The organism is Bacillus sp. FG16, assembly GCF_057809515.1.
In genome coordinates, this window is the sequence record NZ_JBMDKC010000014.1 from 1 (window position 1) to 56,294 (window position 56,294).

Sequence of the window (56,294 nt, forward strand, 5' to 3'; positions counted from 1 at the left end):
CTTTTATCAAGCTGCCTAATGAAATAACCGTGTCTAACTTTTAGGGGTCACTTCAATATGTGTGCTCTTTTTTTATTTACTTTCAAATAAAAATTTTATCTAAATTCATTCACTAACCTTATACTTTGACATACAATAATAGTGCCTTTCTGTATAATGTGAGTTCGTCACTTTCGTTATAATTAGGTATAAGGAGCGCTCTTTTAGCATTTAAATGCACTATAAAGACCCTATATAAAACTGCACATACGTTCAAAAACATACATATACTAATCTGAATAGTCGTTACAGTACATTCACCTTCAGAGCGCTTTTCTCAAAAGGCTTTCTGTAATGTTCAAATAAAAATTTTATTAAAACTTTTCACCTTTTAACTGGACAAGCATATATTATTGTATGGAGGCATCCACTCATAGAAATCTACCTTTCTTGTTCAAGAGCACATATATTGTGCTCTTTTTTGTACCTAAATAAGGATTTTGTTAAAAATTAATTTCTTGCAATGTTTGCATTAGCCAAAAAAACAGCTTCTTCAAGTTTTGTTAAAGCTAATGATTTTTCACGACTATTCGGGTATGATCCATCTATCAAATTTGCGAATTGCAAAGCTTCATTTCTAATATCTACAAACTTCTCTGTTTGTCCCTCTTTCGGTGGATGATAAGTAAAAATTTTTTAAATTTGTTCTTTCATAATTTTTTAGCTCCTTTTCCAAAATTAAAATTCCTACTTACCTTTATTCTTTGATGACAGGCTCCATAATTCCAAGTAAGGCATACTATATTAAAAATTTACTCGTAAAAATCTGATTACGATCTTTTAGATTTCTACATCTCATAAGACATTCATCTACCGTACTAAGGGTGCATATAACATGCGCCTTTTATTTGTTGTTAAATAAGAATTTTGTTTAATTTCCATGAACCGTTTTATCCCATTTACATATAGTAACATCATCCAAGTGAATACCTAGATTGCTCTGGACCAGCCTCCTGGTGTTCCTTGTGTTCCTGTTACAAAAGAATCCGTTTAGCATCAGCGGGTTCTTTTATTTTTCTGTATAAAATCACTCTTTTATTGTGTTTTTAATTTACAGTACTGCTCTCAAAAAACATTCATATATATGTATTGAATGCAATTTGAGATCCCTCATATATCAAATATTTTTAAGAACTGACTCACCAACACAATTCAGTTTATCTTTACAAATGCATTAAAAATAAAATAGATACACAAAAAGGAGTTTGATTCTTTGTGAATGATCAACATAAGAAGAACTCAAAAATTCACAAACCGTGTCCTTGCTCTTGTCCATCTCCCACAGCTAACAGTTTAAACGTTGTTCAGACTACTCCAACAATCGTTTCTGTAAATTCTGCAATTCCACTAGATACCGTGGTACATTCTAATGGCACGGCAATCTCATTCACACCACCAACAACTGTTTTGCTAGAAGGCGGAAGAACCTATTTAGCAATCTATGAAGTGCAAGTAATGATTCAACCCGGAGGCAATTTCGCAGGTATCACTATGTATCTTAATAATAATGCCCTAATTGGCTCAGGCACTTCTTTAGGATACACTGCAGGATATACCTCTGTATCAGCACCCGCCATTTTTACTACACCTTCAGGTATAACAAGTACACTGACTGTTCATGTAGGACCTTATTCTGATTCATTAAATACTTGGGGGTTAACTCTTGCTGTTGTAGCATTAACCTAATAAAACCTTATTCTCTCTATATTAATTTTTCTTTGTATTCTTGTTGGAATCTTTTTAACTCGTCTCTTAGAACTTTGATATAACTACATATAAAAAGAAAATTACTTGAATTGATAGAACTAGTGAATTAGCTAGAACAATTGCTGATTCATCTTTTTTTGTATAAAATTCAAATTGGGTTAATAACCACCAACAAGACGATTAAAGTTTTCTTGATTTTTTTCTTTATACGCTCTCACAACGTCATCCCATGTAAAACCTGCAAATTCAATAATTTTATAGAATGAATCCATCATCATTATTAAAGGTCTTTTTGCACCAATAGAGTCCTTGTATTCGGCTTTTCCAATAAGATGATTTACGTTCTTGTCCATATGGAAGAACGCTTTATTAAAACCGTTTATTTTAGTTTCTGTAATATAAATTGTTCGAAGCAGATTTTTGATTTTAAAGTCCATAGCAACCGACAACCAAAAATGTAAAATATCAACCATTTCTTCTAAAAATGTATCGTTAGGTTGCTCAAATTTTGTGGACCACATTTTAAAAGAATTTGTTGCATTCCAAGCTTCATTCACTTCATTTTTTAGCGCATAAACCTTGTTATACAGCATGTCATAGCGAACATAATTTTCTTTATGTTTTGCTATGATATCCTTATCTAAAACCCTTTGCATTTGGAATAGTTCCGTTAAATCAATAAATCGATTTTTCATGTAATTTCTCTCCTACTCTTGAAACTTATTTATCTGAACGCTTTCTTTTGTTAACCTTATCTACCAATCTGAAGACAATCATAACCACCAATACACATAATATTGAAACTACAAATCCCATGATTTAACCAGCCATATCTTCAGCAAAGAATAGAATTTCTAAATTTTCTATCGCAACCCCATATATTTGATGCGAGTTCATGATTTGTACAGTCGCTCTATCGGCTATTACGTGTAAAACACGAGATGCATACACATCATCAGTTACCACATCACCAGAACGATACTCATTCGGCCCCCGTCCCTTTTGAGCAAATACACGTCTTAAACTTTCTTTGTTGATCTCTTCTACTGTTGCGTATCTACATTTATTTGCATGATTGTAGCCCCAATCACCATGTATCGCTCCTTCACATCCCCATGTTCCCCATAACTCTACTTTGTTGTTAAATGTATCTTTAATCACTCGTTTCACTTGTGCAATAACTTTGGTATCCTTCAATTCGCATACAACCCATTGACCAGCAGTTACTTTCTTTTCATCAATCTGTAAATCCATTTTCTATCTCTCCTTAATTAAAGATTTATGAATCCAAACTAATCAGCTATATAAGTTAACTTCCTGCGCTGCATCATTTCTTCTCTTGATGGAATAACCAACTTTGACCAAAGTGAAGCTTCTTTTGCCTTCTTTCCACATTCTGATCGTGTTAACACTGGAGTTGTTATGGCTTCTTCTACAGTCCACTTCAAACGTTTAACTCTGTCACGTGCCGTACTATAACTAATACCATTTAATTCAGCTTGTTCCGCTTGTCCATCAGTTAACACTTTGTTTTTACATTTTGAATTGGCTTGTTCCGCCAATTTTAATGCTTGATACTTATCTATAGGTGGCTTACTGATTGCATCAATCCCCAACCTTTTTTTATTCTTGCTGTATAAGTTGAATGAGAGATACCATTTTTCAAAGCTATTTCTTTAATGTTTTTCCATCTATTTGCGTTATATCTTGATGGTTTTGTCATTGCAATTTCTTTGTCCCATCCCAAATTTCTAATCCTACGTGTCAGTAATTCATTACTAATTCCATTCTTTGCAGCCGCCTCATATTCTTCTGGAGTTATATAATAATCATATGGATTCTGCATGAGTATCTTCTCCTATTCAATTGTTAGTTAAGTTCTTGAATTTCTTTTAACGATCTATTCGAAACTTCAATACTACGAATCTTAAAACTATAATTCTTACGATATTTTTCACGAGTTTTTAACGCCGCTTCTTCTTTCGTTTCAGCTTCACAAAATTCTAATTTAAATCCTGATTCTGTAACAATATCCACCCTGTATGTATCTATGAGTGGCTCGTAAATAAAATCATGATCTATTGTGATTTGTTCAGTCATTTGATTCACCTTCTATCGGTGAAAGCGTAATAATCATTTGTTGATCTAACACATTCCCTATCACAGCATTCATCCATAAGGTAGGATTCATTTTTCTCATTAAAAATTCGATGATTGTAATTAACTCTTCGGTAGATAAGAAAACAAATTCGCCTAAAGGTTCTTGATTGAACTTGCCTCCTCGTTTTTCAATCGTTAGAGCTACTTCGTTGTCAATCATGTATCTTTTTGCAGTTACTAAATCGAATTGACGGACTTTCTCGCGGCCGAATCCTGTTATTAATTCCTTTAGTACGTCATGAATGACACGAAAATCTAACACTTTTACTTTCTGTTCAAGCTGCTCTCTACACCGCTTGCATAAAGCCCTTTCCAAACCAGAAATATATATTTTACTCATATCAGACTCAGGAAAAGGATTTTCGCACTTATAACACTCTTCTCCAATTACATCTTCAAATGGATTTAACATGTAAATCGCTCCTATGATTTATATTTGTTTAGCACTTCTTGCAATCTCTCACGCTCTTCATCAATAGATTGCGAGTTTTGCTTTTCAATTTCTTTTTTAGTTGGCTCAACATCTTCACGTAACCAATCTGGAACAATTTCTTTTCTATTTGAACGACCTGGTCCCGAACTATTCAATCGCTTGTTCTTACTCATTTCAAAGCGTCTATCTAATGCCGCAACATCATCTAGTGTTTTTACTTTTTGTTTTTCCCAGCTTTTCAAAATAGCCTTAATATAATTCCATTTTGGTTTATTTTCATCAATGGCTTTGTGAGCAGCATGTTTAATTAATTCGCTACCAAATGAATCACAAAACTCTCCTAATTCCGTAATGGCAATTTCACTTAATGGAATGCCTTCATTTTTTAAAAAGTTATAACTGACCTTAAATTCTTCATCGACTAATACATGTGATTTCGATTCTTTATTATCATCATGATAATAATTAGTATTTTGTATATTATTAGTACTTAGTAAAGAATTAGTATTTAGTAGTCGGCATTTTTCCATAGGGTGGTTCGTCCACTCGGTGGTTTCACCATCATGTGGTTCATCCATAGGGTGGCTTTTCCACTCAGTGGTTTCACCACTAGGTGGTTTATCCACCCTATGGTTTTTGGTATCTATGGTTGGTAACTCATAAACAATGGTTTCCCAATGTGAAATTTTCCCTGTTTCTGAATTTTGGATTGGATATCTCTTCAAATACCCTGCCTTTTTCAACTCTTTTAGGGTACTTGTTGTTGTTTTCTCGCTATCCTTGGCATGTTGACTTAATTCAGTAGCATGAAATGTCCAATCATCCGGTAAAGAAAGCATGTAAGCCAATAACCCCTTTGCCCTCCAACTTAAATTTTCATCGCGCAAAGGCGTATTGTGTATAACCGAATAATTTGTATCCTTTTTCACTCGAAAAATACCCATATTTCCTACCTCTCCTATTTCCAAAACATCAATTAATTGTTATAATACGTATTATTATTTTTTCTTTAGGACCCGTTGCAGCGGGTTCTTCTCTTATGCATTCTTGCGAATTCTTTCAACTACTTCTTTTCTGCCACCAACCTTTTCAAGACGATCTGCTACACGAAAAACCTCTGCTCTTTCTGCTTCACGATCACTTTTCTGTTTCTTAAAAAACATAGCTGATAACTGCTTTGATATCTCTAAATCTCTTATACTTTGCTTCTGATAAGCGTTATGCAATTCAAGATACAAAGTTTTATTCCTTTCCTTATTTGCTTGGTTCATTTGTTTATATAACAGATGCAGATTTTGTATACACTCTCTACGCTCCTCTTCTAATTCCAAAGCCTTTTCTAGATGTTCCGAAAGAACTCGGCTTTCTATTCCCATTATCTAAAGCCTCCCTTTCTAAGCGATCACTTTCATCAAACTTTTGTTCAATGAAAATACCACCTTTATAAACTCCATACGCAAGTATCACAATCCCTAATCCAAAGATACAGACATTCGTTGTACTTTCTACCGTTGTAATATCCATTAGGCTAAAACAAACACCTTTTTAGACTCAATTTCTTGCGCCAACGCTTCGTTTAAATACTCTTTAATGTTATTCATCGCTTCTAACTTCCAAGCCCCACCATCAGCTTCAAACAAACCACAACGTGCACCTTCACGCATTCTGAACACAAACTTACTTTCTGGTTGTTCCACTTCAACAAATGTTCTATACGGGCTTAATTGCACTGGATTAGGTACTTTTGCATTCCCTCTACTCGCAACTCCTGTTTTAACTGTTACAGCTTGCGATACACCATCATCTCCAATTTCCTTAACATCATTTTCTACAACCGTACCTACTACCTGTAAAACAATGTCTCGATGATTGTTTTGTACAAAACCTGATTGCAATGCAATATTAAATTCTTCTCTGTCATAAAAGCTTCCAAAATTAAAACGTGGAATGGATGCTTGTGCTTCGATATAAGTACTTCTAGCCTTATCTCCATTAACCGCAGTAAAGCATCTTACCGTTGTTGGGTTTACAATATGAATCATTACAGCTCCTGTTGTGTCAAATTCTGATTTCACGTAACCTACTAAACCAGATAAACTACGAACAGTAATCTCTGCTGGTGTCGGTTCTTGCACAAGATGTAATCTTTGTGTTGAATAAGTTTGTTCCCCGATTTTATGTGTTTCAATCGTTCCAATCTCTAATACCTTTTCAATTGCTTCTCTTGTCATAGTCATTTTTATTTCCCCTTTTCTTAATTAGATTTACTTTTCATATAATCGATTACTACTGTTTGTTTATCAGCACCCTGATTTTGTCCCTTTTCTTCTACTTCTTCTACAGGTTGTCCAACATCTGTTTTCACATCACCCTGCAGATCCATATAAAACTGTCCCTGGATCCCGGAAGCTAACTCTTGACCAACTAAATTTCCGTTTTGATCCATATCTAATAGAATCTTAGATTCTACCGCTTCTGTTGGCGCTAGTTTCGAAGTGGCTTGAACTTGACAATTCCACACATCACGCTTTTTATCACCAGCAAACGAAAGGGTTAAAACAATCTTTCTTGCTTTTTTAGGATCAGTATTTAAATCTGCCATATTTTCCATTACGCGCTCAAACTCTTGATGAAATCTTTCAGCAAGTGCTCCATCAGCAAATGTATTTAAATCAATCATGACTTCCATTATTTCTCTCACCTAATCCTTCCTTCTTAAAATTCAACATCTACTTGAATATCAATGTTCATAGGTATTTCTTGCGTTACACGAATTGATTTTGGACTTACACCTTTTTGAATCAACTTTTTAACTTCTTCTTTTGCAGCTTCTTTTGTGTGAAACTCACTGATACCTGGAAAACCTGCGAAATTACTAGTAATCACTAAAATCTTTTGTTGCATGCTTGCTCCTCCTACTGAACTTCCGCCATATTTATTTGTGCATTTGTAGCTGTAATTTCTTCTTCTAAAATGATTGGAAGTGAATATTCTTCATTAATGATTTGAATCGCTCTATCTAAATGATGACGTTTAATAGCTTTATAACTACTAATCCCAAACTCTCTATGTAATTGACTATAAATATCGCTATATACTTTTTTTCTAAGGCTAACATCCCGATAAGCATTAGATTCCTTACCACCTAATAGAAGAACACCTAATTTTCTTACAACCTTTGATACCTCATCACATTCGATAGCATATAAAGGGGCGTTTTCTCGTAAATCCTTCACATCGGATTTAATCTCCTGAATTTCCTGGGTATGTCCTTCTAAAGCTTGAAACGTTAACTTTAAAACTCCCATTGGATCTGTAGGTATTTTTTGTTGATTTTGTATATGTTGCTTCATTCGTTTAAACTCTTCAATAAACTTGATTTTCATTTGAACAGCTTCTTTTGTGTTATAACTCATTACAACTAATGTAAAAGCTTCTTCTGTCAGATCGATTTTAGGATAACGACGCCCTCTATTTTCATAAGTTCGCTCCTTAAAATTTAGGAGTGAAAATTCATAACCTGCATACTCCATTTGAGTTCTGATATCAGCCATAACATTGTCATGACGTTTATTGAATACTTCCGCAATCTTCAAGCTATCTGTAACAACTTTTCCGTTGTTTTCAAATACTAGTGCTTGTTCGTTTGCTACTGTTAATTGATTCATGTTACTTCCCCCCTCTACAAACTCGGAATAATTTTAGTTTTATTCATATTACGATGTACCAAATGCAATTCATGATTTACTTTTTTAAAAATCAACCAATTATCAGGATTTAGATTGTATAATTTAATATGCATTTTTTCTTTTTTTTCTGGCCTTTTACCATTTTTCATTAATACTAACCTCCTTATAATTCATCAAAATACTTATTAAGAAATTCTTTCATTTCCTTCGCTTTAAATAACCAACGATTATTTTTTTGTTTAGCAAAGATCTGTACTCTAGGATCACAAACAACATATTCCATTAACCAGTCATAACTTCTACTTGTTTCATATTGAAGTCTTTTCATATCCCACCAAGTACCAATTCCCATATCAGCTAAACGTTCATTAACTTGACGAGAAACTTCTTTTTGCAAGTAGTTATCATCGATAATGACTTGCACTGTTGCCGTCATTACTAGATCTCCCCACTTTCCAATATTCGATTTATTTTTTCTTTCACTTTTTTACCTTCTCTTTTACCGTGTAAAATATCAGAGAGATATGGACCAGAAACGTTAAGCATTTTTGCTAATTCTCCTTGCTTCATCCCATTAACAAATAGCCACATTTTCACTTTCTTACCAAACCTTTTATCCATATCCACACCTCCTTCTATACATTTAGCTAATTTTTTAGCTTTCTATTGACTATTTCTATCCGATTAGATAAAATTAAGACATAGCTAAATAAACCAAATTAAATTACCTTTTAAACGTTGAGGGACGTGCTATAGAGGTTTAATTTGTAATGGTTTTGCGGCTAAATAATTAGCTTATGAACATAGTTTAATATCCAAACGGATAAAAGTCAATGATTTTCTATCCATTCAGATAATAAATGTTCTTAGCTTTATTAAGGGTGGATCAAATGTCTACATTCAACATAATTAAAAGTCTTGCGGATAAAAAAGGAATATCGTTATCTGATTTAGCAAAACAACTAAACATGGGGGAAAATTCTCTATATAAGTGGAAGACACAAAAACCTGCTGTTGATAAGCTGCAATTGGTAGCAGATTATTTTGAGGTAAGTGTTGATTACCTACTAGGTAGAACTAACAAAGAGTACTGGGAACTTACAGAGAAAGATGAAAAAGATATACAAAAAAAGTTAGAAGAGTTAATAGAAGATATGAGTAAAGCTGATGCTCTTGCTTTTTCTAAAGACTCTGAACCTATGTCAGAGGAAACTAAACAATTATTAATTGTCTCATTAGAAAACTCTCTTAGATTAGGAAAACAAATGGCTAAAAAGAAATTTACACCAAAAAAATACAGAAACGAAGAGTGATTGGAGTGGATCTAGTTGGTTTCAAAACAACAAATCAATTTAAAAATAGACGAACTACTTAGACGATATAACACCAGAGATCCTTTCCTTATCGCTGAAGCAAAAGGTATAGTCATTATCACAGAAGCCTTAGGGGATATTTACGGATACTACCACAAAGTGTCTCGTATCCCTTTTATACATATTAACGAACGACTTTCATATCAAAATCAAATCTTCACTTGTTTTCATGAATTAGGTCATGCTTTATTTCATCCAGATGAAAATACACCTAAATTATCCAAGGTGTCTCTTTGTTCTGAAATTCGTATAGAAGCTGAAGCAAACTATTTTGCAACGAGATTTCTTATCGATGGAAGTCATCATGATTACTACATACAAACAAAGCAAGAATTATTACAGCATTATGGAATCCCTAAACAAATGGATAGATTTATTTAAAATCTATTATATATTTTTACACAAAAACAGAACAAACATTCTCATTATATATAGAATGGAGTGATTAAAATGGCTAGTTTTAGAAAACGTAATGATAAGTGGGAATATCGGATCAGGTATAAAGAAATGGGGAAATACAAAGAAACCTCCAAAGGTGGATTTAAAACAAAAAAAGAAGCTCAATTAGCTGCTGCTAAAATAGAAGAAAAATTAGTAAATGGGAGCAATATACAGGACGGTAAAATAACTTTTAATGAATACCTTTACGAATGGTTAAATGTCTTCAAAAAAGGAAATGTAGCTCCAAGAACTTACATGGTCTACGAAAAAAACATTAGACTTCACATCTTACCTGTGTTTGGAGAATTAAAGTTAAAAGATTTAACAAGAATTAAATATCAAAAATTTATAAATAACCTATTAGAAAAGTACAGTAAAAAAACGGTAGAAACAATTAATGTCACAATGCACCATGCGTTAGATACAGCTGTTAACGAACTTGGGATTTTAGAAAAAAACCCAACTACAAAAATTAAAGTAAGAACAACTCGTGTTTCCTCAAAAAATGATGATATAAAATGCTACGATATAGATGAACTACACCAATTCTTAACTTACATCCTTAATGAGAAAGGAGGCTTTAAATACTTTTCTTTATTCATGTTTCTATCTCGCACAGGTCTCCGCATTGGTGAATGCTTAGCCCTTCAATGGGAAGATATTGATTTTGAAGAACAAAAATTATTCATCACCAAAACATTAATCACTACCAAGAGAAATGAAAAAATCTTATTCGGCCCACCTAAAAATAGAAGTAGTAAACGAACTATCTCTTTAGATTCTTCTACCATATCTCATTTAAGAAAAATGAAAATGGAGCAAAATAAAAACACTTTGAAGAACGGTAAATATTATAAAGAGTATAATTTTGTATTTACACATGAAGATAATTCTTGTATGCTACACCCAGCAACCCTAAAATTCTTACAGCAAGCTTGTAAGAAAGGAAATTTAAAGTACATTACCTTACACGGATTTAGACATACACATGCCGTTCACTTATTACAAAGTGGGGCAAACCTTAAATATGTTTCAGAACGTTTAGGGCATTCCTCTATAGACATGACTGCAAATGTGTATCTTCATATAACAAAATCTATAGAGGAAACTGCCGTAAACCAATATGACGAGTTTTTAAAATCTCGTGGGCAAATTATGGGCAAGTAACTTTAACAATACGCTAAATTCACTTGTCACGATAGGTTTCAAACTTAGGTTTATAGAACGAACGATTATCAAGTGCGAAGACACGCTCTGTGTATTCGCCTGGTTTTGTGCGTCCTAATGCGCGGTCCATCATGTTCATTTTTGCATCTAAGTTATCGATGTAGTGCAGAATTTCTGCTTCTTTTACTAATGGTGGTTTTGGGCTACCCCATTCTGCTTTTCCGTGGTGAGAAAGGACGATGTGTTGAAGAATTAATACTTCTTCTGCATCGATTTGCAATTCGTCTGCTGCTTTACCGATTTCGTTCACCATGATAGAAATGTGGCCTAGTAAGTTTCCTTCTAACGTATACGTTGTAGAAATTGGGCCAGATAGTTCAATTACTTTACCAAGGTCATGTAAAATAACGCCTGCATATAGTAAGTCTTTATCTAATGATGGGTATAGATTTGAAATAGCTTTCGCTAAATCTAGCATCGATACGACGTGATAAGCTAGTCCAGATACGAACTCATGATGATTCTTTGTCGCTGCTGGATATTCTAAAAATTCATTTTGATGCTTATTTAATAAATGTCTTGTTAGACGCTGTATGTTCGGGTTTCTCATTTCAAATATGTATTGCGTAATTTTCTCAACCATATCTTCTTTTTTCACTGGTGCTTTTTCAACGAAATCCGAGATGTCTGTTACTTCATTTTCATTCGCAACACGGATTTGTTTCACGCGTAATTGAATACGGCCTTTGTAATTTAAAATATCACCAGCTACTTTAACGATTGTTTCTGCTACATATTGTTTCTCAACTTCTGGTGATACGTCCCATAGCTTCGCTTCAATATCTCCACTTGGATCTTGTAAGATTACTGTTAAAAATGGCTTTCCATTACTTGCTAGACCTTTTGTCGCTGTTTTAATTAACAAGAAAACATCGACTTGTTCACCAACTTCATACTCTGCAATTTTCTTTTTCATTCGAATTCCTCCACCAAATCAGTTACTTTTAGTATAGCACACTACAACTCATTTTCTTTACGCATATGTGTTAATTTTATAATCTGTTTTTCTGTAAAATACGCAAGTAAATGCGCATGACATGTAAAGAATATGACTTGTCTATCCTTTGCAATTTCCTTTATTAGTTCAATCGTTCGATTCGTCCTTACCGCATCAAAGTGCACGAAACTATCATCAATAATAAATGGATAATCGTGTTCAAATGTTTTCGCAAGTGCAAATCTCAACGATAAATATAACTGCTCCGCTGTCGCTTGGCTTAGTTCATGACTGTAAAAACGCATACCGTCGTTACGCTCAACTATGAACGGCTCTGACTCTGACGGTGAAAAGATTTTACTATAGCGTCCGCCCGTTAAATACACAAAGTACTCTTCTGATTTTTGTAAAATACGTGGCAGATGCACTTCATGATAATATTGCTTCGTTTTCGTTAACACCGTTTTTGCGGCCGCATAAGCAGCCCACTTCTTCACTTGTTCACGCACTTGCGCTTTTTTCATTTCCCATTCATGCATTAAATCGCCATACGTACTACCTTCTTCTAAATTCGCAATTTCCATACGATGTTTCGCAATACGCTCTGTCAGTTCTTTCTCTTGCGCCAGGCAGTTTTGCACGACTGTCATTTCTCTCTTTAATTTCTCTTCATAACCGTCAGCTTCATAATGTTTAGCTAGTGACAAGCTCGTTAAACGCTGTTCCAACAGATCAATTTGCGGTAATAAACGCACTACTTGTTTCTCAGCATCTTCACGTTTTTCCGCCAGTTTACCTTCTTCTAAAAACATCTCTTCATCTGTAGCCTCTGCAATATTCCATAATGCATTTCGTTCTACTAGCAGTTGTTTCAATTGCTCTTGCATGAACTCATATTCTTCTTGCCATTCAGCTAGCTTCTCTTTCAGCTGCTTACAAGTTTGTCTCTTCTCTTTCTCATTTTGCATAAGGCTTTGCGCCTCATACAACTTACTATACTCCGCACTACCGATAACAGTTTCTAGTTTCTGTTCAAAATGCGAAATCATTTCATATAATGAAGATTTTCGCGTACCTTGCTTATCTAATTCACGATATAATTGCTGCATTTTTTCAATACGCTCAAACGCTGGCAATATGTGTGTATACGTATAAAATTCAGGAAACATATAGCGCGTTTTATATGCATCTACTTGTTCTCCCGCCTGGAACGTTTCTCTCTCCCATTCCTCATACGATGAAACGACTTTATCATAAGCTCGCTCCATTTGCTGCAATTTATAAGACTCACGCTCAAATAGCTTCCGAATCTCTTCATCTTTTTCTAACTGATAGCGCACAGACAGCGCTTCTTCACTTTGTCTCCCGCCAGCACTTTGCTGAAGAGTAAGAAGCTCTTCTTGTAATCCACTTGACGGATCTTTATATAAAACAAGGGCAAGAACAATCCCTACAAAAACAATAACACTAATAAATAAGAGCGGGCGGTTATCAATAAATAAACTCGTGAATAAAACAAGCGTGTTAATAAGAAGTAACAGAAGACAAACTCTTTGCCACTGCTTTTTCTTTTGCATAGCTGCTCCTGCTTTTTCCTCATACTTGCGCTTCATTCTCTCTGCGCCCATACCGATAAACGCCGCATCTTGGAACGATTTCTCTTTCTCAACTAACGTATTTCGCTCTTCATCCACTAACATTTGTTTCTGAATCTGTCTTATATTTTCTTCTTGTTCTTCTAATTGCTCTTGCGCTACTTTAAAACGATCATCAAGCTGTGCTTTTTTCGTTTCTAATTCACGCGCTTTTTGTACGGTTTGCGTAATTAATTCTTTCGTTGCCAAACTCATATCAAACGAAAGGACTGTTTCTTTTTCAAAAGTAGCACCGATTTGTTGTTCTAGCTCTGCGATTTCTTCTTTTATATTCGCAATACTTCCTGTCATATCACGCATTTCTTGGCGTGCATTTTCATACGACAAATGCTGCATACGAAGTTCTTCTACATAACTTTCTTTTTGTAAAAACTCTTCATCTATTTGAATCGAGTCAATTTCCGATTGCACCGTCTCTATTTTTTTGTGGAGCGAATCAACTTGTAACCTAAGCGGCTCCATCTTCGCCTTAATTGCTTCATAGCGCGCCGTTCCGTTTACAGGAAACTGCCCTTTTTCATTTTCTAACACTTTCTCATGCGCACGCTTTTCAATAACGAGTGGCTCAAGCGCTGCTAATATTTCATAATCTTGCTTTCGTTTTTCCGCACTCTCTTTCTCCCCGCGAACAGAAGCGAGCTTCTCTTCGCATTCTTTTAACTGCTGCACCTGTTTTTCATACGTGCCGATTTTCCCTTGCCACTCTTTCATCTTCTCTTCAAGTTTCTTCATCTCTTGCAGTGACACGTTAATTTCCGGTTTACGCCCACTCGGTTTAAAGCGTTGATCCATTTCTTTTTCTAGCTTTTTATCTAACTGTAATAGCGCATCGCTTCCGACTGCACTTGCTGAAAATAAATAATTGCCAATATCCGCTTCGCCGAGCTGATGAATATTTTGAAGACCATGCATATCAAATGAAAAGACCGATTCAAATAAACTTTCATTCACCCCGCTTAATATATCGTTTAAAATCTCCTCGCCGCCCGTTTTCCCGTCTTCAAAATAAACGATCACCTCGCCAGCTGCCGTCTTTGGCAATCGTTCAATTTTCAAACGGCCGTACTGCTCTGTTTGCACAGTCAGCGCACCGCCATACTTCCCGCCTTCTTTCGGCTCATAACGGCGCTGTCCTCTCGTCGGAAAACCGAACAGAATGCTTTTCATAAACGAGCGAATTGTCGATTTCCCCGCTTCGTTTTCACCGTATAGTACCGTCAGCAATGAAAGATCCATTTCCACATTTTCTAATTTTCCGTACCCATAAATATGGAGTTTTTCAATTCTCATTTTTTATCCCTCTCTTGCTGGAATAATTGCTCTAAAATAATATTTTCTGCTTCCTTTTGAATCTCTTTCTTCTCGTCTTCTGTAAAAGATTCAATACTATTACGCGCTACAGGAGATGTCCAAATCGTGCGCAACACGCCGTCCATATTTGTGAATGCTTCTAGCTCCTTTAGCACACTACCGACGAAATGATTTTCCGCTTTCAAACGTTCGATTTCCGCAAAAGAAACCGTCTCATTTTTCCACTTCATCGCATATACGAAATCTTTTCGCTCTTCGCCAGATGCTAAAATGTGAAAAATCTCTTCCACACGCTTTTCGTCACGCAAATAAGGAGAAAGTGGGCCCTGCCCTGTGAATACGATAGTTAAAAGCGTCCCTTCCTCTTCTCTTCGGCAATCATTCATCGTAGTTGACATGCTCGTCATAAGTTCATCAACAGTTTCAAGTCCATCAATACAAACTTCGATCTCATCCCATACAACATCTGCCGTATGGAAAAATAAACACTGCGTTCCTTGTTTCGTAAGTTCAATAAGGTACGCACCCTTCTCCCCTGTTTCCTTACGATGACGACCTTGTATGTTCCCTGGATAAATAATGTATGGCTCTTCTGATAAAATTTCACGTTTATGTATATGGCCAAGAGCCCAATAATCAAACTGTTTTTCTTTCAACTCACGAATTTGAAACGGTGCATAGCGATTATGCTCTGCATCTCCTTCCACACTTCCGTGAAGCATGCCAATATGAAAAGGCGCATCACTCATTTTCGTATACTGCGCTGTCATATTATCCGTTACCGCTTGCTGCAAATAACTAAACCCATAAATAGAAGCTAACAACTCACCATTTTTATAAAATGATTTCTCTTCTACATAAGGATCGGTAAACACATGAACATTTTCCGGAAACTCAATTGCTGCCCAGCTTCCCCCTAAATGATCATGGTTACCGTGAATAATAAAAACAGGGATATCGTACTGCGAAAGTCTCTTCATTTGCTCACGCACAAACACTTGCGCCCTCAAACTTCTCGTCTCCGCATCATACAAATCCCCAGCTAGTAATACGAAATCAACGCGCTCTTGAATCGCTTTATCAACAATACGTTCAAATGATTCGAACGTACTTTGCTTCATTCTCTCCCAAACAGACTGCGATACATTCATCTCCATCCCTTTAAACGGACTATCCAAATGCAAATCAGCCGCATGTATAAACTTTACTTGTTTCACAAATAACGATCCTTTCTATCTTTCAAAAGTTTCATTTTATTAAAATTAACATCGCTGAAAACTAATAATCATCGAGAATAAAAATATTCTCAGTGATTAAAGTTTCATTCTATTTTACCACGCAATGTCATATATTTCTTTGCATATTGTAGCGTTTTATGTCAAAATAATTATAAGATTCTGATTTTAATTATTGGAGGGAATTTTCATGGGAGTATACGTTCTAACAGTCTTTGAAAAAGATGGTTCAAAAGCATTAGACGAATCATTCGAGGCGGCAACTGAAAAAGAAGCGAAAGCAAAAGGTGAATCTATTTTACAAGAAAAAGGATTGCACGAAAAAACACATCGCTGTACATCTTCTGCAGGTAAGCTCGTTTTATTCCAGCGCTAAAAAAAAGAAGCGTCATCCGCTTCTTTTTCACTCTACTATATCTTCGTCACACCACGTAAACACCACATCTAGAATGCGATTACCGATACGTACGCGTTTATTCCATTTACCTGTTTGGATCTGATGCTGCAATTCAGCTTTCATCTTTTCCGTCCAGTCGTGAATCGTTTCACTACCGTCGTACGGATATACGCCTGGAAACTCTTCCTGCAGTAGATGCAAGCTCTCTGCATCAAAATGAAAATGGAAGAAGTAGTTTGCTGTAAGCGATGGTTCTTGCAATCGTAAAAAATGATCATCAATTTGCTTTCTATTTCTATAGAAAGTAAAGATATTCACTTTACCACTCGTAATTTGGTCAATTTGAATTTCGTGCTTCTCTATAATCACGTCTTGTCCACCTCGTTGTATACTATCTTTAGTATATATGTCTTTTGCAACAAAGTTAACCATTTTCGCGCGAAATTCATTTCCTTCATTATAATTCCTGTACCTCCAAGTATAATCAGAACAAATAAAAACAAAGTTGAAGGGGAGCGATCACATGTATTTCGGAAGCAAAGGTTGGTATGTAAAAGAACTTAAAAAATTAGGTATCCGTACTTATGAAGGTAAAAAACTAGAATCGTATCGTACGCATGTGTTATCTAGTTTACTTGAGAGAATGAAGAAGGCTTCGGCTTAATAGAAAAACACCTCCCGAATTCGCATACTAAGTATGCAAATTCAATGGAGGTGTTTTTATCAGTTTTCATAAAAGATTTTTTGCTTCCGCTGGAACGGATACGTTTTAATCTCAGCTGTATCTAAATCTTCATTGAATAAATGAATGGCTATAATTTGTCTACAATCGTAAGTATGGTAATAATATGTTCCAGACTCCATACACATTGCACTTGTATAGATCGTATTATCTAATATACCGTCTTCTGTTATTACTGCCCCCCTTAGGAACCTCACAATTTGATAAGATATGAAAAATAGCCGATATCCCCTCTTCTTCGTTCTCTATACTTTGAATGTTTTGTTTGCCATATGCTGCCCGTACAAATCTTGATGGCGGGGTGAAATCTCCAGGAAGTCCCATCGTTCCTGAACCTTGGCCAAAAGCACTTAATGGTACATCTCCCCACTCAGTTGGCGCAAATGGCTGCGATTTAAGTCCAATATATTGTCTTAAATTTTGTAAATGCCAATTAAACTCCGGACTATTAGTCATTACTCCTAGTGGATTGTCATACACTTTTATTCCATCAGCTGTCGGCTCAAGTACAATACACGCTCCCGATTTATCTGCTAAAATCCAATGTAGCGGTGGCGTAATTCCTAAAACCGGTAATGGTACATCTATAAAGGCAATGCTATCAATAGATTTTCTTAACTCTTCAACAGAATTGAACTGTGTGAGGCTCCAAGTCACAAAATCAAATGGCGCTACATTCGTTTTATGGTTATCTATACTGTTACTATAAGTAGCGAATCCTGGGAAATAGAGAGTTGCACATGTCATACCAGCTTCATTTACTCCGTCCGCCATCATGACCCTTCCTCCAAAATTAATTCCCATTCCGACAACAGCCTTTTTCGCTCGGATCGTTTCACCAGTTATATTGTTCCACTGATAACGCCGAGGAATGATTATTACTTCTTGATTCATATCTAATGTGAAATCCATTGTTCTCGCAAAAAGGTGCTGAAAATTTTTGGTTTGCAATGTCAAACTAGTACACATGAAGAAATCCCCCCATTCTATAGTTCTATACACATTTTATAAAATTCTGACAAATACGTAAATTAAAAACTCTATTTATCACTAACAAAATAACCCCCAAAACCAAAAATGCTATAATAAACCCAATCAAACTAAGGGGGCAAATTACTTTGCTTGGAACATGCATTCAATTTCATAAGTTTGGCAATCCAAAAGACGTATTACAAGTTGAATATAAAAATATAGAACCACTTAAAGATAATGAAGTTTTCATTCGTATGCTAGTTAGACCTATTAATCCATCTGACTTAATTCCCATCACTGGAGCATACGCACATAGAATCCCTTTGCCTAACATACCTGGTTATGAAGGTGTTGGTATTGTAGAAGATGTAGGCGCTTTTGTTTCTAGAGACCTTATCGGTAAACGTGTGTTACCTTTACGCGGGGAAGGTACTTGGCAAGAATATGTGAAGACATTAGCTGATTTTGTAGTCCCTATTCCTGATTCCATTGATGATTTCACAGCGGCACAAATGTATATTAATCCCCTTACAGCGTGGGTTACATGTACAGAAACGTTAAACTTACAACGTAATGATGTTTTATTAGTGAATGCTTGCGGATCCGCTATTGGCCATCTATTTGCACAGTTATCACAAATTTTAAACTTCCGATTAATTGCGGTGACAAGAAATAATAAACATACAGAGGAATTACTTCAGCTTGGCGCTCATCATGTAATAGATACTTCCACTGCCCCGCTTTATGAAACAGTTATGGAATTAACAAACGGCAGAGGTGCAGACGCTGCGATTGATTCTATCGGGGGACCGGATGGAAATGAATTAGCTTTCTCCTTAAGGCCAAACGGACACTTTTTGACGATTGGTCTTCTATCGGGCGTACAAGTAAACTGGGCAGAGATTGTCACGAAAGCAAAAGTGCACGCGAACATATTTCATTTACGACATTGGAATAAAGAAGTACCGCCATATAAATGGCAGGAGACGTTTCGTCACTTAATTCGTTTAGTAGAAAATAAGCAATTACGTTTTATGACCGTACATTCTACATATGACTTAGCAGATGTGAAAGCGGCGGTTGATGTTGTGCAGTCTGCTGAGAAAACGAAAGGGAAAGTGTTTTTGACGAGTTATTAAATGCAATTGAAGGATCTATTTTGATTGATTTTTTCAAAATAGATTTTCTTCTGTCTTATAAACCTAATTTTAGTATCCCGGCTTCAACTACCTAAAAATAACATTGTCAACAGAACTTAGATTAGTTATCATAAAAGCGAATATAACAGGAGATGAGCAGATGAATATGAACGAAAAGAAATCTTTTTCAAAAGTTTCTCGGCGGAAATTAGTCGATGAAGTATTGGAACGTCTACAAGAGAAAATCTTTTCTGGCGAGTATGAAGTTGGTGATCGCCTCCCTACAGAGCCGCAGTTAATGGAAGAGTTAGGGGTAGGACGTTCAACGCTGCGAGAAAGTATAAAGATATTAGTACATGCTGGTGTATTAGAAGTTCGACAAGGACAAGGTACTCGCATTGTCTCACTAAATACAACGCAAGATTCATTTGAAAAAAGACTGCAAGCAGCTAATATAAATCATGTGTATGAAGCACGAAATATGTTAGATAAAGAAGTGGCGATGTTAGCGGCACAGCGCCGAAGCGAAGAGGATCTTTTATATTTAAAAGGACATTTGAATAAAAGAAAAAATGCCCTTCAAGAAGGAAATTATGTAGCATACATAGATGCAGACATTCAGTTTCATCTAGCAATTGCAAAGGCGAGCAAAAACGAAGTTCTACTTGATTTGTATCAATCTTTCGTACCCGCCCTTCGCCATATTTTAAGCCAATTAATATTACATACAGCGAACTATGAAGATAACTCTGGCATTCATGAAAAGTTATTCCAAGCTATTTTAAAGCAAAATGCCGAAGAGGCACGAACATACGCTGTTCAAAATTTGGAGCTGAAATAAGCTCCTTATCTATTACACATAAACATCAGATGATATACTCAATAACATCTGATGTTTAAGAGAGGAGATAATTAAATTGAAACATCAAGAACGAACTTATTTGTGTATACTAGCAATATTTTTTGTTTCCATTAATTTACGTATTGGAATTACATCTTTTTCACCTTTATTAGAAATAATTCGAAAAGACTTAAATATAAGCAATTTTTCCGTTAGTTTTTTAACAGCTATTCCTGTTTTTTGTATGGGGACATTCGCCTTACTGACTGGGAAGGTAATTAAAACATACGGGGCAGAAAAATCAATTATGACTTGTCTTATTTTAATCGGCTTGGCAACATGTATGAGAGCTTTTACCTTTTCCATTTCCACATTATTCGCGAGCTCTTTATTTATCGGTATTGGAATTGCACTTGCAGGTCCATTACTATCAGGATTTATTAAAGAAAAATTCCCTACGAAAATTGGCTTAATGATCGGCATATATTCAGTAGGTATGGGAACTGGCGCTTCTTTAAGTGCAGGGTTAACGATCCCTTTACAACATGTATTAAAAGGATCTTGGAATATGGCACTCGCTTTTTGGGGTGTACTTACTATTATCGCTATTATATTTTGGTATCCCGTTATGAAACGAAAGAAAAATACGATTAAACAAGATAAAAAGAATAATAGCTTGCCTTTAAGAAATAGAAAAGCATGGTTATTTACAATCTTTTTCGGGCTACAATCAGGAATATTTTACTCTATTACAACTTGGCTTGCACCAGCAAATCAAAGTATGGGTGTGAGTAGTGAGCAAGCGGGTACTCTTATAACTGTTTTTACTGTGATCCAAATGATATGTAGCTTTTTAATTCCAACATTAGCGGATATTTATAAAAACAGAGCACTTTGGTTATTAGGGAGTATGTGCTTTGTATTCGTAGGTTTATCGCTTATGATTTACCCACTAACTACACCATGGATCCCTTCTATTTTACTAGGGATCGGGCTCGGCGGCGTATTTCCACTCGCTCTCATGCTGCCACTATATGAAACAAAAACTTCAGAAGATGCGAGTGCATGGACTGCTATGATGCAATCAGGAGGATATATTATGAGCGGATTCATTCCTGTCCTAGCTGGGATCGCTCGTGACTATTTTGATAGTTATACGCAAGTTTTTATTATAATGGCACTTTTAAGCTTAATTTTACTCCTATTAACTTTAGTCATAAACAAAAAGAAAGTAGAAGCAAAAGATCTTATCTCCGCTTAAATCGAAAAAATGTTAATATATGGTATAATTTAATTAAAAAATGAAAGGAGCTTCTAACATGTGGTTCATTACAGCAATTGCGCCTGTTTTAATAGCCTGGGGAATTGTAGTATATGTGATTGGAAGTCTTAAACATAAATATAACAACGGTAACTTAAGTAAGAAAAAATCAAAAAACGCTCAAATTTTATTAGACAGTTTAATGCCCATGGGAATGCTTTTAGGGTGTTTGATCGGTATTATTGTCGGCATATTTTCTCCTGATTCTTTACTACTTTCAGTTAGTTTAGGATCCGGAATAGGCTATTTATTTGGATTTTTTGCTTATGAAATTTATAGCAAGGTAGGAAACAATTATTCATAATCGAGAAACAGACATGATTGTAGAATAAGCGAGGACATTGCATATGAATCATATAAAATATGTAATGTCCTTTCATCTATTTATTTTTTTATTAACGTTATCACCTTACCTTTCACCATTTCCACATTCTATACACCTTTTTTATTGATTTTTCTCTCCTCTTTCTTTCGCATATCCGCTTTTTTGTTCTTCTCGGCTCTATACCCAAAGTAAAGCAGCGCACATGTAGTAATAGAACCTACAATGTATCCTAAAAAGCCCCCTAACCAAAACATAAATTGCCCCCAATCCGTTATAAATTTTATGTAACAGACATCTGTAAAACGTTCTCGGTACCTCCGTTTTTTATTACAGATTGAAAAATTCCCTTAACCATTCCATCCATGAACATTCTGTCTTCTCTATTTTGATTATTATCTATAAAGTTATTTATACCACTAATTCTTCCATTATCTCAAATAACAACTTTATTATTTATCATAAAGTTTGCACTCATATTACATATATGTAGCATCACTGTTTCTTTTCATTTCGCCCTTGCAACTGGAGTTTACTTCTACAACTTAAAAACAAAAAACCCCCTCAAAGCATGAACTTCAAGGGGTGAGCCTGTTTTTTATTTACTTATATACGTACAGCTGTACCACTTACAGCAACCATTAACATTCCATCACGTACAACCTCGTAATCTACGTCAATACCAACGATAGCGTTCGCACCTTTTTGTTTTGCAAGTTCTTTCATTTCGTCCATCGCAATATCACGAGCGTCTTTTAGCTTACTTTCATAAGCACCAGCACGGCCACCGACAACATCACGAACTGAAGCGAATAAATCGCGGACAATGTTTGCACCCATAATAGCTTCACCATTTACAATATCGATATACTCAATAATCTCTTTACCTTGAATTCCAGAAGTTGTTGTTACAATCATGACTGACACTCTCCTAATAAGTTGTAGTTTTGATAAGCTTTCTTATGTCTTTATTATGACATGGAAAAAGTATCTAATCCATTGAATTACCTTACAGGAATGTGACAGTTTTGTAATAATAAAGCGCGCATTATGTTTAATTTTAATAAAGCGCTTTAACATTGGGATACATAAACGATTCTCTATTTTCTTTCCAATCCTTTTCTACTTCTTTAAAGGTTGGTCGCCCTAATTCTTCATTGTTTTCATGTTTACTAAACCACTTCTTCACATACTTCTCTCCATTTTTACTTTGAACTGTACAAAGGAAACTATTACTGCTATCCTTTAATATTTTTACAATCACGAAAAGGCACCTCTTCCCTTTTAAATAACATGATAGAACTTGATCTTTTACTATAAGCCCTTCCTCTCTTATAGTCATACGACTCCTCGGCCGCGCCAAAGTTGTAAGATCAAAAAAAAAACGATATTCACTTTGTTTACATTGTTCATCATTTTATTTAAAGAAATCAGAGTTATAGGCATTATGCTTATCAAATATTTTATAGATTTCTAACTTATCGTCTAATTTTGCATCTACTAAAATTAATATATTGCCATCGTAAATATATTCTTCATACTTTTTAGCATGTTCTTCTGGAATTCCTAACCCTATAAATGCTCCTATTAAACTTCCAGCTCCTCCGCCAATACCGGCTCCTCCAATAGCTGCTGCGATTGGTCCTGCTGCTACGATTGGACCCATTCCAGAAACGGCAAGTATACCAAGACCTGTTAATAAACCACCGAGTCCGCCTGCTACACCTCCTGCTACAAGCCCTGTCGCTGAAAAGATATCCGCTTTATGTGCAGTTTCATGATTTACTTTTTCACCCGATTTTTCTTCAAGGTGTTCAATTTCCTTTTGATCTTTCGCAATAGCTGAAATGTTATCTGCTGAGTATCCCTTATCATTTAATTCATTAATAACGAGTGCCGCATCATCAATTGTTCTAAAAACACCTACTATTTTTCTATCTAAATTCATAACTATTAACCTCCTAAAGTTTTATGTAATATATCTTTATTTTTCTTCATTTCTGTATACACTAATCTTCTTATTAACATAACCATTTACGAAGAAAGCGAATAGTAAAAGCACTACAAGTGAACTACTTAACAAGTAAATTAAATCAAATGTAATATCAATCATCATTTCATTCATGTATACCAGGCTCCTTTTTATTTAAAGTGAAAGTATATTTTGATAGACTAATCTACTAAACATAGACATCTTACAATTCATCTTCAATCAATCTCTTTGTAGTATATGTATACCCTTCCTAACCTTTTCTAAACGTAAAAAACTATACTTATATTTTTTCTTATTTATATGTTTAACATTTTTTAAAACGGGTATGTTTATATTGTTATGCTTACTATATGGAAAGGAATATTACGATGAACGCCATTCACTCTACTACTATTTCTTATAATGAAACACCTACAATAACTCAGATTCATCATTTTTATGCTTTAATGACAACATTTCAAGCTAATTTGTTTATAAGTAAACATGGAACAATGACATCAATCAAAAATTTAAGCACTCTAGTATCCTTTTTCCTTACTGTAAAAAAGAAAGATCTTATATTATTTATTTTTGAAGGAATAGATGCAAAAAGAGCTTTAAGAACACTCTTCCCTTCTTAGAATGTTTGTTACCCTCTATTCCCTCGTTTACTACCTTTCATATATGTTTTTATATTTCAAAATGATTTCCTCTATTAAAAAAGAACCCCCTAATATAATAGGGGGATTTCTAGTTTGGCCTTATGAAAACTGATATAATATATATTACGTTTTTCATTCTTTAAAATAGAAAAGTTTTAATAACCTTGAAGGTAGGAATTTTTAATGAACTCGAAAGCAAAATTTAGTATTCGTTACAAAATTATGGCTGGTTATTTAGTTATCATTTTGTTCTTACTTGTTTCTTTCATTATGTTAAACAATGAGATTTCCAACTTACAAAAATCTCGTAATTTTATTATTGATCACGATTTTAAAGTTCTCAATTTAACGAATCAAGTGGAGAAAGAGTTACTAACAATTGAAAATAAAGCGAAAGGGTTTATCATTTCTAATAACCCTACTTACGTGCAATCCCTTAACTCTGCGGAAAAGGATTACGAAAAACATTATCAAGATCTTTTTGCTTTATTAGAGGATAACCCCTCTCAGCAAGAAAAATTAAAACAGATTAACGAAAACATTACTAGTTGGATTAATAAAGAGATTCACCCACTTATTACAAATAATAATAGTAATAATGTACAAACAATCGACACGACTCAAATTCAGTCATTACAGTCGCAGCTAACTAACTTCCGGAGCACTGAGGAGCAACTAACGAAAAAAAGAGCTGCACAATTAGATATTGAAAATAATAAATTAGAGATTTGGTTATACAGTTTATTGTTCTTACTTTCTTTTATTTCCATTATCGTTTCACTCTATATTTCGAATTCCATTACAAAAACGATTAAAAATGTAATTCAAGCTATTAAATCAATTTCTTCTAAAGAAAAAATTACGGAAAGAATTCATGTAAATACACATGATGAAATAAAAGATCTTGCTCATACAACGAACCACTTACTAGACGAAATATCGAAAAGAGAGTGGTTACAAACTGAGCTTGCAGAATTAATTTTAATGTATCAAGGTGTATCTTCTATTGAGATGTTAGGTAAAAAAATTCTTAGTGGAATTATACAAAAAACGCAAACTTCTTGCGGTGCATTTTATGTACGTGAAGAATATGAAGAAACTGTCTACTATGTGAAAAAAGCTTCTTTCGCCGATCAAGGTGCTGATATTGGAAAACAATCCATTAAAATGGGTGAAGGTTTCATTGGACAGTCTGCCTTAGAAAAGAAAAGTTTTATTCTCAGGGATATACCCGAAGAGTTTCGTTATGTCACTAGCGGAGTATTAGAAATACGTCCTAAAAATCTACTAGTCATCCCTATCTTATTTGAGGATGAGGTGATTGCAGTAATGGAGTTAGTAAGTGTAACTGAGATTTCAGACTTACATCAAGATTTAATTCAACAAACTATTGATAATCTAGGTTTAACAATCCATAGCATTATAGGACGTATGCGAATTCAAACTCTTTTACATGAATCACAAGCAATGACAGAAGAGTTACAAGTTCAATCAGAAGAATTACAAACGCAAGCTGAAGAACTACAAATGCAAGCGGAAGAATTACGAACAACGAATGAACAATTAGAGTCTAGAACTGAAGAAGCTGAACAAAAGACAGCTGACTTACAAATTACCAAATCAGAATTAGAAGAAAAAGCAAGCGAGTTGTTACGCAGCTCAAAATACAAATCTGAGTTCCTAGCAAATATGTCACATGAATTACGCACACCGTTAAATAGTATTTTACTATTATCTGAAATGTTAAGAGAAAATCATGATAATCATTTATCGGATGATGAAATTGAACTAGCAACTGTCATTCATTCATCAGGGAAAGACTTACTTACTTTAATTAATGACATACTAGATTTATCTAAAGTAGAAGCAGGCAAACTAGACATCATTTTTGAAGCAACGAACATAAGTGACATGGCAGCCAATATGCATCAAAACTTTTTACATATAGCTGCACAAAAAAATGTCGAATTTACGATTGAAGACAGTGATACGATTCCTGATCTGTTTTATACAGATGCAAAACGGATTGAGCAAATTATTAAAAACTTATTATCCAATGCATTTAAATTCACGGAAAAAGGATCCGTTTCTTTACATTTCGATTCAATAGAAACAACCAATTTAAGTCATGATATGCAGTCTATAAGTAAAGATTGGATTACAATTTCAGTAAAAGATACTGGTATTGGTATCGCTAAAGAACAGCATCAACTTATTTTCGAAGCCTTTCAACAGGCAGATGGAGCAACGATTCGAAAGTATGGTGGTACAGGACTAGGTTTATCTATTTGTAAAGAGTTTGCTAGATTGTTAGGTGGTTGGATTACGTTAGAGAGTAATGTAGGAGAAGGTAGTACTTTCACAGTATATATTCCTAACCTTCCAAATGGATTACATGATATACAGTTCTCCAATTTAGAAGTCGCAGCAACGATAGAAGATGTTATTCCTGCTGAAGTTGTTGAAGAAACTATCGTTACTACCGAAACAAATAACGTCTTCCAAGAGAAAACAATTTTAATTGTCGATGATGATCATCGAAATATATTTGCGTTACAAAATGCATTAAAAAAACAAAACGCCAACATTATTACTGCCCAAAACGGCATAGAGTGTTTAGAAATACTAAAAAGCAATACAAATATTGACCTTATTTTAATGGATATTATGATGCCTAATATGGACGGTTATGAAACGATGGAAAATATCCGAATGAACTTAGGGTTACATGAAATACCTATTATCGCATTAACTGCTAAAGCAATGCCAAATGATAAGGAAAAATGTTTATCTGCTGGCGCTTCAGATTATATAAGTAAACCATTAAACCTACATCAACTCTATTCGGTAATGAGTGTATGGTTAATAAAATAAGTGAGGTTTAGTTGGAGTGGAAAATAAGTATTATAATTTTGATCCATCAGTAGATACGGATGAGTGCACGAACTTAGAAATTGAATTACTATTGGAAGCGGTATTTAAACTATCAGGATTTGATTTTCGCCAATATGCTCGCACATCTATTTATAGAAGGATTTGTAATCGAATGCAGCTCTCTAATATCCCAACCATTTCAAAATTAATTGAAAAAGTAATTCACGAGGAAGGGGTTTTAGAACAGTTATTAAATGATTTCTCGATTAATGTAACTGAGATGTTCCGTAACCCTGCTTTTTTTAAAGCGCTAAGAGAGCATGTTATTCCTGAATTGAAAAAGCAACCTGAAATTAGAATTTGGCATGCTGGATGCGCAACTGGTGAAGAAGTATTATCGATGTCCATCTTACTTCACGAAGAAGGATTAAGTGAAAAGTCGGTTATTTACGCAACAGATATGAATACAAATGTGTTAGAAAAAGCAAAACAAGGCATCCTCCCGTTAAATAAAATGCAAACTTATACGAAAAACTATTTACAAGCTGGCGGTACACAAGCATTTTCTAACTATTATTCAACAGATAATCGTTTCGCTTATTTTAATCCATCACTGTTACAAAACATTATTTTTGCACAGCATAATTTAGTAACCGATCAATCTTTTAACGAGTTTCATATTATACTTTGTCGTAACGTTTTAATTTACTTTACAAGTAAACTTCAAAATCAAGTGCAGCAACTATTTTATGAAAGCTTAAGTCACAATGGATTTCTATGTTTAGGAAATAAAGAAACTCTTCGTTTTTCAAATATAATGCCGCATTATACCCAATTTAATCCTAGTGAACAAATTTATCAAAAAATACAATAAAGTGAAACTTTAATCAGTGGGGGGCATCCCCCACTGATTATTAGTTGAACCAATCGGGCGTTTACGGGCAGTTGATCTCCCACCTACCTTCTTTGCTTCAGACTAAATTTTTTGGTGGGAGTCTTACTGCCCGTTAATGCGGGATAAAAAGCGTATGAAATCCTCTGTTTGGATTTCATACGCTTTTTATTTCGCATTCGTTTGTATCATAATTAGACACATATCATCTGATTGCGCTTTCTTTTGTTCTTCCTTGTAAAACCCTTCTATCTCGCCTTCTAAATCTCCCCATTTTCTTTCTGTAAAAGTACGTAATTTCTCTTCAGACTCAAATTCATCATTTGCAATTGCTTCAAGAACACCATCTGTAAACAATAATATTTGAGCGTTCTTCTCAAAAGGTATAACTGTCTTTTTAACTTTTATTTCATCAAAAAATCCTACGGCACAACTCCCGCGATCTAGTTCAACTACATTTGTTTCATCAACTAAAACATATCCAGAAGGATGCCCTGCATTTACATATTCAACTGTTCTATCTTCTGTATTAACAACTAAGTATATCGCCGTAAAATAATAAGGAATATTATCATTTTCATTATGTAAAAGGGTCATATATTTATTTAATTCTTTAATAACGAGTTCTGGATCAATTAAACATTTAATTGTTTCACGTAATACAGACGAAATAAACATACAAACTAATGAAGCAGATACACCATGTCCCATCACATCTAATAATATAATACCGTAGCGATTTTCATCGATTTTATACCAATAATACATATCTCCAGCTAGTTTAAATGAAGGCAAGTAACTTGCTTCAATTTTTATATGATCTTCTCTTAATGGGCTACTTAATAAGTTTCTTTGTACTTGCGTAGCTAAATCTAGTTCATTCCGAAGATTTTCTTCTTGTTCTTTATGCCAATTTAATTCTGATTTCAAGCGTAACGCTACACGCATACGTGCTAATAATTCAACTTTATTTATAGGTTTCGTAATATAATCCATTGCCCCCATATCAAGAGCTTCGGCCAATTTATTTGCATCCTCTAAAGCTGTAACAAAAATAATAGGGATATCTTTAAACTTCTCCTCTTTTTGTAATCGCCTACAAACTTCAAGTCCATCAATTTCAGGCATCATAATATCTAATAGTATTAAATCAATTTCATTATGCCTGGAAGAATCTTTTCCAAACTGTATGTATTCGAAGAGCTCTTGTGCAGAATTGAGCGATACAAGATCATGATATCCGGCTTGTTTTAAAATCTTCTCAATTACAAATATGTTAACCGGATTATCATCGACAATTAAAATGGACACAAGTTATTTCCCCTTTTCTTATTTAAAATGTAAATCTATTATCATTTTCTATTTTTCTAGTATTACATACTCAGTTACAAAATGAAAATTTCTTACTCAAACATATTTATACAACAAAAGAACAAACCCCTAGAAATAGGAATTTGTTCTTTCACTCTATAAATTTCTACTTTTAATTTAAAACCATTGCTTTATTAGTTAAAAGACGATCTAATTCTTCCATATGATTTGTTTCATCTGCAATCATATCTTCTAACTTTACAACTAACTCTGTCATATTTAATTTCGCTGCCTGTTCTTTTCTCGTTTCATAACGCTTAATTGTCTCATATTCTGATTGTCTAGCGGATTCTAACATTTCTCTAACATCTTCTACTTGTTTCACTGGTAAAGGGATTGTAGTAGGTGTACCACCTAACGTCTTAATTTTCTCCGCTAAATATAGGGCATGTCCTTGTTCATCACTAATTTCAGATTCAAAGAAAGGTTTTAACACTTGTCTATATATACCAGAAACTGTAGCTGCATTATGGTTATACATAATAATTGCTGAGTATTCTCCTGCTAAATCTTCATTCAATCCTTCGATTAGTTCGTTCACATCGTGTGACATTTTCATATCTCCTCCTATACTTAATAAGTACCCCTTTTCTCATGTTTTAAACATAATTATTTTAAATTTTTATGTATCTAAAAATGCTGCTTGCTTCAATTTACTTATCGCTTGTCTTTTAATACGAGAAACGTGCATTTGTGAAATACCTAACCGTTCCCCTGTATCTTTTTGATTTAAATTTTCTCCAAATATATAATGAATAACGCTCTTTTCCGTATCATTTAATACGTTAAAAATATCCTCTAAAACGAGACGTCTTTCTGTCTGTTCATACCCTTGCTCTACTTCACCTACAGATTCAATTCTCGCTACCGAACTTCCATCCGATGAATTTTCAACTACATCATCTAAGGAAGATACTCGATAATTATTTTTAGCATCCATAATCTCTAGAACTTCCTCTTCCGATAGTCCTAAATGATTTGCAATTTCTATTATCTTCGGTGAACGTTGCAGGTGATCTGTTAACTCCTCTATCGCAAGTTTAATTTTCCCACCCAAATCTTTAATTCGCCTTGGAACGTGAATACCCCAAGTTTTATCACGTAAATACTTCTTTATTTCGCCTACTATTGTAGGTATTGCAAAAGGCTCAAAAGCATTCCCTATCGAATAATCATACCTTCTTATTGCGCCTAAGAGCCCTAACATCCCTACTTGTATAATATCCTCATGCATCGGCCCGCCTTTTGAATAGCGATATGCAATGGAATATACGAGATTTTTATAATGATCAACTAACCTTTCCTGCGCTTCATTACATTGGTTTTGTTGGAATTCTGCAATTAGCTTAATAACGTCTTCTTTAGTAAGAGTTGTAGGTTGAGATTGGATTTCCATCATTCTCCACCTGCTCTCTTTGTATATATTTTGTCATTAAAACTGTCATGCCCTCATCATGCATAATCTGTATATCATCCATTAACGTATTGATTAAATATAAACCTAAACCATTTTCCGGCAAATGTTCTACTGGTTTACTAATATCATACGGACCAACTTTCCTTTTTAAGCTGCTAAAATCAAAGCTAACCCCATTATCCGCAACCATAATTTCTAATCGATCTTCATATAAGCCAAAGACAATTGTAATTTCTCCGACGTCTTCTTTGTATGCATGTTGTACAATGTTTGTACATGCTTCACTAATAGCAATTTTCATATCTTCTATATCGTCATAAGCAAAGCCCATTCGATTCGCAACACCAGCCATTGTTAAACGAATAATAGCCACATATTCTGCCTTTGCAGGAATTTTCATTTCTATCTTTTCAAATTTCTCCATCATCCCTAGTCACCTTCTTTCTACTTTTTCAAAATCGGAATTCAAGTTTAATATTTCTGTTAACCCTGTAATATCAAATAATCTTTTTAATCTTTTAGATACACCGATAAACTCTAGCTTGCCATCATTTTTCTTAACTGCTTTTAATAGCGCTATAAAAACACCTAAACCAGTACTATCCATATAATCTACCTTGTTAAAATCTACTACGATATAAACCTCTTTCTCGCTTGCAATAGGCATAATCTTATTTTTTAAATCTGATGCCGTATACGCATCAATTTCACCATTAAGTTGTACCGTATAACCTACATCATTTTGCAAAATATTTATTTCCAAATTCATCATTTCCGCCCCCTTATCTCGAACTTTTACTATTTAATTACCCATAAAAATTAGTTTTAAACATATTTTTTTATTTTCATTATAAATAAATTTTCTACACCTTTCTCGGCTTAACACTTAAAAAATACTACCGAATGTTTAAACCTTATAAATTTGTGTATGTATAATGTATAAACATTATTTTTAGGGGGATCTATCTATGGAAGAGCACAACTTTAAAAAGGGAGATTTTGTTCAATTTTCTTATCGACACGATCATGCTACAACGTTAGTTGGTTCCATTATTAACATACTAACAAATACAATTGTAGTTGATATAGGTAATAGCGAGGACTTATCTCATATAGAACCGAGGCAGGTCGTAAGAATAAATAATTGTGAAAAAGTAACGATGGTTTAATACATAATAGAAAGTGTAATTTCAATGAGCGGGGGGCCTTCATCCCCCGCTCATTCCTATGCAGATTACATAAAAACAGCATCCAAATTAATTTAATTGGATGCTTTTTTATGTATATTTATCAGTTCATTCACTTTATAGTTATATATAATAAACTTAAGATTACTATTCATTATCATACTTACGCTTTCCGCAGCATTCTAGAGAAGAATGTAACGATTAAAATAAAGACGATTGCACCTAATAACGCTGGAAGAACAAAAATGCCTCCCCATTCAGGACCCCAATGACCAAATAATGCACTACCTACCCAAGATCCAATTAAACCAGCAATCACATTACCAACTATACCTAAAGGAAAGTCTTTTCCCGTAATCATTCCGGCTAACGCACCAATAAGTCCACCTACAATACACGTAATAATAAGTCCCACAATTAAACCTCCTATATTGTTTTTATATTTGATTTATCAAGCTTTGGTATGTAACCAAAGCTTGATAAACATGTATTATTCTTTATTATCCAACCCATCACTTATCTTTTGTTTCACTTTTCCGACTTTTTCTTTTATAGTTCCCTTCGTCTTCTCCCACTTTCCTTCATTTTTCAACTCTCTATCTTCAGTAATTTCACCAATCCCTTCTTTTACTTGTCCTTTTTTCTTTTCAACTTTACCTGTAATTTGTTCTTTTAGCCCGCTCTCACTCATATTTCCCATCTCCTTTTCATAATAGATTTATAGATTTAAAGGATACAAATTAAATAGAATACGTGCATCTTCTTTCTTGTAACCATTCACCAGCTCTTTCTAAATCCTTAACGAATAACAAGATTTTTCCTTCATCCAGCTTTTCTTCATAAAAGTTCGCTTCTTCCTCATTAAGCCCTAACTCTTGCATTTTATTTCTTAACTGATCTCCTGTTTTTTGAAAGACGTTAATAATGCTTGTCCCAAGTCCTTCCTCTTTTATCCCAATTGTATTCACGTCTGCATTATCTGCAATTCTATCTGTCCTCTCTTTCTCATGTGTTAACACATAAATATCTTTTTGTTCTATTCCTTTCTTCACTAGATCGTTTGCCGCATTCATGACCTCTTTCTCCGTAATAAATTCATATACAAAAGGTTTACTATACTTCGTTTCCATCTTTAACTTCCTCCTTTAAAATGAATTATTTGTTATATTATATGTAGTACACCCATTTTCAAAATGTTAAACATAAAATATGAAAAAAGTTATGTGAATTTTGATTTTAATAGAAAATGAACAACATCATTTACCACTTTAAAACATCTTCTCCTTACAATAACTACCTAAATTAACAGAATATTGTTATAATTAAACTTGAGGAGGGATACTATGAAAAAAATCATATCTATATGCGCTCTAGCCGCTCTATCTTTTACTTTAATAGGCTGTACAAACACCTCGGCTACAGATAAAACTTCGCAGGCTAAGCAAGAACATACACAAAATACATTTCAATTAAATTCCGCTAATATTACAGACATTGAAATACTCAAAACAACAAATAATACTACTTCCAAATCTCAAACAGACAATGAAGAAATGATAAAATCTATCGTTTCGGCAGTTCAAAATGGAACACCTAAAACTATCACTTTAGATCAAAAAAAGAAACAATCTGCGCATTCTACTATGACCGTTACATATAAAGATGACTCAAAAGAAGAATTTCTTGTTTGGATTGATAATAAGGAACAAATTACAATTGCTAAAGATGAGAAGAAAGATAAGGTAGAAAGTATGATCGTGAATATTAAAGATGCTAAAATGATGAAGGATTTCTTTTAAAATTCTAGTTAACGTAAAAAAAGAGTAGGATTACATCCTACTCTTTTTTTACTCATGCCCAATAAATAGACTTTTATAAAAGCTATTTAAGGTCTAATTTTGCTAAATCATGTTGTAAAACATTATTTCCTTCTTGTGGGTTAAATACGATTGCACTAAGACCAAAAACATTCGTAACAACATCTCTATCTTTCGGACGAATGATTCTTACTTCATAAGCAAAAAGTCTTGGAGGAAGAGCTGCTGAACGGAAAGTAACATATCGATTAGGTGGCAATGTTTGCGTTGAAGGGTCTATTAATGGTAACAATACCGGAGAACCAGATGACCAATCAAACATTTCAACAGTTACTCTACGAGTATCGTCAGGATCAACATTCATAGCATCCACAGTAAGAAATAACGTAGCGGAATGTCTACGTAATATACCCGTTGATAAAGTTTCATTATGATGTTCACAGCATTTTTTTGGAGGGTGACCATAGCCATAACTCATACCAATTCCCCCCTTTCATTTACAATTAAGGACAAGTATTCCTTATAATATATAATGCTAGTATTCTTTTATTGAAAGGTATAAAAGCGGATTTCCATCTATATTTTTAGATATTTTGTTTTTTATTTATTCGCTCTTAAAGAATAAAGTGAAACTTTAAATCAGCCCTCACCAATCGAGGTCTTACTCCCCGGCAAATAGCGGCATAAATCTATTTTGAAAAGGACCTGCTCCATTCATTCATAAAAGCATAAAGTAAATGGAATCCGTTAAAACACATGAGTGACCCCTTGGTTTTCCCTTCCTATTAAAAGGAGGAACTGTTATGGGCTTTGGTGGTAGTTGTGGCGGCTGTGGCTTCGCTGGAGGATTTGCTTTATTAGTTGTATTGTTCATTTTATTAATCATCGTTGGAGCTGCTTGCTTCTGCTAAAAAACTATCGGAAAAGACACTTTTATATGAGTGTCTTTTCTTCATAAAAAATACGCAATGTGCAGTTCAAGTGTAACTAATACTTTAAAGATGTAGTATTACATTCCCCCCTCCAAAATGAACTTCGATACTATAAATTTCGTTTAGTTGCAATCTTAAAATTTTAGTTTAATAGCAATATGGTGAAACCCTATTCCAGATAATATTGCTATTGCAGTAAAGTAAAACAAACTGGACAACCTAGATTTCAAACTGTAAGATTAGATGTTGGTGAAATCGGGCAGCAAAGCATATATAGAAAATAGGTGTTAATTTTGAAAATCAATAAAAAATTCGAACCAATAATTTTTAATATCTTTATGATTTTAGGTATATCTAGTATTATCTCTTTCGTCATGGTTTCAATGAATGTTGGATATACAGCTTTATTTCTCAAATTATGGATGAAAACATGGGGAATTGCTTTCGTACTTGCATTTTTAGCTTCTAAATTATTACCCTTTGTAGTTAAAAAGATAATGAAAATCTTCACTTTTGTTGAGAATGATGCTTAAGAATAAAGTGATGTACTACTCCTGTTCATTCCAGTTAAAAGAATTTATTATCACAAAAACTTAACCTAGTAAAATGTTTTAAATCGAAGGAAGACATCTTACAGATTGTCTTTTCTTTATAAGTAAAAAAAGCCCGCCTATTTCCATAGGCGGGCTTTATCTTTATTACACAATACGAAAGTATACTCTCTTTTTCACTGAAATTTTATGTAATTATACATATTCATGAAAATAGCAGAATTAAAATATGCCAAAATAAAAAATGAGCTAAATCTTCTAAATAGCTATAAGTTGTTATGACAACATATTTTCCACTTTCAACTTAGTTATCATTAGAATGTTTTTCTACAAAATCAAGGATTCTAGCATTAACTTCGTTAGAGAACTCACCATTTATTGCATGAGATGCATTTTTCCAATTAACTATATCAATATCTTTAACGTATTTTTTTCCAATTTCAACTGCTTTTACCGAATTGTGCATTGTACTTTTTTCAGCCATAAGTGCAAGCACTGGAATATCAATACTTTTTAAGTCCTCTTTACTAAATAGATCAGGCGCTGGCGTTTTCAGTTTATAGTTACGCATACCCGACTCGATTAACTTAGCGATAGGCTCATCGTCATTTGTTTCCGCTCCTCCAGAAACATAGCTTAACATCTTTTCTCTTAAAAACTTAGGTACAATAGGAACGGAAGCCGGAATAGATGCTAGAATCATCTTTATGGATATTTGCGCAAATACAAAGACTGGATCCAATAAACTAGCCGTAGCAATATGTTCAGGATTATATCTTGCCAAGTTCATTGCTGTCCAGCCTCCAATGGAGACACCGACGATATGCACTTTTTCTAAACCTAATCCTTCAATTACCTCATTTAACCATTCTGCTTGTTGTTTTTGGTTTTCAATCACCTTCGTTTGCACACTCATTCCAGGTTCACCGAGTAAATCTATCGTATAAACAGGCCTTTTTTCCCTTAACCCTTTTAAATTAGGTACCCACATTGGAGTAGATGCACCACGTCCAGGGAGTAAGAGTATTGGTTCCTTATGTTTGTTTTCCTCTTTAGTAAAATAATAAGCACGAATTGTGCCATATTTCGTTTTTATATCTTTCATATCGTTAGGTTTTGGAAGAAGTGCCATTGATTCATCGTAGGCAATTTGAAAGTCTTCCTTTCCTTTTTCAGATATAAAGTGACCAATCTTATTATCATCTCTCTTCATTTGAATTCCTCCTTTCTACAAATATATGGATGAACTTTATCTATATATTCATGGTAATCATCCATTGAATTTTTATCTTCTTTAAGACAAGACTCTTATTTAGAAAAAAGAAAATCGTACGTTTAAATGCAATTTGGCAACAAACTAACTGTTTTCTTGTACATTAATAGACAACTACTGCAAGAGTTATAGTTTTTATGTTTTCATTTATCTTTTAATCAGATGAATGCTTTTTTAGTACATAATAAAAAATATAAAAAAATATCCAGAAAAACTGTCACAAAATCTGTTTTTCTGGTTTCTCTATAATACAGGTATCAAATTGAAAGTGAGGTTTAAACGAACATGTTAACCATAGAAAATGAAGAAAGTCATGCTTCTGATATGACCTTTGAAGATTTATTTAAGCAGTACTATGCTTACGCTGTGAAACAAATCATCTGGATTGTTAAAGATCAATCTATCGCTGAAGAGTTAGCGCAAGAAGTATTTTTACAATTATATCGTAGCGATTGGAAAGGAATTGAAAACATACCTGGATGGTTGATTAAATCTTCTACTTATGTAGCCTATAACCATTTTCGATCTGAAAAAAGGCAACAAGCGAAGATTGATAAAGAAATCCAATACCATGAAGTACAAAATGTTTCATCATTAGACGATGATTGGATAAGAAAAGAAGAAATTACAAAGGTCCAAACGATACTAAATAAAATGAATGATCGAGAACGAACCCTTTTACTAATGAAATTCTCTGGTTTTCAATATAAAGAAATTGCAGAAGTACTTCAAATTGAAATATCTTCTATTGGAACATTATTAGTCCGAGCCAAAATGAAATTTCGCAAGATTTATAAACAAATGGAGGAGGCATAACAAATGAAATGTTATGATATCGGGTTTATTCAAACATATATTGATGGAGAACTTTCTCATGATATAAGAAAGGAATTCACAAAGCACCTAGATACATGTGAAGCATGCCAAGATTTATTAATAGAAATTAGTAAATTAAATCAATGGGAAAACGTAATGCTAGATGAAGAATCTGCAAATTCACCACAAGAAATCAAAATTGATATAGAACAAGCATGGAAAACATTTGAAAGTCGTTCCAAGTTAGACAATGTTTCTAATATAAATCACAAAAAGCAACAAAAGAAGGGAATCTTTACAAACATGAGTAAAAAATCAAAACGTTTCATTTATACAGCAGTAGCTGCAGCAGCACTTTTCACAACAGCAATGATTCCACAAGTACAAGTAGCGGCTACAAATGTTGCTTCATATTTTTCTGATGCAATTACAAATGATAAAGTTGTAAATGAAGGAATAGGAGATGAAAATGGTGTCATACAAGATATGATGAAGAATGGTAAATATATTCCTATTGATGAAAAAATTACAGATCAAAGTATTACTGTACATCTCAAAGAATTATTTATCGCAGATTCACGTATATCAGTTCATTATAGAATGGAAAAAGCTGACGGAAGTTTAGTACCATTCGAATTTGATACATCAGGATTAGATCTTGAAAGTGATGGTAAAATTAATGGACAACAAGAAGAAAACCCTGAGATTAAAAATGACGGGAGACTATCATTTATCCATGATTCAGATGATCGTCTTCCTTTTGAACTTATGGCAGCAGGTAAAAAATTAAATGATGTAGGCATTCGTGATAATGATAAACCTGAAGGTGTTGCTACATTTGTTATAGATTCTAAAGGAAAAGACGCTTTTAAACAGCCCCTTACTTTAGACGTAAATATAACTAGAATTGGAAAAATAATTGGATCTTGGAAAGCTCAAATTCCAATTGATACTTCACATTTGAAAAATAATGCGAATTAACATGAAACAAAGAATAGAACAATATGTATCTAATTCTCAGTTTATATGTTTTCTTGTTTTCGTGACTTTTATTTCTTATATAGTTTTTACTCTATCTTTTATTTATGATTTAAGACCATTATAAGAAAAAGCTCTCTAAAAAAGTAGGGAAATAAATAACCGGTTTCTTAACGTATAAGGAATCGGTTATTTTGTATTTAAAATGCGTCTAAACGTACAATTTTCTTTTTATAAAAAAGAATAGACACCCTAAGGTGCCTTCCTCCGACTTGAACCATCTTAATTTTAATAATATGTATTGGACTCCCGTCCAACTATTATTTTACCACGTTAAGTTGTTTTATTTATTGAGAAATACAATAATTTATTTATGCTGGCCCTCTGTATTAGTTCATTTTGTAGTCCATGCAGCAATTAACAAAAGAACAATAGTAGTGAAAATGTTGATGAGCATTTTTATTAAACTACGCATAGGTAGAAAAGCAGATATATACTTCTCTACCTATCTTAATGTTATTCTTGTTTTAATTATATATATAAAGAAATTAAACCGGCTATAACAATCAATGGAAGGATTACTGCAAGTTTATTTTGTAGAGGGACACGTTTGTCTGGGACTCCTGGATGGATAACAAAGGCAAGTAAAACAATTGCTCCAATAATACCTAAAAGTATATTAATGATAATCATCCTCCTAAGGAATATTATCAAAATGATATCATATTTAAACATAAACAAAAAGGAATTAATGCTAATGATTACCAAATTCCCTATTTATACATTAAAAAACCCTCAAAGCATCTACTTTAAGGGGATTTCTCCTATCATCTTCTCTCTTCATACAATCGATTCGCTTTATACGAGCAAACGAAAAACATACATGTCGCAACGGGGATAAATGTCAAAAAAAGTCCTCTCATTAATGCAAATGGCGTTTCAAATAAGAATGACCATAGAAATGATACACCTTGCTTATCCCATAATCCTGGCGTCAAGTATAGTTCTTTCGGATTTACAAAGGCTCCTAAATTCATTGTATTACTATACATAAATAAAAATAATATCGGCAAATAACAGATTGCTAATTCTAAAAATGTTTTAGATAGACGCTTATACTTCCCTGCCCGTGACATTGGATCTGAAAAAATGTCATCTTCACTTTCTTCATCTACCTTTTTAAAATATTGCGTACCTGACCACCGATTACCAGCTATATGCTCCCAGCCACTATCTTCAAATAATGTGCAGTAATTAATAAAATCACTTTTTCTACTAAATACTCTATGGTCTATTTTAATCGTCGCATCTTCCGGTTCTGTATATCTAAATGTATAACCAAATGTATTACTTTCTAGTTGATAACCTTTCCAAGCCATCTCTTCTAACCATTTTTCCTCTTTCTCAAAATCTAAAAAGAATTTCAATCTCCACATCATCATTTCCCCCTAACTATACGTGTAATAAACTTTTTGTAACCGCAATAATATGCTGCATTCTCATAAAGTCTAAGTGTAATACTTCTTTCCCTCGTTCCGTAATGACATACACTTTTCTTCGTTTATCTTCACTTTTTACTGATTCTATTAATCCTTGTTTTAATAAATTTTCAACCGCGCCATACAGTGTACCCGCTGCGATTTTCACTTGATGATTACTCAGTTCCTCTACCTTTTGCATAATTAAATAACCATGGGCTGGTTCTAATAAAGCTAAAAGAACGTAATACGTTGTTTCCGTTAATGGTAAATTTTTATCTCTATTCATAAAGACCTCCAATGTAACGATAAGTATATAGCTAAACTATATAGTTCAACTGAATAGTTTCATTTTATACAGTCAGACTGTACATGTCAAATGTAGGAATAACTTTATAACCCAAAACAAAAACGCTACCTTTTTAAAAGATAGCGTTTTTGTTTTACCCTTGCTTATTCTTCGCCTTCATTTGCTCTTCATAAACAAACTTCGCGGTCATAAAGTCGTTAGGAAAATCTCCCAATGCCTTCTTCATCACGTTCAATTCTTCTTGTGATTTAATCTCTACTCCGTTTAAGAAATCAAATGCTTTTGATTGTTCCTCCGCAACAAAGTTTTGTGTCATATAGTCATCTTGGAAGTCTTGCTTCGCTTTTTCTTTCACTTTGTTCATTGCATCTGTTTTGTTTATGCTTTTCATAGGGTTTTCGAATGCTCCAGTAGGTTGTTCCGGTTTTGGCTCTTCTTTCTTTTCCGGCTGTTGCGCTGGTGCTGGTTGTTGTGGTTCTTGCTTTGGTTGTTCTTGTTGAACCGGCTGCTGCGCTACTTGTTGCTCTTTTTTCGCTAACTCATCTTTTAACTTCTTCACTTGCTCATCAAGAGATTTTTTTTCAGTTTCTAACACACTCATATCACTTTTCAACTTTTGCGTCTCTTCAAAATGTTCATCTACTAATTTATTATATTCTTTCTCAGAGTACATTTTTTCACTGGTTGATGTCGTTTTCTCTTTCGTAACAACTACATTAATAATTATAAATAAGGCTACAATTCCTATTAACGCAGCGAAAATCTTCTTTTTATTCATGATTAATCCTCCAAAATGTAAAATTTCAAAAATTATCATAACAGACCAATCCGCTTTCACCTGTCATATTTTGTCGAATCAATATAATAAAAAAAAGCATCTGAAACAGATGCTTTTTCTCATTCTTAATACGTAAACGTAATTGTCACTAAAGAATACCCTTCTTTCGCATTGTAAGGCTCCGCTTTATAAGAAACTCGATTTGCCCCTTGCGGATAATCGATTTCGCCAATTGCCTTTTTCACATCTTGCAGTGCACCATTCATTGATTGCTTGTACAGCACTTCAATTTTCTCTGGTTTCGCACTATAACGCTGCTGCATTTTATTTTTTAATTCAGTATAGTTGTTTACGATATATTCATTTCCTAAATAGTTTAACTTTGTATCTTTTAATATTTGCTGATATGCAGGCGTTTTCGTACTACCTGCCGCAATTTTGTTTGTCAGTGTACTATAATAATTTGTTGTAGCTTGCGGATAGTCTCCGCGATTCCACTCATGATTTCTTGCGATTTGTTCATCTGATAAATTGAAATACGAATACGTTACGCGGCCCTGCTCATCTGGAACCGGATCATCGAATGTTGTATCAAGGTGATACCATTTGTTTTCGATTTTCACTAAATTCCAAGCATGAGGTTGTCCGTCCCCAGTTCCTGTCACGAAATGATTTTCAATTCCTGCTTCCTTTAATAATTGATAAGTTAATAGTGCGTAACCTTGGCAAACCGCAGAACGATTTACAAGTGCTTCATATGCTGTGTAAGCTTTATAAGACGTATCATAAGAAACATGTTTTACTACGTAATCATGAATCGCCTTCACTTTTTCGTGATCATCCATTCCAATTTGAGTAATAGAAGAAACGATTGCTTTCGCTTGTTTCATGACATATTCCGTCTGTTCTTTCGTTTCACGATATGTAATCTTAAGCGTAAATGTATAATTTCCAGGTGATCCAGAAAGTCCATATGAAACATTCGATCTATTATAATTTGTATACTCATTTTTACTTGCAACTTCTTTATATGCGTTAAAAAGTGTATTCATCACTTCGTCTGTATTATTATTTTTCGTTTTATATGGAAGTGTAATAGTCGTTTCATACGTATTAATACGCTTTTGTACTTCCTCTTTAAAAGCTGTTAATAATGCCGCATCTCCTGTGTCTTTCACATCAGCATTTTTATACTTCAAAGTTTTATATAAAAACTGCGCATACTGTTCACGTGTTACTGTACCATACGGTTCAAAATTCCCGTTCCCTGTGCCATCTGCGATTCCATTTGACTGCACTGCACTAATTGCGTTTTCTGCCCAAAATGGATTTGGAACATCCTTAAAGGTATGTTTTTGTTTTGCCGCAAGATGGAAAGCATTTGTAAGAATTTGTGCCATTTCCGCACGACTCACAGAAGCTTTCGGTCTAAATTGGCCATTTTCATCACCTTTAAAAACTCCTAAATTCGTTAAAGTTAATACCTCTTCTGGAAACATTGTAGAACTTTGATTAATATCACCGTAAGGATTTTTAAACGTAGACCCATCCTTTAATACGTAACGAGTTCCATCATTACTAAACGAACCGCCTTGTTTATTCGGTACTAACACTCGATAAATTAAAGCCGCAACTTGCTCCCTTGTCGCAACATCTCCAAAACCAAATATCCCATTTCCATAACCGGAAATAATATTCTTACTCGCTAAATCTTTAATCGCAGGATATGACCAATGTGATGTCGGTACATCAGAAAAAACACCCACTTCAGCAGCTTTCACATCGCTGCCATTTGTATATAACAACGCACCACCAATAAGTGATAATGATGTAATTGATTTTAATAGTTTTGTATACATAATGTCTTCTCCCAATACGCTCTCTATTTTTGTTGGTTTATGTCGAAAAATCTAAAAATATGACAAAATATATTATACAATTAAAAGTTTTTGATGGATATATTGAATTTTAAAATATGCAAAAATTCATATTAATATATTTTTCCGTATTAATATTATGTTGTTTTTCTTTTGAATATATAAGTAGTCAAACCAACACAAATAATAAAAAGACAGCTATCCGTAGATAACTGTCTTTTATTGAATCCAATTTAATTATTTTGAAAATCTAGCATACCCCAAGAAATGCTTTTGAGTGTATGGACTATTTATCTTACTTTTAATTACACCTGTTGTTTCGTCAGCAGCATGAATATATTCACCATTCCCTAAATATATTCCTAAATGAGAAGGACCCGCTTTATATGTATTCTGTAAGAATACTAAATCTCCTGGTTGAGGATCACTTATTTTTGTAACCATTCCCCAATATCCAGCTACACTTGTTCTTCCAATATTGTATCCATTATTTTTAAATACATAATAAATAAAGCCGCTACAATCAAATGAATTAGGTCCACTATTTCCAAATACATATGGTTTTCCTAATTGTTTTAAAGCAAGGTCAACCACTCCAGAATTACCAGAATCCGTTTGATTTAGATTAATCCACTTGTCGCCTTCCCACGTTTTAATTTTCAACCATCCACTAGTTGTTCCATCTATTATTCTAAAATTCTGTGGACTATATAATGCTCCAGCGTTTGCTTTTGTTGAACTAAATGAAGGTTCGTTATACGCATAGAAAGATTTATTTATAAATCTTTCTTCTCCATCTAGATTCATCCATTTCTCGCCTTCCCATGTTTTAACCTTTAACCATCCACTAGTTGTCCCATCCACAACTCTAAAATTCTGTGGACTATATAATGCTCCAGCGTTTGCTTTTGCTGCATTAAATGAAGCTTCGTTATACGCATAGAATGATTTGTTTATGAATCTTTCTTCTCCATCTGGATTAATCCATTTATGCCCTTCATAAGTACTTACCTTCATCCAGCCATTGTCTTTTTGTTCTAATACTCTCCAATTTTGTGGATTATGTGGCGACCCATTATTTGCTTTTGTCGCGTTAAACGAAGGTTCATTATATGCATAAATTGTTTTGTTGACGGTAATTTGTTGAACCGTAGGATTCATCCATTTTTCGCCTTCCCACGTCTTAAATTTAAGCCAACCATCTGTCGTTCCATCTACTATTCTAAATGTTTGTCGCCCGTACTGAGCTCCAGCATTTGCAACTTTTGATGAGAAGGAAGGTTCATCATATCCATAGAAATCTCCCATGACACGTTCTTCCCCATTCAAGTTAATCCAAACTGGACCTTCCCATGTTTCAATCTTCCACCAGCCATTATCTCTTTTTTCCATAACTCCTACATTTTGAGCACCATACTCTGCTCCGCCATTTGTTTTAGCTGAATTAAAAGATGGTTCCTTATACCCATAGAATGATTGATTCACATATTCTGAATTACTAGCAGCGTGAGTTACCATACTAAATGTAGAAATAGATAAAATGAGAATTAATAGCAATGATATGCCTTTTTTAAACATATAAATTTTTCACCTCTCACTTTTTATAACAATATATCGCCATAAGTACATTAACATAAATTTCTTTATTTATCTATAATTTACCATATAGGTTGGTAAGCAATTTAGATTACTATATTTCTTTTAAACCCTCTCCATTCAAGGCATGATTGGGTTCAATGTAATACGAAATACAAAATATGCAATATTGCATATTTTGTATTTTTTATATTAAATTATTAATCTATTCCTTTCTTATACATCAGTATCTAATTTTTGCTAGTTGCTCTTCTTTTTAAAATAACTATTTTGTTCACTTTTTTGATAAATCTACGAAACATTTCTCTGTTATCTTCATTAAGTTCTTTTCTTTTTATAATGTTGTGCGAGATATACCAACATAGGAAGCTCTAGCCCCCTAATCCTAGGGCTTCTTTTTTAATAAGGATTTTATGCATTTTATTATTCCCACCAACTTTTAAATTTTATATTCAATATATAATTATATTTGATTTAAAATATATCGATGAAACGTCACGTTTTTCAAATACAACATTTTTTGATGACCTTTAATACATAAAATGTTGTTATCAAGTCGGAGTAAAGCACCTTTGGATGTCTTTTCTTTTGTACATTATATCCACCCTTTTGCTTACAACGGCGACGAGGAGCGGGTTTTTTGTTATCTTTTTCTAAAATTTGTTTCCTAAAAACATACGCAGAAACTTTACGTACAATGGTTTTCACAAATTCTTTTAGAAGTTCAAACAAAACTCCATTAGAGATAGTTTTATTAAATTTTTCACTACTAGCCGTAAAAATATCTTATAATCTCTATATAACAAATTAATGTATTAGGGGTAGATAAAATGCCAGTTACACTCGAACTTATTCTTTTCATTCTTATAGCAATTAGTGCTGTTGGCTATTTAATAAAAGAATTTCAAAAAACTAGGAAACGAACACTTGGAATTTCACTAGAATTTTTAGTTCTTTTCTGGTCAATATGGAGAATATCAACTATCATAATCTAATTTATAAAATATGAATTCCTTCGAATGAAGTGAAACTCTAATCAGTGGGGGTATTATGGGATAAATTTACCAGTATTTTTACCACAACATTCATGTTAAAATCCCTTGTGAGTACGACATAACTCGACCTTATGAAGCTCCGCAACTTTTATCGCGGAGCTTTTTTTATTAAAATTAACGCTTTTGTTCACTTTTTTGATACATTTACGAAACATTCATATGTTACGTTATATAAGTCCTTTTTTAAATCTTATTCATTCTAGCAAAAAGTCCTAGTCCCCCTAGGGCTTTTTTGCATTCAAACAATGAGTTGTATTTTTTCTCAATAACCGAAACTACTTAACATGGTAAAATAATAATCGGACTGGCATTCAATACCATATTACAATGGATCAAATCGCAAAAAGGCACCTTAGGGTGTCTTTTTTATAGAGAATCAGTTTAAAAACTAAAAATAAAAGAACCTCAATAAATGAGGTTCAAAAAATCTACTATTTTAAATTACCTTCGTAAAAAGCAACTCCATTTTGAACATGTTTTAAATACCACGTAATCGTCCCGCCACAAACATTTTCATTAAAACTATTAGCATATACTCCATTTGAGTAATAAAGAGTTCTTTTGAATTTACCATTAGAATACTCATAAGGAATTGAGCATGTTGCTTGCTTCGGAGAGCTCACAGCTTTTTGCGTATCAGCTGAAGCTGCCCCAATTCCTCCTGTTAATGCAATACCTGTTGCCAATAGCCCTACTACTAATTTCTTGAACATAATAAATCCCCCTTTAATAGTTTTTATAGCTTACAACTTAAATGTATCATTTTTGTAATTTATGTAAATATCTTGAACATGTAGAAATATTTATTTAATTATTGGTAATATTAGGATTTTATTTTATCAAATGTAAAATAGAGGGATTAGAGAAGCATGTGAAAATACAGATAGGTTTATATTAAATGAACGTGGTCCAAGTCGGCGAAAGGCACCTTTTGGTGTCTTTTTTGTACATAAAAAAATCTCACCATCTTATAGAAACGATAAGCCCTTTAAAACAATAATTGCAACTATATTAATTTTACATTACATTAAGGTTAGAGAATGTTCTTATATTAATAAAGTGCTAAATAGTAGGTGGAAAAATGGAATTTAACGATTTGGGTATTACCATTAAAGAACTTAGAATTAAAAAAAATATATCACAATCCGAATTATGTCATGGAATATGTTCACAAAGTCAAATTAGCAAGATTGAAAAAGGTATGATTTATCCATCTAGTATATTGTTATATCAATTATCAGAAAGACTTGGTATTGATCCGAATAACATATTTGCACTAACTCAAAATAAAAGATTAAAATATGTAGAAAATGTAAAATACGTAATAAAAGATTGCTTAAAGCAAAAACAATATAAAGAACTTTATGAAATAGTGAAAAAAGAGAAAAACTTAAATAATTTTCAAACAAAAGAAGAGAAACAATTTCTAATATGGCATGAAGCAATTGCTATATTTATGGTGGATAAATCATTAAAAACTGCTTTAGATTTTCTAAATAATGCATTAAAACTGACTTTAACTAATTCTGATTTTTTATCAGAAAGAGAAATAGATATTATGCAAACAATGGCTATATTTTATGCGGAAAATAAAGAATATGAAAAAAGTATTAATATATTAAAAAGATGTTTAAGTAATTTTAATAAGTTAGATTTTCCTAGAGATAAAGAAATTAAGTTGAAAATCATGTTAAATTTAGCAAAATCTTTGGACTTCACATATCAACATGAAGAGGCAATAAAATACATTGATAAGGGCATCAAATTAGCAATTAATCTAAATACGTTATACCTATTAGGTGAACTATTCTATTTAAAAGGTCAGTTGTTATTAAAAATTAAACAACATAATGTAGAAGATGTTATTTATAACTGGAAAAAAGCATTATTTATATTTGAACTAACAGAAAAAGAATATTATACAAAAATGCTACCAGATGAACTTATTGAATTACAAAATAAAAAACACTCATAATTTCGTAAAAACTACTTACAAATCCCACAGAAAAAATCCCTATAGCTTTTAAACTTAAAACGCTAATATTAAAATAATTTAAGTTGGCAGAAGGCACCTTTTGGTGTCTTTTCTTTATTTTTACAAGAACCTGCTCAATTAATTCTTAAAAACATAATAGGAAACATTGTTTTATTTATCCCATTTTCATTCATGCTATATATAAAATTCGTTAATAAATCCACCTCAAACATACCTATATGCATAGGAGTATGTTTGAGGTGAAACTCCTTCAAATACTAGTTCCTTTTATAAGCCGTTTTTTTGATGTAGATGACATTATTCTCAATACAATAGAATGAATTATTGGAACATATTTAGCAATATATATTAAAAAACAATATTAAGAAACCCCCTCCACCTTAAGGTAGAAGGGATCTTTTAATTTCTATTTCAAACTACCTAAAATTTCCGTAAAGATAACCCCAAGCGTATGTGCACCTGCATCTGGATATCCTAAACTTCTTTCACCAACTACCGCTCCTCTGCCGAATGATCTTTCAACGATAGATTATATGCCTTGAAGTGCTACTTGCAACATTTTAATTCAGATATACGACAGTAAAGAATACATCATCACGGTGTCAGCAAGCAAAAGTGTATTCTGCATTTCTGAAAACAGTAGATGACAGATTATGACCTACTGAATCTGCTAAGAAAGAATATACAAGAACATCCTTAACATCCTCTTTATTTCCACTAATGATGACATCAAGAAAATCTTCTATTTGGAATTCTGGAGTAAACAACACAATTTTAGTTGTTCTGTTTGGTTCTAAAGAAACAAAAGTACGAGAGATTTCAACTAATTCATTTTGAGTTGGAAAAAAAGTGTTTCGACTTCTCTTAACAGTTACCGTTACATTACTAGTATGGCAACGTGAATCATTGTTTAGCATAATGTTGAGAGCAGTTGGAATAATCCCATTTTCAGAAACTGGAACTCGAAACACTCCAGTAGATTTATGAGCCATATAATCACATCCTTTCAAAATAAAATATATTTATAATATATTAGATGCAAAAAACGTTCATTTTGATATGGACAAATTATATGATTAATATATCTATAATAACCCTCGTTATTACTAAGCCAATGTTTTAAAAGATTAACAAATATCGCGAGAACCAATCGAATGTATATTAAAAGTAAAAAGAATAAGACGTCTAAAAGATCCCCTATTTTGAGCCAATAATGAGACATTATGTTAATCTTATATGTATAGTTGTACAAAATTGAGAAACTTAAGGAGACAGATAAATTTTATGAGAAAATTATCTATATTACTTACTTTCATTCTAGTATTAGTCAGTGTTACGACTGCTTGCACACAAGATAAAACAGATAGTACCGTTGAAAATGGTCCAATAGAAGAACCAACCGCAAAAAATGAAAATGAAGAATTAATAAATTTTGAAGAAAAAGAAGAGATGAGCCGCTTGGAACAAGGTATTTTATTAGTTGGCGAGAGTGTTAAGGGAGGCTATTACTTGGCCGCTGTTCAAAGTGCATATTTAAATGCTAGCAACGATTCCGCCATTGTTAATGTCTCTGTAAAAAATGTACGAGGGCAAACGATTGGACTATCAGAATTAAAATATAACTTAAAAGATGAAAAAGACGGAAAGATCTATAAAGGAAAGGTACTTGATCAAAACCCTTCTGATATACAAGTTAAACCAAATGAAACGGTAGAATTGAAAATAGCTTTTGAAGTACCACGTACCGCAGATGAATATATGTTTTATATTGAAAGCTCTTTAGACCCTCTACAAACATACTGGAAAATTGATAAGCTGCAATCACAAACAAACTAAGTCTAAAATAAGCAAAAAGCAATGAAAAAATTGATATAGATACAAATGAATACTATATAAACGTAAGACCATCGATTTAATGAATCGTTGGTCTTTTTCAAAAAATGCCCCATTAAAAACTAAGAGATAAAAAAGAACTAATCTCTAGAAGAGATTAGCTCAATATATCCAAAGCTATTATGGTACATAGTTTTATGAGCAAACGTTATATAATGTTGTATGGGATACATAACCTGTCATCCCTTTATATGTAACTTTTAACCACTGTTTAGAATTACTGTAATGACCTTGAACATATTCACCAGTTACCCATGTTCCAGTAATTTTCGTACCATCATTAAATGTATGTAAGACAGGTGAATCGACAGTATAACCACTGCGCATCTTTGCACCATATACACCTACCGTACCTCCCTTTGCACAAGCTGCTACTACATTTTGATTTTCAGTAGCATTCGTAGCCGCGAAAGCAGAGCCGTTAAATGTAAATAAAGTAAATATAAAAGCTGTTAGTACTGTACAAATAGATAAACGACGTAACAAAATAAATTCCCCCTTTTTTTATAATATATTTCTTCATAAATGATTATCTTAAATATTCTAACTATTTTCAATATATTAATGTTGAGAAATATTAGTTGTAGTTTTGAAATAAGATTTTATCAAAAATAGTAACAAACTCATATTTTACAGGGAGAGCATCTAAAGAAGTCTTCTACATATAATCAACTATATAAAAGTCCCTCCACCTTAAGGCAGAGGGACTTTCTAATTACTATTTCAAACTACCCGCAATCTCCGTAAAGATAACTCCAAGCGCATGTGCACCTGCATCTGGATATCCTAGACTTCTTTCGCCAACTGTACCAGCGCGGCCCATGCGAGCTACGATTTCTTTCGTGTACTCTGCTCCTTTAACTGCTGCTTCTGCACCTTTTTCAAAGGCAGTTTTCATGTCTTCTTCGTTTGAAGCGCTAGCTAACCAAGAGTCTACACATGGAGCAAGTGCGTCAACTAATGTTTTGTCACCAACTACCGCTCCTCTACCGAATGATCTTTCACCGATAGATTGTATGCCTTGCAGTGCTGCTTGCAACATTTCAGCGAATTCTTTCACTGTTAGCTCACGTTTTTCGCCTGCTGCTTTACTAGCTGAGCGGAATGCTCCGCCCCAAATTGGACCAGATGCGCCGCCGCAATGTTCCATAATAATCATGGAGCAACCGTCAAGGAATGATCCGATCGTTACGTTTTCTTGTTCTACAATAGAATGCCACTCACGTTTTAATTGCTTAAATCCTTTTGCAACACTCATTCCGAAGTCGCCGTCACCTGCATGTGTATCTAACTCACAAAACGGTACTTCATTTTTAATAATAATATCGCTCATTTTATCAACGAGATAAATCATGTTGTTTAATGTAATGACATTATTTTTAATAACAGCGTGCTCTTCCGCTGTTTCTATTTCAAATGAAATTTCCTTCTCTTCTGTCTCTTCAAGTACATTCACGTACTCTACACTTTCAACTGGTCCATCTACTTTAAACGCTGGTGTATTACATTCTTTAGATAGTAATGTTTTTAGCTCATCATCTAACTTCATTACAGTTAAAGACATACCAGCCATATCAATACTTGTCATATAGTTACCAACAAATACTCTATTAATTTTAATGTTTCTAGCTGCTAGTTCTCTCGTAACGGCGTTGTTAAATAAGTAAAGTTCTTGCAGTGGTGTTCCGCCAAAACCGTTAACTAGAAGTGCGATTTCCTCGCCATCTTTTACTCCTAAATCTTTTATAAGATCACTTGTCATACGGTTAGCTAGTTCATCTGCTGACAGCATTTTTTCACGCTTAATTCCTGGTTCGCCGTGAATACCTACGCCGTATTCCATTTCATCTTCCGCAAGTGTGAAAGTAGGTGATCCACTCGCTGGAACTGTACAAGACGTTAACGCTAAACCGATTGTGCGCACGTTAGCCGCTGCTTTTTCTGCTACAGCTTTCACCGCTCCTAAATCCATACCTGCTTCCGCTGCTGCGCCGGCAATTTTATGAACTAAAATAACTCCCGCAACGCCGCGGCGTCCTACTGTATATAGGCTATCTTCTACCGCAATATCATCGTCCACTTTTACGTAGTCGACTTCAATTCCATCTTCCGTCGCTAAATGCGCACCGTTTTTGAAATTCATAATATCGCCGCTATAATTTTTAATAATTAATAACGTACCTTTTTTACTAGCTGTTTCTTTAATTGCTTGATAAACCTGAATTTGTGAAGGTGACGCAAACACATCTCCGCACACTGCCGCATCTAACATTCCTTTTCCGACTAATCCTGCATGTGCCGGCTCATGACCACTACCGCCGCCGCTAATTAACGTTACTTTATTTTCGTTCATTTCTTTCTTCTTAATTACTTTATATTTTTTCAAAAGCTCCAGCTCTGGATGAGCCATAACCATTCCGTTGCACATTTCCATTACTAATGTTTCTGGTTTGTTTATAATCTTTTTCATTGTAGTTCTCCCTCAATTCCTTTAATATATTGTGATATATTTGAAATCTTCTTCTTACTACTCATGTTAAAATGAAAGCGTTTTATAGTAAACGGACAAAATGGACAATCTGTCTAAAGACACCGCTCTCATTTATAGATAGGATTTTTATATTAATAACATTCTAGGGATGATTCAGATGACCTCTTCTATAATTTCTAAAAAGATAATCGCGAACTCATTGAAGTATTTAATGGAAACAGAGTCGTTTCATAAAATATCAGTGAGCGATATTATGTTACACTGTCAAATGCGTAGGCAAACTTTTTATTATCATTTTAAAGATAAATTTGAACTATTAAGCTGGATTTATAGAGAAGAAACGAAGGAAAACATTATCGATTTTCTTGACTATGAAACATGGGAAAACATTTTCGATTTATTATTTGATTACTTTTATGAAAATCAAAAATTTTACCGAAATGCTTTTAAAGTCATTGAGCAAAACTCGTTTAATCACTATTTATTTGAGCATACGAAAAACTTATATATGAAGATTATTGATGAACTATCCGTGAGCTGCGGATTCAGCCTTTCTAATGAGACAAAAAATACGATTGCCTCCTTTTATAGTCACGGCTTCGTTGGTACGATAAAAGATTGGATTGAAAGCAAGTGCGAAGTAGATCCTTCCGTTATGTCTTCTCTTATGAAAAATATGATAAACAATCAATTACTACTATTACTGGAGCAATCAGCAAAGTAATTAAAGGGTGGCAAAAGCAATGAAAAAGATTATGAATGATGTACAAAATATCGTTCAAGATATGCTGCACGGCTTTTATTTTGAACATAACGACAAAGTAAATTACGATGAAACAAATAACATCATTTATGTAAAAGATATCGAAAAAATGAAGCAAGACGTCGCTATTATAAGCGGCGGTGGTAGCGGACATGAACCTGCTGATATAGGTTATGTAGGAAAAGGAATGCTCACGGCGGCAGTAAACGGAAGCATCTTCACTCCTCCAACAGCGGAACAAATTGTAGCAGCAACTCGCCTTATGCCAAAAGATAAAAGTATACTATTCATCATTAAAAACTTTAAAGATGACGTTGAGAACTTTCTAACGGCAAAGCAAATTGCTAAAGAAGAAGGAAGAAAAATTGACCACATCATCGTAAATGACGACGTTTCAATTGAAGATGATGCTTCTTTTAATAAAAGAAGACGCGGCGTAGCTGGCACTGTTTTCGTCCAAAAAATATTAGGTGCGGCCGCTGAGAGTGGACATTCTTTAGAAGAACTAACAACAATCGGGCAAGCTGTCATCAAAAACTTACACACATTAGGAGTTGCCCTTTCCCCTGCCAACGATCCAGTGAAAGGAAAAGCTTCATTCACATTAAACGAAGATGAAGTATTTTATGGCGTCGGCATTCACGGCGAAAAAGGTTACCGTAAAGAAGCACTATCCTCTTCTGAAATATTAGCGATCGAACTGATGAACAAACTAAAAAGTATTTACCGCTGGAGAAAAGGTGACAACTTCGCAATCCTCATTAATGGACTCGGCGCAACTCCATTAATGGAACAATACATTTTCACAAACGACATTCGCCGTTTGTGTGAGCTGGAAGGATTGCAAGTGACATTCGTAAAGGTTGGTACGCTGTTGACTTCTCTAGATATGAAGGGTGTTTCGCTCAGTTTGCTTAAGGTAGAGGATTTGGATTGGGTGAAGTGGTTGAAAGCGGATGTTAGAGTGGGTAATTGGTAAGTAAAAATTATGATGATAAAAGCCTTTAACTATAACAAGTTAAAGGCTTTTTACAAATTGAAATATCGCACGAGCGTTCAAAAGAAATTCATAATCACCTCACTGAAGGATGATAGGTCTTCCAAATAAAGCTGGATGATAAATTAACATCGCCCCTACAAATGAACACACTAAACAAAAAACAGCCTCGTATTTTATAACTAGAGAAGAGTTGGTATCAAGCTTTTTCCCCTCTCTTCTTAATATCATTTTAAAAGCTCTATATAATAAATATCCAATAATCGCCCCGAGAGTGTTCGTAAATAAATCATCAATATCTGTAATTCTATTATTAAGTAATTGATTTAACTCAATTGCCAATGAAAAAAGAAATCCTGCACATACGGTGTTTTTCATTTTTCTAAAGTGCGGCCAAATCATCGGTAATAAAAAACCTAACGGCATAAATAGTACAATGTTCAAAAGATACGTAGTACTACCTGCCGTATCAAATAGAGTCAAGTTAATTTGACTTACACGAATCCACGTTTCGTATCTACTTATATCCCATACAGTCGCGATTTGCGTCACCTTATATACTAGCGAAAGGTAGAATAGAAAAACATATACCCATAGAAAATGCCGAATAGATATGTTTCTTTTCGCTTTAAAATAAAATCCAATTTGAAATAAAATACAAAACATAATTGTAAAAAAATAAGTATACAAATAACTCATTAAAACTTCTGTATGCATGTGGAATCCCCTAACTTTACATTTTCCTCTATGACTTTGTCGTTTTTAGTTTCCTTCTTGATGTAACTCATTTATAGGATAGGAGAAACTTTTAAAATAAAGAGTGGGGTAAACATAAAATTTTTCTTAAATCTTCAGTTGGATTTTATTATTACTCTTCTTAAGAATCCGCCATTGATAGCCAGGCAACAACATGCTTAAACCTAACAATACTATCATTTTTGCACGTAATCCTCGTAGTACTTTAACCGATAAAGCATATATAAAATCATGTGACTCGTTTGTTCAGTTAAAACATGAAATTAAGAAATATATGACGTACTATAATCACTCTTGCTATCAATAAAATTTAAAAAAGATGACTTCTGTTTGCATACAGAAATCATCTTTTTTAGGTTGCCTAACTTTTTTTAAAATGTCCTTTACAAAGGGTACAGATCAGGAGCACCTTATTCCTATTCGAGGGGATCAACTATACCTTCTTCCCTTAAAATCACACAAACCCATTTACAAATCTATAAAAGTAGATATAATATCCTTATGGAACCTTCATTAATTTATAAAGCATTGTCAAATGATACAAGATGTCAAATTTTATCATGGTTAAAAAATCCAGAAAATCATTTCGACGAAAAACCTTATTTAGAACAAGGGATTAATTTTCAGATTGGAGTGTGTGTAGGAGATATTCAGCTTAAAACTGGCTTAGCCCAATCGGTTATTTCTAGTTATTTATTAACTATGAAAAAGGCAGGATTACTAGACTCTGACCGAATTGGAAAATGGACATATTATCGTCGAAATGAAAAAACAATACAAGCGTTTTCTGAATACGTTCAAAATGAATTATAAAGTAAAAGCAAATAATCAACATACCAATTGATTATTTGCTTTCACACATTCTGCTTTTATATAGCCGCCCAATACATTCTTTTTAAAACTTCGCTACCTATAAAAGAAAGAAACATAGAAAGGAGCATCTTTTTTAACATATCATATCTAGTTATTTAGATATCTGTTTTTGTATTTAACATTACATAATTCTAATACTATTGACATCCAATCATGCTCATTTCTTTGTTAATAAATCGATTTCACTTTCAAAATAATAATAAGAATGGAGAGTTTTACAAATGAAAAAAGTAAGTCCTTTACTTATTCTTACACTAGCAATAGGGGTGTTTGGAATTATTACTACCGAGATGGGTATTGTCGGTGTATTACCACAAATCACTCAGAAATTTGACATTTCAACTGCACAGGCAGGATTTTTAGTAAGTATATTCGCACTAGTCGTTGCTATTTCTGGTCCGTTTTTAATTCTGCTCGTCTCTAGTATTAATCGTAAAATAATTTTATTAATAGCAATCTTTATTTTTGTTATTTCAAATATAATCTACGCTTATACAACACAATTTGAAATCATGCTTATTTTTCGTATTTTACCTGCAGCACTTCACCCACTCTTCTTTTCAATCGCTCTTGTAACTGCTGCTAAACTTGTCCCTCCTGAAAAGAGTGGTCAAGCGGTTACAAAAGTTTTCATGGGAATTACGGTTGGCTTTGCACTAGGTGTACCATTAACCTCTTACCTTGCAGATCAATTTTCATTAGAAGTTGCTTTCTTATTCGGAGCGTTTATTAACGCCCTTGCATTCAT

At 33.6% G+C, this 56,294-nt stretch carries 71 protein-coding genes and 3 pseudogenes (1 of these 74 running past the window's edge); 26 read left to right on the plus strand and 48 right to left on the minus strand.

The genetic code is table 11. From position 1 onward, the window contains the following. Positions 1-489: 489 nt before the first annotated feature. Positions 490-672 (minus strand): Acb2/Tad1 domain-containing protein, encoded by a 183-nt coding sequence (locus ACODS7_RS07520; RefSeq protein ID WP_419762053.1) that lies wholly within the window; start codon positions 670-672, stop codon positions 490-492. 582 nt (positions 673-1,254) lie between these two features. On the opposite strand from ACODS7_RS07520, the gene ACODS7_RS07525 reads away from it, so the two are divergent. After that, positions 1,255-1,725, plus strand: coding sequence for a hypothetical protein (locus ACODS7_RS07525; protein ID WP_243169290.1), 471 nt, complete (start codon positions 1,255-1,257; stop codon positions 1,723-1,725). A 179-nt stretch (positions 1,726-1,904) separates the two neighbouring features. Here ACODS7_RS07525 and ACODS7_RS07530 read toward each other — a convergent pair whose 3' ends face one another. The 15 genes and pseudogenes from ACODS7_RS07530 to ACODS7_RS07600 all read right to left on the minus strand — a co-directional run bounded on the left by ACODS7_RS07530 (position 1,905) and on the right by ACODS7_RS07600 (position 8,649). Beyond that, positions 1,905-2,441 carry a dUTP diphosphatase gene (locus tag ACODS7_RS07530; protein ID WP_065485656.1) on the minus strand — a complete coding sequence of 179 codons (537 nt, stop codon included), beginning with the start codon at positions 2,439-2,441 and terminating at the stop codon, positions 1,905-1,907. A 124-nt stretch (positions 2,442-2,565) separates the two neighbouring features. Continuing rightward, complete coding sequence (locus ACODS7_RS07535; protein ID WP_086387931.1) at positions 2,566-3,000, minus strand: hypothetical protein; 435 nt, start codon at positions 2,998-3,000, stop codon at positions 2,566-2,568. A gap of 38 nt (positions 3,001-3,038) precedes the next feature. Continuing rightward, positions 3,039-3,592: pseudogene (locus tag ACODS7_RS07540) on the minus strand (hypothetical protein). A gap of 23 nt (positions 3,593-3,615) precedes the next feature. Continuing rightward, positions 3,616-3,846, minus strand: coding sequence for a hypothetical protein (locus ACODS7_RS07545; protein ID WP_243169291.1), 231 nt, complete (start codon positions 3,844-3,846; stop codon positions 3,616-3,618). Beyond that, positions 3,839-4,318 (minus strand): hypothetical protein, encoded by a 480-nt coding sequence (locus ACODS7_RS07550; protein WP_069355124.1) that lies wholly within the window; start codon positions 4,316-4,318, stop codon positions 3,839-3,841. Before ACODS7_RS07550 ends, ACODS7_RS07545 begins: the two co-directional genes overlap by 8 nt. Before the next feature lie 11 nt (positions 4,319-4,329). Next, entirely contained in the window at positions 4,330-5,283 is a 954-nt protein-coding gene (locus ACODS7_RS07555) for a DnaD domain protein (RefSeq protein WP_086387933.1), read from the minus strand. Positions 5,284-5,376: 93 nt separating this feature from the next. Then, positions 5,377-5,715, minus strand: a complete 339-nt coding sequence (locus ACODS7_RS07560) for a hypothetical protein (protein WP_086387934.1) — start codon at positions 5,713-5,715, stop codon at positions 5,377-5,379. Beyond that, the gene (locus ACODS7_RS07565; RefSeq protein ID WP_086387935.1) at positions 5,648-5,863 is read right to left on the minus strand and encodes a hypothetical protein; all 216 of its coding nucleotides are present in this window, start codon (positions 5,861-5,863) and stop codon (positions 5,648-5,650) included. Before ACODS7_RS07565 ends, ACODS7_RS07560 begins: the two co-directional genes overlap by 68 nt. Beyond that, complete coding sequence (locus ACODS7_RS07570) at positions 5,863-6,576, minus strand: hypothetical protein (protein WP_243169292.1); 714 nt, start codon at positions 6,574-6,576, stop codon at positions 5,863-5,865. The genes ACODS7_RS07565 and ACODS7_RS07570 overlap by 1 nt, the downstream gene beginning before the upstream one ends. 17 nt (positions 6,577-6,593) lie before the next feature. Then, positions 6,594-7,028 carry a replication terminator protein gene (locus ACODS7_RS07575; RefSeq protein WP_488826328.1) on the minus strand — a complete coding sequence of 145 codons (435 nt, stop codon included), beginning with the start codon at positions 7,026-7,028 and terminating at the stop codon, positions 6,594-6,596. Between the two features lie 26 nt (positions 7,029-7,054). Then, on the minus strand, positions 7,055-7,243 hold the full coding sequence (locus ACODS7_RS07580; RefSeq protein ID WP_001186272.1) for a hypothetical protein: 189 nt from the start codon (positions 7,241-7,243) through the stop codon (positions 7,055-7,057). An 11-nt stretch (positions 7,244-7,254) separates the two neighbouring features. Continuing rightward, positions 7,255-8,007, minus strand: a complete 753-nt coding sequence (locus ACODS7_RS07585) for a Rha family transcriptional regulator (RefSeq protein WP_086387936.1) — start codon at positions 8,005-8,007, stop codon at positions 7,255-7,257. 14 nt (positions 8,008-8,021) lie between these two features. Beyond that, positions 8,022-8,177: a DUF6906 family protein gene (locus ACODS7_RS07590; protein WP_243169293.1), complete on the minus strand. Its 156-nt coding sequence runs from the start codon at positions 8,175-8,177 to the stop codon at positions 8,022-8,024. 14 nt (positions 8,178-8,191) lie between these two features. Beyond that, positions 8,192-8,464, minus strand: a complete 273-nt coding sequence (locus ACODS7_RS07595; protein ID WP_000127561.1) for a DUF771 domain-containing protein — start codon at positions 8,462-8,464, stop codon at positions 8,192-8,194. Between the two features lie 2 nt (positions 8,465-8,466). Further along, positions 8,467-8,649, minus strand: a complete 183-nt coding sequence (locus ACODS7_RS07600; protein ID WP_243169294.1) for a helix-turn-helix domain-containing protein — start codon at positions 8,647-8,649, stop codon at positions 8,467-8,469. Between the two features lie 269 nt (positions 8,650-8,918). Here ACODS7_RS07600 and ACODS7_RS07605 point away from each other — a divergent pair, with 269 nt between their 5' ends. From ACODS7_RS07605 to ACODS7_RS07615, 3 genes are all read left to right on the plus strand, one after another. Beyond that, positions 8,919-9,341, plus strand: a complete 423-nt coding sequence (locus ACODS7_RS07605; RefSeq protein WP_000102963.1) for a helix-turn-helix domain-containing protein — start codon at positions 8,919-8,921, stop codon at positions 9,339-9,341. A gap of 15 nt (positions 9,342-9,356) precedes the next feature. After that, entirely contained in the window at positions 9,357-9,782 is a 426-nt protein-coding gene (locus ACODS7_RS07610; protein WP_069355118.1) for an ImmA/IrrE family metallo-endopeptidase, read from the plus strand. Positions 9,783-9,851: 69 nt separating this feature from the next. After that, positions 9,852-11,009 (plus strand): site-specific integrase, encoded by a 1,158-nt coding sequence (locus tag ACODS7_RS07615; protein ID WP_243168370.1) that lies wholly within the window; start codon positions 9,852-9,854, stop codon positions 11,007-11,009. A 19-nt stretch (positions 11,010-11,028) separates the two neighbouring features. Here the strand turns inward: ACODS7_RS07615 and yhaM are convergent, their stop codons facing one another. The 3 genes from yhaM to ACODS7_RS07630 are packed head-to-tail and all read right to left on the minus strand — an operon-like array spanning position 11,029 to position 16,189. After that, the gene (gene yhaM / locus ACODS7_RS07620; protein ID WP_069355116.1) at positions 11,029-11,985 is read right to left on the minus strand and encodes a 3'-5' exoribonuclease YhaM; all 957 of its coding nucleotides are present in this window, start codon (positions 11,983-11,985) and stop codon (positions 11,029-11,031) included. A 41-nt stretch (positions 11,986-12,026) separates the two neighbouring features. Next, complete coding sequence (locus ACODS7_RS07625; protein WP_029442056.1) at positions 12,027-14,951, minus strand: ATP-binding protein; 2,925 nt, start codon at positions 14,949-14,951, stop codon at positions 12,027-12,029. Next, complete coding sequence (locus ACODS7_RS07630; RefSeq protein ID WP_243168369.1) at positions 14,948-16,189, minus strand: metallophosphoesterase family protein; 1,242 nt, start codon at positions 16,187-16,189, stop codon at positions 14,948-14,950. Before ACODS7_RS07630 ends, ACODS7_RS07625 begins: the two co-directional genes overlap by 4 nt. A gap of 208 nt (positions 16,190-16,397) precedes the next feature. On the opposite strand from ACODS7_RS07630, the gene ACODS7_RS07635 reads away from it, so the two are divergent. Next, positions 16,398-16,583, plus strand: a complete 186-nt coding sequence (locus ACODS7_RS07635) for a YhzD family protein (protein WP_000539550.1) — start codon at positions 16,398-16,400, stop codon at positions 16,581-16,583. A 27-nt stretch (positions 16,584-16,610) separates the two neighbouring features. Here the strand turns inward: ACODS7_RS07635 and ACODS7_RS07640 are convergent, their stop codons facing one another. Further along, the gene (locus ACODS7_RS07640) at positions 16,611-16,973 is read right to left on the minus strand and encodes a hypothetical protein (RefSeq protein ID WP_000582776.1); all 363 of its coding nucleotides are present in this window, start codon (positions 16,971-16,973) and stop codon (positions 16,611-16,613) included. Positions 16,974-17,127: 154 nt separating this feature from the next. Between ACODS7_RS07640 and ACODS7_RS07645 the strand changes: the two genes are divergently transcribed. Beyond that, positions 17,128-17,268 (plus strand): YflJ family protein, encoded by a 141-nt coding sequence (locus ACODS7_RS07645; protein ID WP_000273536.1) that lies wholly within the window; start codon positions 17,128-17,130, stop codon positions 17,266-17,268. A gap of 59 nt (positions 17,269-17,327) precedes the next feature. Here ACODS7_RS07645 and bsh read toward each other — a convergent pair. After that, positions 17,328-18,315: pseudogene (gene bsh / locus ACODS7_RS07650) on the minus strand (choloylglycine hydrolase). A 149-nt stretch (positions 18,316-18,464) separates the two neighbouring features. Between bsh and ACODS7_RS07655 the strand changes: the two are divergent. The 4 genes from ACODS7_RS07655 (at position 18,465) to ACODS7_RS07670 (ending at position 21,923) form a co-directional block, all read left to right on the plus strand. Continuing rightward, positions 18,465-19,457, plus strand: coding sequence for a zinc-dependent alcohol dehydrogenase family protein (locus ACODS7_RS07655; protein ID WP_088115671.1), 993 nt, complete (start codon positions 18,465-18,467; stop codon positions 19,455-19,457). Positions 19,458-19,617: 160 nt separating this feature from the next. Then, complete coding sequence (locus ACODS7_RS07660; protein WP_050842764.1) at positions 19,618-20,298, plus strand: FadR/GntR family transcriptional regulator; 681 nt, start codon at positions 19,618-19,620, stop codon at positions 20,296-20,298. Between the two features lie 76 nt (positions 20,299-20,374). Next, complete coding sequence (locus ACODS7_RS07665) at positions 20,375-21,559, plus strand: MFS transporter (RefSeq protein ID WP_016082621.1); 1,185 nt, start codon at positions 20,375-20,377, stop codon at positions 21,557-21,559. Positions 21,560-21,617: 58 nt separating this feature from the next. Further along, the gene (locus tag ACODS7_RS07670) at positions 21,618-21,923 is read left to right on the plus strand and encodes a hypothetical protein (protein ID WP_016082622.1); all 306 of its coding nucleotides are present in this window, start codon (positions 21,618-21,620) and stop codon (positions 21,921-21,923) included. Between the two features lie 128 nt (positions 21,924-22,051). Here the strand turns inward: ACODS7_RS07670 and ACODS7_RS07675 are convergent, their stop codons facing one another. From ACODS7_RS07675 to ACODS7_RS07695, 5 genes are all read right to left on the minus strand, one after another. Then, positions 22,052-22,198 (minus strand): hypothetical protein, encoded by a 147-nt coding sequence (locus tag ACODS7_RS07675; RefSeq protein ID WP_016082623.1) that lies wholly within the window; start codon positions 22,196-22,198, stop codon positions 22,052-22,054. A gap of 349 nt (positions 22,199-22,547) precedes the next feature. After that, entirely contained in the window at positions 22,548-22,859 is a 312-nt protein-coding gene (locus ACODS7_RS07680) for a heavy metal-binding domain-containing protein (RefSeq protein ID WP_000637505.1), read from the minus strand. Positions 22,860-23,001: 142 nt separating this feature from the next. Further along, positions 23,002-23,205 carry a DUF4028 family protein gene (locus ACODS7_RS07685; protein ID WP_140163941.1) on the minus strand — a complete coding sequence of 68 codons (204 nt, stop codon included), beginning with the start codon at positions 23,203-23,205 and terminating at the stop codon, positions 23,002-23,004. A 153-nt stretch (positions 23,206-23,358) separates the two neighbouring features. Then, entirely contained in the window at positions 23,359-23,889 is a 531-nt protein-coding gene (locus ACODS7_RS07690; RefSeq protein ID WP_023521336.1) for a general stress protein, read from the minus strand. Between the two features lie 36 nt (positions 23,890-23,925). After that, positions 23,926-24,066 carry a hypothetical protein gene (locus ACODS7_RS07695; RefSeq protein WP_001004567.1) on the minus strand — a complete coding sequence of 47 codons (141 nt, stop codon included), beginning with the start codon at positions 24,064-24,066 and terminating at the stop codon, positions 23,926-23,928. A gap of 236 nt (positions 24,067-24,302) precedes the next feature. On the opposite strand from ACODS7_RS07695, the gene ACODS7_RS07700 reads away from it, so the two are divergent. From ACODS7_RS07700 to ACODS7_RS07710, 3 genes are all read left to right on the plus strand, one after another. Next, the gene (locus ACODS7_RS07700) at positions 24,303-24,554 is read left to right on the plus strand and encodes a hypothetical protein (protein WP_000991350.1); all 252 of its coding nucleotides are present in this window, start codon (positions 24,303-24,305) and stop codon (positions 24,552-24,554) included. A gap of 204 nt (positions 24,555-24,758) precedes the next feature. Continuing rightward, complete coding sequence (locus tag ACODS7_RS07705) at positions 24,759-27,449, plus strand: ATP-binding protein (RefSeq protein ID WP_048565192.1); 2,691 nt, start codon at positions 24,759-24,761, stop codon at positions 27,447-27,449. 16 nt (positions 27,450-27,465) lie between these two features. Further along, entirely contained in the window at positions 27,466-28,323 is an 858-nt protein-coding gene (locus ACODS7_RS07710) for a CheR family methyltransferase (RefSeq protein WP_048565191.1), read from the plus strand. A gap of 186 nt (positions 28,324-28,509) precedes the next feature. On the opposite strand, the gene ACODS7_RS07715 is transcribed toward ACODS7_RS07710, so the two are convergent. From ACODS7_RS07715 to rsbV, 5 genes are all read right to left on the minus strand, one after another. Then, positions 28,510-29,652, minus strand: coding sequence for a fused response regulator/phosphatase (locus ACODS7_RS07715; protein ID WP_029442048.1), 1,143 nt, complete (start codon positions 29,650-29,652; stop codon positions 28,510-28,512). A gap of 172 nt (positions 29,653-29,824) precedes the next feature. Further along, entirely contained in the window at positions 29,825-30,265 is a 441-nt protein-coding gene (locus ACODS7_RS07720) for a ferritin-like domain-containing protein (RefSeq protein WP_048565190.1), read from the minus strand. A 69-nt stretch (positions 30,266-30,334) separates the two neighbouring features. Next, positions 30,335-31,111 (minus strand): RNA polymerase sigma factor SigB, encoded by a 777-nt coding sequence (gene sigB / locus ACODS7_RS07725; protein ID WP_002083014.1) that lies wholly within the window; start codon positions 31,109-31,111, stop codon positions 30,335-30,337. Beyond that, a complete protein-coding gene (gene rsbW, locus ACODS7_RS07730; RefSeq protein ID WP_029442046.1) occupies positions 31,074-31,556 on the minus strand; it encodes an anti-sigma B factor RsbW in 483 nt (160 codons plus the stop codon). Before rsbW ends, sigB begins: the two co-directional genes overlap by 38 nt. A 6-nt stretch (positions 31,557-31,562) precedes the next feature. Beyond that, positions 31,563-31,901 (minus strand): anti sigma b factor antagonist RsbV, encoded by a 339-nt coding sequence (rsbV, locus tag ACODS7_RS07735; RefSeq protein WP_029442045.1) that lies wholly within the window; start codon positions 31,899-31,901, stop codon positions 31,563-31,565. A 196-nt stretch (positions 31,902-32,097) separates the two neighbouring features. Here rsbV and ACODS7_RS07740 point away from each other — a divergent pair, with 196 nt between their 5' ends. After that, the gene (locus ACODS7_RS07740; protein WP_029442044.1) at positions 32,098-32,298 is read left to right on the plus strand and encodes a hypothetical protein; all 201 of its coding nucleotides are present in this window, start codon (positions 32,098-32,100) and stop codon (positions 32,296-32,298) included. 181 nt (positions 32,299-32,479) lie between these two features. On the opposite strand, the gene ACODS7_RS07745 is transcribed toward ACODS7_RS07740, so the two are convergent. The 3 genes from ACODS7_RS07745 to ACODS7_RS07755 form a co-directional block, all read right to left on the minus strand. Next, entirely contained in the window at positions 32,480-32,731 is a 252-nt protein-coding gene (locus ACODS7_RS07745) for a GlsB/YeaQ/YmgE family stress response membrane protein (protein WP_000522903.1), read from the minus strand. A 75-nt stretch (positions 32,732-32,806) separates the two neighbouring features. Continuing rightward, positions 32,807-33,007, minus strand: coding sequence for a CsbD family protein (locus ACODS7_RS07750; RefSeq protein ID WP_029442042.1), 201 nt, complete (start codon positions 33,005-33,007; stop codon positions 32,807-32,809). A gap of 49 nt (positions 33,008-33,056) precedes the next feature. Then, the gene (locus tag ACODS7_RS07755; protein WP_048565188.1) at positions 33,057-33,446 is read right to left on the minus strand and encodes a YflT domain-containing protein; all 390 of its coding nucleotides are present in this window, start codon (positions 33,444-33,446) and stop codon (positions 33,057-33,059) included. 213 nt (positions 33,447-33,659) lie between these two features. On the opposite strand from ACODS7_RS07755, the gene ACODS7_RS07760 reads away from it, so the two are divergent. Next, positions 33,660-34,115, plus strand: coding sequence for a hypothetical protein (locus ACODS7_RS07760; RefSeq protein WP_043938253.1), 456 nt, complete (start codon positions 33,660-33,662; stop codon positions 34,113-34,115). Between the two features lie 82 nt (positions 34,116-34,197). Here the strand turns inward: ACODS7_RS07760 and ACODS7_RS07765 are convergent, their stop codons facing one another. Further along, the gene (locus ACODS7_RS07765; protein WP_016082627.1) at positions 34,198-34,611 is read right to left on the minus strand and encodes a hypothetical protein; all 414 of its coding nucleotides are present in this window, start codon (positions 34,609-34,611) and stop codon (positions 34,198-34,200) included. Between the two features lie 325 nt (positions 34,612-34,936). Here ACODS7_RS07765 and ACODS7_RS07770 point away from each other — a divergent pair, with 325 nt between their 5' ends. Next, complete coding sequence (locus ACODS7_RS07770; RefSeq protein WP_000505670.1) at positions 34,937-35,044, plus strand: YjcZ family sporulation protein; 108 nt, start codon at positions 34,937-34,939, stop codon at positions 35,042-35,044. A gap of 314 nt (positions 35,045-35,358) precedes the next feature. Then, positions 35,359-35,598 (plus strand): DUF2798 domain-containing protein, encoded by a 240-nt coding sequence (locus ACODS7_RS07775; protein WP_029443021.1) that lies wholly within the window; start codon positions 35,359-35,361, stop codon positions 35,596-35,598. Positions 35,599-35,920: 322 nt separating this feature from the next. Here ACODS7_RS07775 and ACODS7_RS07780 read toward each other — a convergent pair whose 3' ends face one another. After that, a complete protein-coding gene (locus ACODS7_RS07780; RefSeq protein WP_243168368.1) occupies positions 35,921-36,829 on the minus strand; it encodes an alpha/beta fold hydrolase in 909 nt (302 codons plus the stop codon). Positions 36,830-37,174: 345 nt separating this feature from the next. Between ACODS7_RS07780 and ACODS7_RS07785 the strand changes: the two genes are divergently transcribed. Both ACODS7_RS07785 and ACODS7_RS07790 read left to right on the plus strand, forming a co-directional pair. Continuing rightward, positions 37,175-37,705, plus strand: coding sequence for an RNA polymerase sigma factor SigX (locus ACODS7_RS07785; RefSeq protein WP_000955505.1), 531 nt, complete (start codon positions 37,175-37,177; stop codon positions 37,703-37,705). A 3-nt stretch (positions 37,706-37,708) separates the two neighbouring features. Then, positions 37,709-38,686: a DUF4179 domain-containing protein gene (locus ACODS7_RS07790; protein WP_000650404.1), complete on the plus strand. Its 978-nt coding sequence runs from the start codon at positions 37,709-37,711 to the stop codon at positions 38,684-38,686. A 528-nt stretch (positions 38,687-39,214) separates the two neighbouring features. Here ACODS7_RS07790 and ACODS7_RS07795 read toward each other — a convergent pair. The 7 genes from ACODS7_RS07795 to ACODS7_RS07825 all read right to left on the minus strand — a co-directional run bounded on the left by ACODS7_RS07795 (position 39,215) and on the right by ACODS7_RS07825 (position 46,490). Beyond that, positions 39,215-39,376, minus strand: coding sequence for a hypothetical protein (locus tag ACODS7_RS07795; protein ID WP_000583951.1), 162 nt, complete (start codon positions 39,374-39,376; stop codon positions 39,215-39,217). A 134-nt stretch (positions 39,377-39,510) separates the two neighbouring features. Next, a complete protein-coding gene (locus ACODS7_RS07800) occupies positions 39,511-40,122 on the minus strand; it encodes a DUF2812 domain-containing protein (protein ID WP_002100804.1) in 612 nt (203 codons plus the stop codon). A gap of 13 nt (positions 40,123-40,135) precedes the next feature. Then, a complete protein-coding gene (locus tag ACODS7_RS07805) occupies positions 40,136-40,450 on the minus strand; it encodes a PadR family transcriptional regulator (RefSeq protein WP_001078063.1) in 315 nt (104 codons plus the stop codon). A 154-nt stretch (positions 40,451-40,604) separates the two neighbouring features. Then, entirely contained in the window at positions 40,605-41,249 is a 645-nt protein-coding gene (locus tag ACODS7_RS07810) for a hypothetical protein (protein WP_050842749.1), read from the minus strand. A 125-nt stretch (positions 41,250-41,374) separates the two neighbouring features. Next, positions 41,375-43,108 (minus strand): S-layer homology domain-containing protein, encoded by a 1,734-nt coding sequence (locus ACODS7_RS07815; protein WP_224980763.1) that lies wholly within the window; start codon positions 43,106-43,108, stop codon positions 41,375-41,377. A 255-nt stretch (positions 43,109-43,363) separates the two neighbouring features. Beyond that, the gene (locus ACODS7_RS07820; RefSeq protein ID WP_243168367.1) at positions 43,364-44,704 is read right to left on the minus strand and encodes a C40 family peptidase; all 1,341 of its coding nucleotides are present in this window, start codon (positions 44,702-44,704) and stop codon (positions 43,364-43,366) included. 1,504 nt (positions 44,705-46,208) lie between these two features. Beyond that, a complete protein-coding gene (locus ACODS7_RS07825; RefSeq protein ID WP_000473837.1) occupies positions 46,209-46,490 on the minus strand; it encodes an LCI fold-containing protein in 282 nt (93 codons plus the stop codon). Between the two features lie 368 nt (positions 46,491-46,858). Here ACODS7_RS07825 and ACODS7_RS07830 point away from each other — a divergent pair, with 368 nt between their 5' ends. Further along, complete coding sequence (locus ACODS7_RS07830; RefSeq protein WP_016082633.1) at positions 46,859-47,752, plus strand: helix-turn-helix domain-containing protein; 894 nt, start codon at positions 46,859-46,861, stop codon at positions 47,750-47,752. Positions 47,753-48,179: 427 nt separating this feature from the next. On the opposite strand, the gene ACODS7_RS07835 is transcribed toward ACODS7_RS07830, so the two are convergent. Both ACODS7_RS07835 and ACODS7_RS07840 read right to left on the minus strand, forming a co-directional pair. Next, complete coding sequence (locus ACODS7_RS07835) at positions 48,180-48,299, minus strand: DAK2 domain-containing protein (RefSeq protein WP_071713771.1); 120 nt, start codon at positions 48,297-48,299, stop codon at positions 48,180-48,182. Positions 48,300-48,375: 76 nt separating this feature from the next. Next, positions 48,376-48,765: a hypothetical protein gene (locus tag ACODS7_RS07840; RefSeq protein WP_016082634.1), complete on the minus strand. Its 390-nt coding sequence runs from the start codon at positions 48,763-48,765 to the stop codon at positions 48,376-48,378. 292 nt (positions 48,766-49,057) lie between these two features. Here ACODS7_RS07840 and ACODS7_RS07845 point away from each other — a divergent pair, with 292 nt between their 5' ends. Further along, complete coding sequence (locus ACODS7_RS07845; protein ID WP_226602445.1) at positions 49,058-49,609, plus strand: DUF4352 domain-containing protein; 552 nt, start codon at positions 49,058-49,060, stop codon at positions 49,607-49,609. 192 nt (positions 49,610-49,801) lie between these two features. Here ACODS7_RS07845 and ACODS7_RS07850 read toward each other — a convergent pair whose 3' ends face one another. Then, positions 49,802-50,152, minus strand: a complete 351-nt coding sequence (locus ACODS7_RS07850) for an SH3 domain-containing protein (RefSeq protein WP_000946193.1) — start codon at positions 50,150-50,152, stop codon at positions 49,802-49,804. Positions 50,153-50,384: 232 nt separating this feature from the next. After that, entirely contained in the window at positions 50,385-52,136 is a 1,752-nt protein-coding gene (dhaK, locus tag ACODS7_RS07855) for a dihydroxyacetone kinase subunit DhaK (protein ID WP_243168366.1), read from the minus strand. 178 nt (positions 52,137-52,314) lie between these two features. Between dhaK and dhaS the strand changes: the two genes are divergently transcribed. Further along, positions 52,315-52,881 (plus strand): dihydroxyacetone kinase transcriptional activator DhaS, encoded by a 567-nt coding sequence (dhaS, locus tag ACODS7_RS07860; protein WP_243168365.1) that lies wholly within the window; start codon positions 52,315-52,317, stop codon positions 52,879-52,881. 19 nt (positions 52,882-52,900) lie between these two features. After that, positions 52,901-53,899, plus strand: a complete 999-nt coding sequence (gene dhaQ, locus ACODS7_RS07865; protein ID WP_243168364.1) for a DhaKLM operon coactivator DhaQ — start codon at positions 52,901-52,903, stop codon at positions 53,897-53,899. A gap of 99 nt (positions 53,900-53,998) precedes the next feature. Here dhaQ and ACODS7_RS07870 read toward each other — a convergent pair whose 3' ends face one another. Further along, positions 53,999-54,634, minus strand: a complete 636-nt coding sequence (locus ACODS7_RS07870) for a VanZ family protein (protein WP_243168363.1) — start codon at positions 54,632-54,634, stop codon at positions 53,999-54,001. A gap of 244 nt (positions 54,635-54,878) precedes the next feature. On the opposite strand from ACODS7_RS07870, the pseudogene ACODS7_RS07875 reads away from it, so the two are divergent. The 3 genes and pseudogenes from ACODS7_RS07875 to ACODS7_RS07885 all read left to right on the plus strand — a co-directional run. Further along, positions 54,879-54,980 (plus strand): annotated as a pseudogene (locus ACODS7_RS07875) (TetR family transcriptional regulator); the annotation flags it as partial. 194 nt (positions 54,981-55,174) lie between these two features. Then, positions 55,175-55,486, plus strand: a complete 312-nt coding sequence (locus ACODS7_RS07880; protein WP_000433731.1) for an ArsR/SmtB family transcription factor — start codon at positions 55,175-55,177, stop codon at positions 55,484-55,486. Between the two features lie 281 nt (positions 55,487-55,767). Further along, a protein-coding gene (locus ACODS7_RS07885) for an MFS transporter (protein WP_243168362.1) crosses the window boundary here: on the plus strand, positions 55,768-56,294 show its beginning. 649 nt of this gene lie beyond the right edge of the window; only the first 527 of its 1,176 coding nucleotides appear in the window; it begins with the start codon at positions 55,768-55,770; its stop codon lies beyond the right edge, outside the window.

Coding starts and splice junctions, on each gene's coding strand:
- ACODS7_RS07790 (WP_000650404.1), top strand. CDS start 37,709: ATGAAATGTTATGATATCGGGTTTATTCAAACATATATTGATGGAGAA.
- ACODS7_RS07570 (WP_243169292.1), bottom strand. CDS start 6,576: ATGACTATGACAAGAGAAGCAATTGAAAAGGTATTAGAGATTGGAACG.
- ACODS7_RS07530 (WP_065485656.1), bottom strand. CDS start 2,441: ATGAAAAATCGATTTATTGATTTAACGGAACTATTCCAAATGCAAAGG.
- ACODS7_RS07845 (WP_226602445.1), top strand. CDS start 49,058: ATGAGAAAATTATCTATATTACTTACTTTCATTCTAGTATTAGTCAGT.
- ACODS7_RS07550 (WP_069355124.1), bottom strand. CDS start 4,318: ATGTTAAATCCATTTGAAGATGTAATTGGAGAAGAGTGTTATAAGTGC.
- ACODS7_RS07560 (WP_086387934.1), bottom strand. CDS start 5,715: ATGGGAATAGAAAGCCGAGTTCTTTCGGAACATCTAGAAAAGGCTTTG.
- ACODS7_RS07840 (WP_016082634.1), bottom strand. CDS start 48,765: ATGGCTCATAAATCTACTGGAGTGTTTCGAGTTCCAGTTTCTGAAAAT.
- ACODS7_RS07625 (WP_029442056.1), bottom strand. CDS start 14,951: ATGAGAATTGAAAAACTCCATATTTATGGGTACGGAAAATTAGAAAAT.
- ACODS7_RS07575 (WP_488826328.1), bottom strand. CDS start 7,028: ATGGAAGTCATGATTGATTTAAATACATTTGCTGATGGAGCACTTGCT.
- ACODS7_RS07755 (WP_048565188.1), bottom strand. CDS start 33,446: ATGGAAACGAAGTATAGTAAACCTTTTGTATATGAATTTATTACGGAG.
- ACODS7_RS07595 (WP_000127561.1), bottom strand. CDS start 8,464: ATGACGGCAACAGTGCAAGTCATTATCGATGATAACTACTTGCAAAAA.
- ACODS7_RS07660 (WP_050842764.1), top strand. CDS start 19,618: ATGAATATGAACGAAAAGAAATCTTTTTCAAAAGTTTCTCGGCGGAAA.
- ACODS7_RS07740 (WP_029442044.1), top strand. CDS start 32,098: ATGGAAGAGCACAACTTTAAAAAGGGAGATTTTGTTCAATTTTCTTAT.
- dhaQ (WP_243168364.1), top strand. CDS start 52,901: ATGAAAAAGATTATGAATGATGTACAAAATATCGTTCAAGATATGCTG.
- ACODS7_RS07605 (WP_000102963.1), top strand. CDS start 8,919: ATGTCTACATTCAACATAATTAAAAGTCTTGCGGATAAAAAAGGAATA.
- ACODS7_RS07805 (WP_001078063.1), bottom strand. CDS start 40,450: ATGAATAGAGATAAAAATTTACCATTAACGGAAACAACGTATTACGTT.
- dhaS (WP_243168365.1), top strand. CDS start 52,315: ATGACCTCTTCTATAATTTCTAAAAAGATAATCGCGAACTCATTGAAG.
- ACODS7_RS07545 (WP_243169291.1), bottom strand. CDS start 3,846: ATGACTGAACAAATCACAATAGATCATGATTTTATTTACGAGCCACTC.
- ACODS7_RS07720 (WP_048565190.1), bottom strand. CDS start 30,265: ATGTCACACGATGTGAACGAACTAATCGAAGGATTGAATGAAGATTTA.
- ACODS7_RS07870 (WP_243168363.1), bottom strand. CDS start 54,634: ATGCATACAGAAGTTTTAATGAGTTATTTGTATACTTATTTTTTTACA.
- ACODS7_RS07760 (WP_043938253.1), top strand. CDS start 33,660: ATGAAAAAAATCATATCTATATGCGCTCTAGCCGCTCTATCTTTTACT.
- ACODS7_RS07695 (WP_001004567.1), bottom strand. CDS start 24,066: ATGAATGAAATGATGATTGATATTACATTTGATTTAATTTACTTGTTA.
- ACODS7_RS07820 (WP_243168367.1), bottom strand. CDS start 44,704: ATGTTTAAAAAAGGCATATCATTGCTATTAATTCTCATTTTATCTATT.
- ACODS7_RS07700 (WP_000991350.1), top strand. CDS start 24,303: ATGAACGCCATTCACTCTACTACTATTTCTTATAATGAAACACCTACA.
- ACODS7_RS07615 (WP_243168370.1), top strand. CDS start 9,852: ATGGCTAGTTTTAGAAAACGTAATGATAAGTGGGAATATCGGATCAGG.
- ACODS7_RS07635 (WP_000539550.1), top strand. CDS start 16,398: ATGGGAGTATACGTTCTAACAGTCTTTGAAAAAGATGGTTCAAAAGCA.
- ACODS7_RS07880 (WP_000433731.1), top strand. CDS start 55,175: ATGGAACCTTCATTAATTTATAAAGCATTGTCAAATGATACAAGATGT.
- yhaM (WP_069355116.1), bottom strand. CDS start 11,985: ATGAAAAAGAAAATTGCAGAGTATGAAGTTGGTGAACAAGTCGATGTT.
- sigB (WP_002083014.1), bottom strand. CDS start 31,111: ATGATGGAAATCCAATCTCAACCTACAACTCTTACTAAAGAAGACGTT.
- ACODS7_RS07535 (WP_086387931.1), bottom strand. CDS start 3,000: ATGGATTTACAGATTGATGAAAAGAAAGTAACTGCTGGTCAATGGGTT.
- ACODS7_RS07680 (WP_000637505.1), bottom strand. CDS start 22,859: ATGATTGTAACAACAACTTCTGGAATTCAAGGTAAAGAGATTATTGAG.
- ACODS7_RS07555 (WP_086387933.1), bottom strand. CDS start 5,283: ATGGGTATTTTTCGAGTGAAAAAGGATACAAATTATTCGGTTATACAC.
- ACODS7_RS07565 (WP_086387935.1), bottom strand. CDS start 5,863: ATGGATATTACAACGGTAGAAAGTACAACGAATGTCTGTATCTTTGGA.
- ACODS7_RS07600 (WP_243169294.1), bottom strand. CDS start 8,649: ATGGATAAAAGGTTTGGTAAGAAAGTGAAAATGTGGCTATTTGTTAAT.
- ACODS7_RS07765 (WP_016082627.1), bottom strand. CDS start 34,611: ATGAGTTATGGCTATGGTCACCCTCCAAAAAAATGCTGTGAACATCAT.
- ACODS7_RS07780 (WP_243168368.1), bottom strand. CDS start 36,829: ATGAAGAGAGATGATAATAAGATTGGTCACTTTATATCTGAAAAAGGA.
- ACODS7_RS07815 (WP_224980763.1), bottom strand. CDS start 43,108: ATGTATACAAAACTATTAAAATCAATTACATCATTATCACTTATTGGT.
- ACODS7_RS07795 (WP_000583951.1), bottom strand. CDS start 39,376: ATGATTATCATTAATATACTTTTAGGTATTATTGGAGCAATTGTTTTA.
- ACODS7_RS07810 (WP_050842749.1), bottom strand. CDS start 41,249: ATGAATAAAAAGAAGATTTTCGCTGCGTTAATAGGAATTGTAGCCTTA.
- ACODS7_RS07785 (WP_000955505.1), top strand. CDS start 37,175: ATGTTAACCATAGAAAATGAAGAAAGTCATGCTTCTGATATGACCTTT.
- ACODS7_RS07590 (WP_243169293.1), bottom strand. CDS start 8,177: ATGAAAAATGGTAAAAGGCCAGAAAAAAAAGAAAAAATGCATATTAAA.
- ACODS7_RS07690 (WP_023521336.1), bottom strand. CDS start 23,889: ATGAATTTAGATAGAAAAATAGTAGGTGTTTTTAGAACAATTGATGAT.
- rsbV (WP_029442045.1), bottom strand. CDS start 31,901: ATGATGAATTTGGAAATAAATATTTTGCAAAATGATGTAGGTTATACG.
- ACODS7_RS07705 (WP_048565192.1), top strand. CDS start 24,759: ATGAACTCGAAAGCAAAATTTAGTATTCGTTACAAAATTATGGCTGGT.
- rsbW (WP_029442046.1), bottom strand. CDS start 31,556: ATGATGGAGAAATTTGAAAAGATAGAAATGAAAATTCCTGCAAAGGCA.
- ACODS7_RS07585 (WP_086387936.1), bottom strand. CDS start 8,007: ATGAATCAATTAACAGTAGCAAACGAACAAGCACTAGTATTTGAAAAC.
- ACODS7_RS07645 (WP_000273536.1), top strand. CDS start 17,128: ATGTATTTCGGAAGCAAAGGTTGGTATGTAAAAGAACTTAAAAAATTA.
- ACODS7_RS07675 (WP_016082623.1), bottom strand. CDS start 22,198: ATGTTTTGGTTAGGGGGCTTTTTAGGATACATTGTAGGTTCTATTACT.
- ACODS7_RS07670 (WP_016082622.1), top strand. CDS start 21,618: ATGTGGTTCATTACAGCAATTGCGCCTGTTTTAATAGCCTGGGGAATT.
- dhaK (WP_243168366.1), bottom strand. CDS start 52,136: ATGAAAAAGATTATAAACAAACCAGAAACATTAGTAATGGAAATGTGC.
- ACODS7_RS07580 (WP_001186272.1), bottom strand. CDS start 7,243: ATGCAACAAAAGATTTTAGTGATTACTAGTAATTTCGCAGGTTTTCCA.
- ACODS7_RS07750 (WP_029442042.1), bottom strand. CDS start 33,007: ATGAGTGAGAGCGGGCTAAAAGAACAAATTACAGGTAAAGTTGAAAAG.
- ACODS7_RS07770 (WP_000505670.1), top strand. CDS start 34,937: ATGGGCTTTGGTGGTAGTTGTGGCGGCTGTGGCTTCGCTGGAGGATTT.
- ACODS7_RS07800 (WP_002100804.1), bottom strand. CDS start 40,122: ATGATGTGGAGATTGAAATTCTTTTTAGATTTTGAGAAAGAGGAAAAA.
- ACODS7_RS07825 (WP_000473837.1), bottom strand. CDS start 46,490: ATGTTCAAGAAATTAGTAGTAGGGCTATTGGCAACAGGTATTGCATTA.
- ACODS7_RS07830 (WP_016082633.1), top strand. CDS start 46,859: ATGGAATTTAACGATTTGGGTATTACCATTAAAGAACTTAGAATTAAA.